The sequence below is a fragment of the Ruegeria sp. BE9 genome, assembly GCF_056538765.1.
This window is the reverse complement of sequence record NZ_JBQFTS010000003.1, coordinates 225,615-283,285: the sequence shown is the minus strand read 5'-3', so window position 1 is coordinate 283,285 and position 57,671 is coordinate 225,615. Positions and strand designations below refer to the sequence as shown.

General features: G+C 56.2%; 54 protein-coding genes (2 of these 54 cut by a window edge). 18 read left to right on the top strand and 36 right to left on the bottom strand.

Features of this window, described 5'->3' with window-relative positions; all coding sequences use genetic code 11:
- The 4 genes in view from ACR0EO_RS12295 to ACR0EO_RS12280 are tightly spaced (at most 60 nt apart) and all read right to left on the bottom strand, a layout consistent with a single transcriptional unit that may run on beyond the window.
- Positions 1-911, bottom strand: the 5' portion of a protein-coding gene (locus ACR0EO_RS12295) for an ABC transporter ATP-binding protein (RefSeq protein ID WP_480690272.1). It extends 187 nt beyond the left edge of the window; the window shows 911 of its 1,098 coding nt (coding positions 1-911); its start codon is at positions 909-911; its stop codon lies off the left edge, out of view.
- A 5-nt stretch (positions 912-916) separates the two neighbouring features.
- A complete protein-coding gene (locus tag ACR0EO_RS12290) occupies positions 917-1,816 on the bottom strand; it encodes a carbohydrate ABC transporter permease (protein ID WP_480690270.1) in 900 nt (299 codons plus the stop codon).
- Positions 1,809-2,681, bottom strand: coding sequence for a carbohydrate ABC transporter permease (locus ACR0EO_RS12285; protein ID WP_475211875.1), 873 nt, complete (start codon positions 2,679-2,681; stop codon positions 1,809-1,811). Before ACR0EO_RS12285 ends, ACR0EO_RS12290 begins: the two co-directional genes overlap by 8 nt.
- A 60-nt stretch (positions 2,682-2,741) precedes the next feature.
- Positions 2,742-3,986: an ABC transporter substrate-binding protein gene (locus tag ACR0EO_RS12280; RefSeq protein WP_480690267.1), complete on the bottom strand. Its 1,245-nt coding sequence runs from the start codon at positions 3,984-3,986 to the stop codon at positions 2,742-2,744.
- Between the two features lie 219 nt (positions 3,987-4,205).
- On the opposite strand from ACR0EO_RS12280, the gene ACR0EO_RS12275 reads away from it, so the two are divergent.
- The gene (locus ACR0EO_RS12275) at positions 4,206-4,943 is read left to right on the top strand and encodes a response regulator transcription factor (RefSeq protein ID WP_480690265.1); all 738 of its coding nucleotides are present in this window, start codon (positions 4,206-4,208) and stop codon (positions 4,941-4,943) included.
- Positions 4,940-6,391, top strand: coding sequence for a sensor histidine kinase (locus ACR0EO_RS12270; RefSeq protein ID WP_480690263.1), 1,452 nt, complete (start codon positions 4,940-4,942; stop codon positions 6,389-6,391). Before ACR0EO_RS12275 ends, ACR0EO_RS12270 begins: the two co-directional genes overlap by 4 nt.
- Before the next feature lie 4 nt (positions 6,392-6,395).
- Here the strand turns inward: ACR0EO_RS12270 and fliP are convergent, their stop codons facing one another.
- From fliP to fliF, 4 genes are read right to left on the bottom strand one after another with little or no spacing between them, the layout of a single operon-like run.
- Complete coding sequence (fliP, locus tag ACR0EO_RS12265; RefSeq protein ID WP_480690261.1) at positions 6,396-7,127, bottom strand: flagellar type III secretion system pore protein FliP; 732 nt, start codon at positions 7,125-7,127, stop codon at positions 6,396-6,398.
- Positions 7,127-7,414 carry a FliM/FliN family flagellar motor switch protein gene (locus ACR0EO_RS12260; RefSeq protein WP_480690260.1) on the bottom strand — a complete coding sequence of 96 codons (288 nt, stop codon included), beginning with the start codon at positions 7,412-7,414 and terminating at the stop codon, positions 7,127-7,129. The genes fliP and ACR0EO_RS12260 overlap by 1 nt, the downstream gene beginning before the upstream one ends.
- A complete protein-coding gene (locus tag ACR0EO_RS12255; RefSeq protein WP_480690258.1) occupies positions 7,407-8,003 on the bottom strand; it encodes a FliH/SctL family protein in 597 nt (198 codons plus the stop codon). The genes ACR0EO_RS12260 and ACR0EO_RS12255 overlap by 8 nt, the downstream gene beginning before the upstream one ends.
- Positions 8,003-9,592 carry a flagellar basal-body MS-ring/collar protein FliF gene (gene fliF, locus ACR0EO_RS12250; RefSeq protein ID WP_480690256.1) on the bottom strand — a complete coding sequence of 530 codons (1,590 nt, stop codon included), beginning with the start codon at positions 9,590-9,592 and terminating at the stop codon, positions 8,003-8,005. The genes ACR0EO_RS12255 and fliF overlap by 1 nt, the downstream gene beginning before the upstream one ends.
- 119 nt (positions 9,593-9,711) lie before the next feature.
- Between fliF and ACR0EO_RS12245 the strand changes: the two genes are divergently transcribed.
- From ACR0EO_RS12245 to ACR0EO_RS12225, 5 genes are read left to right on the top strand one after another with little or no spacing between them, the layout of a single operon-like run.
- On the top strand, positions 9,712-10,209 hold the full coding sequence (locus ACR0EO_RS12245; protein WP_480690255.1) for a flagellar basal body-associated FliL family protein: 498 nt from the start codon (positions 9,712-9,714) through the stop codon (positions 10,207-10,209).
- Positions 10,210-10,218: 9 nt separating this feature from the next.
- A complete protein-coding gene (locus ACR0EO_RS12240; RefSeq protein WP_480690253.1) occupies positions 10,219-10,713 on the top strand; it encodes a hypothetical protein in 495 nt (164 codons plus the stop codon).
- Positions 10,710-11,285: a MotE family protein gene (locus tag ACR0EO_RS12235; RefSeq protein WP_480690251.1), complete on the top strand. Its 576-nt coding sequence runs from the start codon at positions 10,710-10,712 to the stop codon at positions 11,283-11,285. The genes ACR0EO_RS12240 and ACR0EO_RS12235 overlap by 4 nt, the downstream gene beginning before the upstream one ends.
- A gap of 42 nt (positions 11,286-11,327) precedes the next feature.
- Positions 11,328-12,197, top strand: a complete 870-nt coding sequence (motA, locus tag ACR0EO_RS12230; protein WP_480690249.1) for a flagellar motor stator protein MotA — start codon at positions 11,328-11,330, stop codon at positions 12,195-12,197.
- Entirely contained in the window at positions 12,194-14,338 is a 2,145-nt protein-coding gene (locus tag ACR0EO_RS12225) for a hypothetical protein (RefSeq protein WP_480690247.1), read from the top strand. The genes motA and ACR0EO_RS12225 overlap by 4 nt, the downstream gene beginning before the upstream one ends.
- Positions 14,339-14,394: 56 nt before the next feature.
- On the opposite strand, the gene ACR0EO_RS12220 is transcribed toward ACR0EO_RS12225, so the two are convergent.
- The 3 genes from ACR0EO_RS12220 to betB all read right to left on the bottom strand — a co-directional run bounded on the left by ACR0EO_RS12220 (position 14,395) and on the right by betB (position 19,763).
- Complete coding sequence (locus tag ACR0EO_RS12220) at positions 14,395-15,747, bottom strand: MmgE/PrpD family protein (protein WP_480690245.1); 1,353 nt, start codon at positions 15,745-15,747, stop codon at positions 14,395-14,397.
- On the bottom strand, positions 15,744-18,185 hold the full coding sequence (locus tag ACR0EO_RS12215; RefSeq protein ID WP_480690243.1) for a GcvT family protein: 2,442 nt from the start codon (positions 18,183-18,185) through the stop codon (positions 15,744-15,746). Before ACR0EO_RS12215 ends, ACR0EO_RS12220 begins: the two co-directional genes overlap by 4 nt.
- Positions 18,186-18,308: 123 nt before the next feature.
- Positions 18,309-19,763: a betaine-aldehyde dehydrogenase gene (gene betB, locus ACR0EO_RS12210; RefSeq protein ID WP_480690241.1), complete on the bottom strand. Its 1,455-nt coding sequence runs from the start codon at positions 19,761-19,763 to the stop codon at positions 18,309-18,311.
- 192 nt (positions 19,764-19,955) lie between these two features.
- On the opposite strand from betB, the gene ACR0EO_RS12205 reads away from it, so the two are divergent.
- Positions 19,956-20,285 (top strand): hypothetical protein, encoded by a 330-nt coding sequence (locus ACR0EO_RS12205; protein ID WP_480690239.1) that lies wholly within the window; start codon positions 19,956-19,958, stop codon positions 20,283-20,285.
- Between the two features lie 14 nt (positions 20,286-20,299).
- Here the strand turns inward: ACR0EO_RS12205 and ACR0EO_RS12200 are convergent, their stop codons facing one another.
- On the bottom strand, positions 20,300-20,803 hold the full coding sequence (locus ACR0EO_RS12200; protein WP_480690237.1) for an ion channel: 504 nt from the start codon (positions 20,801-20,803) through the stop codon (positions 20,300-20,302).
- Between the two features lie 76 nt (positions 20,804-20,879).
- The gene (gene trhO / locus ACR0EO_RS12195) at positions 20,880-21,785 is read right to left on the bottom strand and encodes an oxygen-dependent tRNA uridine(34) hydroxylase TrhO (RefSeq protein WP_480690235.1); all 906 of its coding nucleotides are present in this window, start codon (positions 21,783-21,785) and stop codon (positions 20,880-20,882) included.
- Positions 21,786-21,882: 97 nt separating this feature from the next.
- On the opposite strand from trhO, the gene pncA reads away from it, so the two are divergent.
- Complete coding sequence (pncA, locus tag ACR0EO_RS12190) at positions 21,883-22,476, top strand: bifunctional nicotinamidase/pyrazinamidase (protein WP_480690233.1); 594 nt, start codon at positions 21,883-21,885, stop codon at positions 22,474-22,476.
- Here the strand turns inward: pncA and ACR0EO_RS12185 are convergent.
- Positions 22,473-22,988 (bottom strand): hypothetical protein, encoded by a 516-nt coding sequence (locus ACR0EO_RS12185; RefSeq protein WP_480690232.1) that lies wholly within the window; start codon positions 22,986-22,988, stop codon positions 22,473-22,475. The two genes, pncA and ACR0EO_RS12185, sit on opposite strands and share 4 nt — an antisense overlap.
- Positions 22,989-23,153: 165 nt before the next feature.
- Between ACR0EO_RS12185 and pncB the strand changes: the two genes are divergently transcribed.
- Complete coding sequence (gene pncB / locus ACR0EO_RS12180) at positions 23,154-24,446, top strand: nicotinate phosphoribosyltransferase (RefSeq protein ID WP_480690230.1); 1,293 nt, start codon at positions 23,154-23,156, stop codon at positions 24,444-24,446.
- 3 nt (positions 24,447-24,449) lie between these two features.
- Here the strand turns inward: pncB and ACR0EO_RS12175 are convergent, their stop codons facing one another.
- The 6 genes from ACR0EO_RS12175 to ACR0EO_RS12150 all read right to left on the bottom strand — a co-directional run bounded on the left by ACR0EO_RS12175 (position 24,450) and on the right by ACR0EO_RS12150 (position 31,948).
- A complete protein-coding gene (locus tag ACR0EO_RS12175; protein ID WP_480690228.1) occupies positions 24,450-25,901 on the bottom strand; it encodes an aldehyde dehydrogenase family protein in 1,452 nt (483 codons plus the stop codon).
- A 32-nt stretch (positions 25,902-25,933) separates the two neighbouring features.
- Positions 25,934-27,532, bottom strand: a complete 1,599-nt coding sequence (locus ACR0EO_RS12170) for an ABC transporter ATP-binding protein (RefSeq protein ID WP_480690226.1) — start codon at positions 27,530-27,532, stop codon at positions 25,934-25,936.
- Positions 27,529-28,344: an ABC transporter permease gene (locus tag ACR0EO_RS12165; RefSeq protein ID WP_480690224.1), complete on the bottom strand. Its 816-nt coding sequence runs from the start codon at positions 28,342-28,344 to the stop codon at positions 27,529-27,531. The genes ACR0EO_RS12170 and ACR0EO_RS12165 overlap by 4 nt, the downstream gene beginning before the upstream one ends.
- A complete protein-coding gene (locus tag ACR0EO_RS12160; protein WP_480690222.1) occupies positions 28,341-29,288 on the bottom strand; it encodes an ABC transporter permease in 948 nt (315 codons plus the stop codon). The genes ACR0EO_RS12165 and ACR0EO_RS12160 overlap by 4 nt, the downstream gene beginning before the upstream one ends.
- Positions 29,289-29,328: 40 nt before the next feature.
- Entirely contained in the window at positions 29,329-30,399 is a 1,071-nt protein-coding gene (locus ACR0EO_RS12155) for a ligand-gated ion channel (RefSeq protein ID WP_480690220.1), read from the bottom strand.
- A gap of 61 nt (positions 30,400-30,460) precedes the next feature.
- Positions 30,461-31,948: an ABC transporter substrate-binding protein gene (locus tag ACR0EO_RS12150; RefSeq protein WP_480690218.1), complete on the bottom strand. Its 1,488-nt coding sequence runs from the start codon at positions 31,946-31,948 to the stop codon at positions 30,461-30,463.
- A gap of 170 nt (positions 31,949-32,118) precedes the next feature.
- Here ACR0EO_RS12150 and panB point away from each other — a divergent pair, with 170 nt between their 5' ends.
- From panB to glpK, 3 genes are all read left to right on the top strand, one after another.
- A complete protein-coding gene (gene panB / locus ACR0EO_RS12145) occupies positions 32,119-32,958 on the top strand; it encodes a 3-methyl-2-oxobutanoate hydroxymethyltransferase (RefSeq protein WP_480690216.1) in 840 nt (279 codons plus the stop codon).
- Positions 32,955-33,797, top strand: a complete 843-nt coding sequence (gene panC, locus ACR0EO_RS12140; protein ID WP_480690214.1) for a pantoate--beta-alanine ligase — start codon at positions 32,955-32,957, stop codon at positions 33,795-33,797. The genes panB and panC overlap by 4 nt, the downstream gene beginning before the upstream one ends.
- Before the next feature lie 67 nt (positions 33,798-33,864).
- The gene (glpK, locus tag ACR0EO_RS12135) at positions 33,865-35,343 is read left to right on the top strand and encodes a glycerol kinase GlpK (protein WP_480690212.1); all 1,479 of its coding nucleotides are present in this window, start codon (positions 33,865-33,867) and stop codon (positions 35,341-35,343) included.
- A 13-nt stretch (positions 35,344-35,356) separates the two neighbouring features.
- Here glpK and smpB read toward each other — a convergent pair whose 3' ends face one another.
- The 10 genes from smpB to ACR0EO_RS12085 form a co-directional block, all read right to left on the bottom strand.
- The gene (gene smpB / locus ACR0EO_RS12130) at positions 35,357-35,833 is read right to left on the bottom strand and encodes an SsrA-binding protein SmpB (RefSeq protein WP_480690211.1); all 477 of its coding nucleotides are present in this window, start codon (positions 35,831-35,833) and stop codon (positions 35,357-35,359) included.
- A 47-nt stretch (positions 35,834-35,880) separates the two neighbouring features.
- A complete protein-coding gene (gene idi, locus ACR0EO_RS12125) occupies positions 35,881-36,423 on the bottom strand; it encodes an isopentenyl-diphosphate Delta-isomerase (protein ID WP_480690209.1) in 543 nt (180 codons plus the stop codon).
- 202 nt (positions 36,424-36,625) lie between these two features.
- On the bottom strand, positions 36,626-37,039 hold the full coding sequence (locus ACR0EO_RS12120; protein WP_480690207.1) for a c-type cytochrome: 414 nt from the start codon (positions 37,037-37,039) through the stop codon (positions 36,626-36,628).
- A gap of 113 nt (positions 37,040-37,152) precedes the next feature.
- Positions 37,153-38,169: a P1 family peptidase gene (locus tag ACR0EO_RS12115; RefSeq protein ID WP_480690205.1), complete on the bottom strand. Its 1,017-nt coding sequence runs from the start codon at positions 38,167-38,169 to the stop codon at positions 37,153-37,155.
- Between the two features lie 9 nt (positions 38,170-38,178).
- Positions 38,179-38,925 (bottom strand): SDR family oxidoreductase, encoded by a 747-nt coding sequence (locus ACR0EO_RS12110; protein ID WP_480690203.1) that lies wholly within the window; start codon positions 38,923-38,925, stop codon positions 38,179-38,181.
- 54 nt (positions 38,926-38,979) lie between these two features.
- Positions 38,980-39,399 (bottom strand): alternative ribosome rescue aminoacyl-tRNA hydrolase ArfB, encoded by a 420-nt coding sequence (arfB, locus tag ACR0EO_RS12105; protein WP_480690201.1) that lies wholly within the window; start codon positions 39,397-39,399, stop codon positions 38,980-38,982.
- Between the two features lie 264 nt (positions 39,400-39,663).
- Positions 39,664-40,308, bottom strand: coding sequence for a queuosine precursor transporter (locus ACR0EO_RS12100; protein WP_480690199.1), 645 nt, complete (start codon positions 40,306-40,308; stop codon positions 39,664-39,666).
- A 91-nt stretch (positions 40,309-40,399) separates the two neighbouring features.
- Positions 40,400-41,284 (bottom strand): esterase-like activity of phytase family protein, encoded by an 885-nt coding sequence (locus tag ACR0EO_RS12095; RefSeq protein WP_480690198.1) that lies wholly within the window; start codon positions 41,282-41,284, stop codon positions 40,400-40,402.
- Positions 41,257-42,120, bottom strand: a complete 864-nt coding sequence (gene mepA / locus ACR0EO_RS12090; RefSeq protein WP_480690196.1) for a penicillin-insensitive murein endopeptidase — start codon at positions 42,118-42,120, stop codon at positions 41,257-41,259. Before mepA ends, ACR0EO_RS12095 begins: the two co-directional genes overlap by 28 nt.
- Positions 42,117-43,484: an MFS transporter gene (locus tag ACR0EO_RS12085; protein WP_480690194.1), complete on the bottom strand. Its 1,368-nt coding sequence runs from the start codon at positions 43,482-43,484 to the stop codon at positions 42,117-42,119. Before ACR0EO_RS12085 ends, mepA begins: the two co-directional genes overlap by 4 nt.
- A gap of 130 nt (positions 43,485-43,614) precedes the next feature.
- Between ACR0EO_RS12085 and ACR0EO_RS12080 the strand changes: the two genes are divergently transcribed.
- From ACR0EO_RS12080 to yaaA, 3 genes are all read left to right on the top strand, one after another.
- Positions 43,615-43,902 carry a YggT family protein gene (locus ACR0EO_RS12080; RefSeq protein WP_170772954.1) on the top strand — a complete coding sequence of 96 codons (288 nt, stop codon included), beginning with the start codon at positions 43,615-43,617 and terminating at the stop codon, positions 43,900-43,902.
- 78 nt (positions 43,903-43,980) lie between these two features.
- Positions 43,981-46,020, top strand: a complete 2,040-nt coding sequence (recQ, locus tag ACR0EO_RS12075; protein WP_480690193.1) for a DNA helicase RecQ — start codon at positions 43,981-43,983, stop codon at positions 46,018-46,020.
- A 32-nt stretch (positions 46,021-46,052) separates the two neighbouring features.
- Positions 46,053-46,823: a peroxide stress protein YaaA gene (gene yaaA / locus ACR0EO_RS12070; protein ID WP_480690192.1), complete on the top strand. Its 771-nt coding sequence runs from the start codon at positions 46,053-46,055 to the stop codon at positions 46,821-46,823.
- Here yaaA and ACR0EO_RS12065 read toward each other — a convergent pair.
- Together ACR0EO_RS12065 and ACR0EO_RS12060 are read right to left on the bottom strand one after the other, a co-directional pair.
- Complete coding sequence (locus ACR0EO_RS12065) at positions 46,814-47,272, bottom strand: VOC family protein (RefSeq protein WP_480690190.1); 459 nt, start codon at positions 47,270-47,272, stop codon at positions 46,814-46,816. The two genes, yaaA and ACR0EO_RS12065, sit on opposite strands and share 10 nt — an antisense overlap.
- Positions 47,273-47,281: 9 nt before the next feature.
- On the bottom strand, positions 47,282-49,492 hold the full coding sequence (locus tag ACR0EO_RS12060; RefSeq protein ID WP_480690188.1) for a response regulator: 2,211 nt from the start codon (positions 49,490-49,492) through the stop codon (positions 47,282-47,284).
- Positions 49,493-49,610: 118 nt separating this feature from the next.
- On the opposite strand from ACR0EO_RS12060, the gene ACR0EO_RS12055 reads away from it, so the two are divergent.
- Positions 49,611-50,459, top strand: coding sequence for a 2-keto-4-pentenoate hydratase (locus tag ACR0EO_RS12055; RefSeq protein ID WP_480690186.1), 849 nt, complete (start codon positions 49,611-49,613; stop codon positions 50,457-50,459).
- Here the strand turns inward: ACR0EO_RS12055 and ACR0EO_RS12050 are convergent, their stop codons facing one another.
- Genes ACR0EO_RS12050 through ACR0EO_RS12035 form a run of 4 tightly spaced genes read right to left on the bottom strand, consistent with a single transcriptional unit; the run spans position 50,460 to position 57,137 of the window.
- The gene (locus tag ACR0EO_RS12050) at positions 50,460-52,502 is read right to left on the bottom strand and encodes a hypothetical protein (protein WP_480690184.1); all 2,043 of its coding nucleotides are present in this window, start codon (positions 52,500-52,502) and stop codon (positions 50,460-50,462) included.
- Entirely contained in the window at positions 52,499-55,261 is a 2,763-nt protein-coding gene (locus ACR0EO_RS12045; RefSeq protein ID WP_480690182.1) for a DUF4159 domain-containing protein, read from the bottom strand. Before ACR0EO_RS12045 ends, ACR0EO_RS12050 begins: the two co-directional genes overlap by 4 nt.
- Positions 55,258-56,133, bottom strand: coding sequence for a DUF58 domain-containing protein (locus ACR0EO_RS12040; protein ID WP_480690180.1), 876 nt, complete (start codon positions 56,131-56,133; stop codon positions 55,258-55,260). The genes ACR0EO_RS12045 and ACR0EO_RS12040 overlap by 4 nt, the downstream gene beginning before the upstream one ends.
- A complete protein-coding gene (locus ACR0EO_RS12035) occupies positions 56,130-57,137 on the bottom strand; it encodes an AAA family ATPase (protein ID WP_480690178.1) in 1,008 nt (335 codons plus the stop codon). Before ACR0EO_RS12035 ends, ACR0EO_RS12040 begins: the two co-directional genes overlap by 4 nt.
- A gap of 64 nt (positions 57,138-57,201) precedes the next feature.
- On the opposite strand from ACR0EO_RS12035, the gene ACR0EO_RS12030 reads away from it, so the two are divergent.
- Positions 57,202-57,671, top strand: partial view of a DUF1285 domain-containing protein gene (locus tag ACR0EO_RS12030; RefSeq protein WP_480690176.1) — the 5' portion only. It continues 109 nt past the right edge of the window; the window shows 470 of its 579 coding nt (coding positions 1-470); the start codon lies at positions 57,202-57,204; its stop codon lies off the right edge, out of view.

The following is a 57,671-nucleotide window of genomic DNA, read 5'->3' as shown; positions in this document are numbered from 1 at the left end:
TCCGCCTCTTGCACGCCGGCACCGGCGCGGAAGCCCGCCTCGGCGATATCTTCAGGACGCAGACCAAGGATCACGTCCTGCGGCAGTGACAAGTCGCGGGAATCTTTCAGCACCAGCGTCTCACCGGTTTCACGCGCAATAGCGATCTCTGTGCCGGTACCGTTCTTTTTGGCCTGAGCCGGGATCAGGTTCATCGCCGGCGAACCCATAAAGTCTGCCACGAACAGGTTGGCCGGGTTGTTGTAGATCTCAGCCGGCGTACCAATCTGCTGCACGATCCCGCCTTTCAGGACAACAATCTTAGTCGCAAGTGTCATCGCCTCGATCTGGTCGTGGGTAACGTAGACGATGGACGCATCCAGCGTCTGGTGCAGCTTTTTGATCTCAGTCCGCATCTCGACCCGCAATTTGGCGTCAAGGTTAGACAAAGGCTCGTCGAACAGAAACAGTTTGGGATCGCGTACCAGCGCCCGGCCCATTGCAACACGCTGGCGCTGACCACCGGATAGCTGGCTGGGTCGGCGGTTCAGAAGAGGTTCAATCTGCAAAAGCGACGCGACCTCCTTCAGCTTGGCATCCTGCGTCGCCTGATCGACCCCGCGCACCTTCATGCCGAAGGTGATGTTCTTGGCCACGGTCATGGTCGGATAGAGCGCGTAAGACTGGAACACCATCGCGATGTCGCGGTCCTTGGGGCTGACATGGGTCATGTCGTTGCCACCAATGGACAGGGTGCCGCCGGTGATTTCCTCTAGCCCTGCGATGCAATTCAACAGGGTCGACTTACCGCAGCCCGAGGGGCCAACGAGCACCAGAAAATCGCCCGGTTCAATCGAGATGTTGATGTCCTTCAAAATCTCGGTCGCGCCGTAATTCTTGTAGAGTTTATTGATATCAAGGATGGGAGCCATGGGTCTTATCCCTTCACTGAGCCAGCGGTCAGACCGCGGATGAAATACTTACCGGCGACGACATAGACGAGCAGCGTCGGCAGACCCGCGATGATCGCGGCAGCCATGTCGACGTTGTACTCTTTTACGCCAGTGGTGGAGTTTACGATGTTGTTAAGCGCAACGGTCACGGGTTGCGTGCCCGCCTGGCTGAACGACACGCCGAACAGGAAGTCGTTCCAAATCTGGGTGAACTGCCAGATGACAGTCACCACGATGATAGGCAGCGACAGCGGCAGGAAGATCGACCAGAAGATCCGGAAGAACCCGGCACCATCCACCCGCGCAGCCTTGGTCAGTTCGGCCGGAATGGTGACATAGTAGTTGCGGAAAAACAGCGTGGTGAAGCCCAGCCCGTAGATCACGTGGACAAAGATCAGGCCGGGAATGGTTCCGGCAATGCCCATCATGCCAAGCAAACGCGCCATCGGCAGCAGAACAACCTGAAACGGAATGAAGCAACCAAACAGCATCAGCGAAAAGATGATGTTGGCACCTTTGAACCGCCACTGCGCCACGACATAACCATTCAGCGCACCCAGCAGTGTCGAGATGGCCACTGCGGGCACCGCAATCAGGACCGAGTTCCAGAAATAGGGTTGCAGACCCTCGCACTGGATACCGGTACAGGCACCGGACCATGCCGTTTTCCAAGCATCAAAGCTAACCTCACGCGGCAGCGAGATCAGGCTGCCTGTACGGATTTCCTCAAGGCTTTTCAGCGATGTGGTCAACATCACGAATAGCGGCATCAGGTAATACAGCGCGAACAGGCCCAGCAGGACGTAAAGCAGCCAACGCAGGGCAATCTTGCCAGTGGCACTTTGGGTTCGGGTTTCGGTATGAGGCATCGAAATATCAGTCATTTTTCGCCCTCAGTTCTGAGTAAAGGTAAGGAACCACGATGGCAAAGACGACCAGCATCATGATCATCGCGGATGAAGCCGCCTGACCGATATCGCCGCGCGAAAAGGCCATTGCGTACATGTAGGTTGCCGGCAGGTCGGTCGCGTAACCCGGACCGCCACCCGTCAGGGCGATGACAAGGTCAAAGCTCTTGATCGCGAGGTGCGCCAGCACGATGAAGGCGGACAGGAAGATCGGAGCCATCGAGGGGATGATGATCGCCGTATAGATGCGCCATGTTGGGATACCATCGACCTGTGCAGCCTTGATGATCTCACCATCTACTGACCGCAGGCCAGCAAGGAACAGCGCCATGACGAAGCCCGAACTCTGCCAGATCGCGGCCATCACGATGGTGTAAATGGCGTAATCCGGGTTCACCAGCCAATCGAATTCGAAGTTTGTGAAACCCCAGCCCTGCACCATGGATTCAATGCCCAGACCCGGGTTCAAAATCCATTTCCATGCGGTGCCGGTTACGATCATCGACAGCGCCATCGGATACAGGTAGATCGTCCGAATGGCCCCTTCGACGCGGATCTTCTGATCCAGCAGAATGGCCAGTAGCAGACCCAGAACCATCGCGATTACGATGAACAGGGTACCGAACAGGTAAAGGTTGTTGATTGCCGTATCCCAGCGGGGCGAGTCAAACAGGCGTTCATACTGGATGAATCCTTTGATCTCGTATTTAGGCAACAGTTTCGATCGGGTCAGCGACACCCAAGCCGTCCATCCGATAAAGCCGTAGACAAAAATCAATACGGCAATGAACGACGGTGCCAGCACCACCTTGGGCAGGTGGTTTTCCAGCCATTCGGACATTTTTTCCTCCGGGAGAAAAGATGCTCTGCCCCTCAGTATAGGGGGCAGAGCAGATTCGGATCAGTAGCTATTGGCTACCGCGTCCGCCAGTTGCTGAACTGCGTCAGCTGAGGACATTTCCGAGTTAAAGTGAGCGGTCACAACATCAGTGATCGCGCCGGACTGCGCACCGCGCAGTGCCATACCATGTGCATAGGACGGAAGCAGCGAGCCAGCGGCCGAAGTCGAGCCCATATCTTCGGCCGACAGGTTGGCGCAGATGTCAAAGTCATCCAGCGCTACATCGGTACGCGCAGGGATCGAACCTTTGTTCAGGTTGAACACCTTCTGGAAGTTCGGTGCCACGATCAGCTTGGCCAGCAGGTCCTGACCGGCTTTTTTGTCGTCACCTTCGACGTCGAACATGGCAAAGCTGTCTACGTTGTACAGATAGCCGTCACCTGGGGTCGAAGCGCACAGGAAGTCTTCACCGGGCTTTTTACCCGCCGCCAGGAACTCACCTTTGGCCCAGTCACCCATGATTTGGAACGCGGCTTCGCCGTTCATGACCATCGCGGTCGCAAGGTTCCAGTCACGGCCCGAGAAATTCTCGTCCACGTAACCGCGCATCGTACGCATCTGGTCGAAAACCTGAACCATTGTGTCCGAGGTCAGTGCTTCGGGGTCCAGATCAACCAGCGCTTTCTGGTAGAACTCGGGGCCACCGATGCCCAGTACAACAGCTTCGAATACGGTGGCGTCCTGCCAGGCCTGACCACCATGGGCCAGCGGGATAACACCAGAGTCCATCAGTTTGGTGGCCGCAGTGTTGAACTCATCCCAAGTGGTTGGCATCTCGATGCCGTTGGCAGCCAGAACGTCGGCATTAGCCCAAATCCAGTCGACACGGTGGACGTTCACAGGTGCGGCACACCATGTACCTTCACACTTCATGTGGCCCGCAATCGAAGCAGGCAGAACGTCGGCCCAGCCTTCGGCCTCGGCGACCGAAGAGATGTCGGCCAATACACCCTCTTCATACCATTCCTGAATGGCGGGGCCTTTCAGCTGAACTGCGGTCGGAGCATTACCGGCCAGAACACGGGCGCGCAGTGCAGTCATGGCCGCGTCACCGCCACCACCAGCAACCGGCATATCCGTCCACGTGCCGCCATTCGAGGCAAACTCTTCCTGCAGAACGGCAACCGACTTGGCCTCACCGCCCGAGGTCCACCAGTGCAGCACTTCGGCTTGCGGATCAGCCAATACCGACGACCCGGCCACAACGGCCAAAGTCGAGACGGTGGCGAGTGCAAATTGTTTCATTTCTTGTCTCCTCCCTAGAGAATTCAGTGACTGCAAACGCAGCGATGCCAGCCATACTGCGGTCAGATCCCCGTCTGGCAACGTTTAATCAGGGGTAAATCCCTGCGGCCTCCCAAATTTTCACCGCTTTTGTTACAGCGTGTTACGTTGACATTGAATCTGTTTCCGTTCGTTACAATGGAAGATGTTGGAGGAGCAGAAATTGGGAGGACGAACCGCGTGAGCATTCCGCGACTTTTGGTGGTGGATGACGACCCAGAGATGCGGTCGATGATGACTCAGTTCCTGCAACAGAACGGATTCATCGCCCTGCCCGCCAGTTCAGAAAACGAAATTCGATCGCACCTGACCTCTGGGCGGATTGACCTGATCCTGCTGGATGTGATGCTCGGGGATGAGAACGGAGTGGACATCTGCGCCCGCCTGCGGACCGAACAAGATGTGCCGATCATACTCGTCTCGGCTCTTTCGGCTGATCATCAACGCATGGCAGGGTACGAGGTCGGCGCGGATGACTACATCGCCAAGCCATTTAATCCACAGCTGTTGCTAGCCCGGGTTCGCGCGGTGATGCAGCGCGCGCGACGTACTCCGTCACTGGCCTATCGCCGCCGCACACGCAGCTTTCGATTCAACAACTGGTCTTATGACGGTAAACGGGATGAGGTGCATTCTCCCGAAGGCTATCTGGTTCCATTGTCTCAACGGGAAACCGCACTGCTCAAAGTTCTGCTGGCCAATCCCCATATTCCACTGACCCGGGACGAGATCGCCGCCGCACTCGATGTCACCGGAAGCGCCGATAAGCCCGAAGCGCAGGGCCGAGCCATCGATATGTTGGTCGGACGATTGCGCTCAAAGATCGAGGCCAACCCGAAAGATCCCCAAATGCTACGGACAGAGCGTGGGGTCGGTTATGTCTTTGCAGCTGAGATAACCGTGGAAGAGGACGCATGAAAGCGCGTGCGCCGCGCCTCCGTAGTCTGGGTTGGATCTGGACCGGCGCGGCCTTTGCGTCGGGCTTGTTATCCGCAGGGTTGTGGTTTGCATCCGCGCGCGCTTGGGACGACTTTCTGACCCGCTCTTTTGTCGCCGGGTTCTCGGTCTACGAAGACCTTCGGATTGGGTTGCCCCCTCCGCCGGGCGTTACAATTACACCTTTAACTCCAGAGGCTGCGAAATTGGCCGATGCCGGACAGTTTGAACAATTGCCGGGCCTATCGGATCGCAGTTTCGTCACCAATCTATCAATTCTGACTGACAACACCGCACCCCTGACTGGGCGTGAATTGACGCTGGCGGTCATGTCCGACCGGCTGGTCTATCCAGTTTCAGATATCCTGTCGCATATCGACCAGACTGGGGCCGAAAAGATGGGGAATCTGACCCGCCTACTGGCAACGTACTGCAGTGAACCAATCCTGATTGCGCAGTTTGGTCTCAACAACTGGCAGCGAGTGGACGGCACCGAAATCTGGGGCTGCAAGGCCGCACCCGCCGACTTGCGGTTGCCCGCCATTCTGGCCGCGATTGTGGCGCTGGCAGTCATACTGACCTCCGTCGGCAATGTCTCGGATACCTTCACCCGGTTTTCGAACGCGTTGCGCGAGCGAAAGCGCCGCGGTGGACCAAACAGTTATGACGCCGACGGCCCATTGGAACTGCGTGAAATCGTTTCAGCTGTTAATGACCATTTGGATGCTGAGCGGGCACAACTGGAAAAACGCGCCACCGTTTTGTCGGGCGTCAGCCATGATCTCGGAACGCCCGCGACCCGAGTTCGCCTGCGTGCGGCATTGATCCATGATGACGAACTTCGGGAAAAGCTTGAGGCCGACGTAGATCAGATGACAGGCATGATCGAAAGCGTGCTGACCTACACGCGTTCTGAGCTCAGCGTCGAAGAACCCTGCCAGATTTCATTGACCGCACTGGTCGAGTCTCTGGTCGCCGACTATCAAGACATGGACCTTCCTGTGACATTTAAGAAGATCGCTCCGGTCGCGGTCGAAGGCGCTCCGTCCGTTTTTATGTCACGACGAGGACAAGGAGTATTGCCTGAAACTCGTCGTATGTTGGTTATGGGGCGCCCAATTGCGCTGAAACGCGCTTTGACAAACCTGATCGACAACGCGTTGAAATATGGCCGCCACGCCGAAGTGCAGTTGGAAACCGATGCGCGTATGGCCACCATTACTGTAGAAGATAAAGGCGCCGATTTATCCGTCTCTGATATCGAAGCGCTTATGGCTCCGTTCCGGCGCGGTTCCAACACAGGGTCTTCCGACGGGTTCGGCCTTGGCCTGACCATCGTCGCCACAATTGCCGAACAGCATGGCGGCACGCTGAGCTTTCAGGCCGGGGATCAAGGCCTGCGCGCTCAGCTTCAAATCGCGCGGCAATGATGGCTCAGGTCATATAGCTGCGCACCAGCGCACCAGCGATCAGTGACCAACCATCCGCGATGACAAAAAAGGCAAGCTTGAACGGCAGTGATACGGTCGCAGGTGGTACCATCATCATCCCCATCGACATCAAAACCGCTGCGACAACCAGATCGATGATAAGAAACGGCAGGAAGATTAAAAATCCGATCTGAAAGGCGCGGGCAATTTCAGACAGCATGAAAGACGGCATCAGGATGGACAACGGTGCCTCGGGCGTCAGGGCCGTAGCATAGCCACCCGGTCGCAACGCTGCCATGGCGTGAAAAGTGTCGGGGTCCAAGCGCGCGGCCATGAAAGCTCGGAATGGTTGGACCGCGAGTTGTAATGCTGGCTCAACATCCATCGTTTCCTCGACCATAGGTTTGATACCGGTCGTCCAAGCCTCGGTAAAAACCGGCTCCATGATAAAGTAGGTCAAGAACATCGCCAGGCTGACAATCAGCATGTTAGGTGGCGATTGCTGCAAACCGATACCTTGTCGCAAGATGGCCAGAACGGTGATCAAAAATGGAAAGCAGGTCACCATGATCGCCAACCCCGGCGCAAGGCTGAGGACCGTGATCAAAAGGATCAGCTGGATAGTCCTCGCCGAAATCGAGCCACCATCCCCCATAGACACCGACAGCTCTTGTGCTGCGGCCAGAGATGGAGACAGTGTCGCAAGTGTGACGACCAGCCAAGGCAGGTAACGCATCAACCAATCCCGTTCTGCAAATCCGCGATTTCGGTCAGTCGAACTGCAAGCTGACCTGCCTGATCACCTTCCATCTCTTCCAACAGACCCCGCGCGACAAGACGATCTCCGACATACAGATCAACCGGATCCTCTATCCGTTTGTCCAAGGTCAGCACTGCATTTTCACCCATGCTCAAGAGATCGCGGATCAATGGGCGCGCTCGACCGACTGAGACCGTAACTTCGATCGGAACGGCTTCGAAAGGGTTGGTTTTTTCGGATTTCAAAGTCTGCTGGTCATTCATGGTTCAATGCCTCTTTTGCCTCAAAAACATATGCGTCGAACGCCTCGGAGACTGAGGCAAGCAGCCCGGTGCAATCTACTTCGCGCTGAGATGTGCCAACCTGCAGTCTTGCCTGCGCGGGTTGCAGCGACGGGTCTTCAATGACGCGGGTGGGCGTTGACAGAGACTGCGGCAACAGCGCTTCGACGTCTGCCGCTCGCCCTGCGGGTACAAAAATTTGCATCGGCTGAGCGACTTCTTCACGCGCCATGTCCGAAAGCTGTTCTATCAACCGTGTAGCAAAGCCCTGATCTAAAGTTTCGGGCAAAACAACGCTGACCAGACTTTGGAACATTGGCTCCAACGAAAGAGTCATTCGAGTAATTGCTTCGTGATAGGTGAAGGACATATCCTCAAGCGACTTAGCTAAGTCTTCCGCGATCTGTCCCCGACTTTGTTCTTGCGCCTGAACCGCGTCTTCCCAACCTGCGCTGTAGCCTTGCTCAAAAGCAGCCAAGCGTTGTTCCTCTAACGCGTCTTCATCCAGCAAATGCAACTTGCTTCCGCCTGCCTGCAAAGTGAAGTCTTCAAGAAGATGAGCAATCGACATCAAACACGCTCCTCACCTTCTTGCAGCCAGCTGCGCAGAATCTCGACGGTCTCTTCTTGTTTTTCACCGATCATCGAACGCAATCGATCTACAGGATCTTCGCTGACTGGTCCGTTTAGTGCGGAGAGATCGTCAATCGGAACCTGCCCCGGCAAAGGCATGAAAGGCTCGTCACCTTCCAACGCGATTTCTCCGGTTAGAAAGGAATCGGGATCAGAAGATGAGTCTGCTGGTAACAAAGCCGGAGCCGCTGCAGGTTTCATCAGGATTGGACGTACTACGAACAAGCCCAGAATTAGCGAGACGATTGCCAGAACTGCCATCTGAATTAGGGACATCGCGTCGAAATGGACCTTTTGCCAGATTGAGGACGACACAAGGGTGCCTTGTGGCTCAACCACTGGCAGGTCCATCGATTTGAGGGTGATGACATCCCCGCGTTCCGGATCGAAGCCCACGGCCGAGGCGACAAGTTCTTTCAGAGCATCCATTTCCGCCTCGGGCATCGGCACAAAGGTCTCAGCCCCCGCCGTATCAGTCGCACGTGTCCCGTTCACCAGAACTGCAACCGTCAAGCGTTTGATTGCTCCTGGCGCGTTGTGCACTTCAAGCTCAGTCTCGGAGACCTCATAGTTCACCCGCTCGCGTGTTTGAGTCGCATTTGAATTTGATTCATCCCCACCTGCGCCATCACCATCCGGCAGGTTCGACGCCACAGTGACGTCCGAAGACTGGTTTCTGGCACTGTCCGAACGTTCTTCAGATTCGGTACTGATGGCGACGCGGCCATTAGGATCAAAGCGGCGCTCTCGAATGGACTCAGTCTTGGTAACAGTGTCCACGCTGACCTCGACGACAGCATTGCCTGCCCCGACACGAGCCTCGATCAATCGCAAAACTCTTTCACGTAACTGACGCGCTTTGTCATCTGCTGTATCGGAAGCCACAGCGGTTTCCTGCGCTCCGATGACGGATCCGTTTGCGTCTATGACGGCAACATTTTCCGGCGCTAAACCACTCACGGCAGAGGCTACGAGAAACCGGATTGCCTTAGCTTGATCAGACGTGATCTGCGCGCCCGACGGGACCAAATATACCGACGCGGTCGGAGCCACACTGCGCTGAAACGGATTGGTTGAACCGTTGGCAATATGGACCCGAGCCTGACTGACGTGAGGGCTACCGACGATCGTTCGCGCAAGCTCGCCTTCTTTTGCACGCCAATAGGCGGCATCAAACATCTGCGACGTAGTGCCAAAACCACTAAGTGAATCCAGCAGTTCGTAACCCCGATTCCCATTTGCGGGCAGGCCTTCGCTGGCCAATGTCATTCGCAGCTCATCCCGCTGCGATCCAGGTACATAAATTGACCCGCCACGGATCTCATACTGGACGCCGCGCTGATCCAGCGAACGAACGATATCCCCCGCCGCGCCGCTTTCCAGCCCGGCATAAAGCAGGGTCATTGATGGCGCTGTCACCAGGCGCGACATCGCAAGAACCCCAAGAAACACCAGCACAACTGCACCAGCGACGATAATTTGTTTACGCCTGTCCAAACTTGCCCAGACAGTTCCGATCTGCTGCACGCTCACCTCCGACTCGCCGACATTCTGCCCGGCGCATCCCCTGTTTGGACGATTGCCCTTAACAATCGGTTAGTCCCTGCCGGGTTATGACGATTGCAGAACGGACAAATGAGGACGTCATGACTGACGCGACTGCAGAACAGGCAGAAGTCCCTGATAAATTGGGGAAAAAATTGATGATCATTGGAGGGATTCTCGCTTTGGCAGGAGCCGTCAGCGGCTATTTCCTGACTACATCCGGAATGCTCCCGATTGGGGGGAATCCTTCAGCTGAAAAAGCTATGGAGCAAAAGGCCAAGTCGTCCGTAAAGGCTCTGCCGCAAGTTGGATTCATCGACCTCTCGCCAGTGATCGTCTCGGTGAAAACCGGTGATTCGCGGCACCTAAAATTTCACGCCCAGCTCGAGGTGAACAAAGATTACCTCGCAGACGTCGAAAAGATGAAGCCGCGAATCATGGATGTGATGAACGGCTATCTGCGCGCGCTCGAAGTGTCGGACATCGAGGATTCTCTGGCCCTGATGCGTATCCGCGGACACCTTCTGCGACGCATTGAAATTGTCGTGGGAGAAGGCCGCGTGCGCGACGTTCTCGTGATGGAATTCGTATTGAACTAGGAGGCCAAGTTGGAGCTGATCGCTGATATTTTGCTTGTCGCTGGCGCGCTGGGTGCGGGTCTTTATTGTTTTGTGCTGTCGCGGCGGCTCAAACGTTTTACCGATTTGGAAAAGGGGGTCGGCGGTGCGGTTGCCGTTCTTTCCAAGCAGGCGGACGAACTGAAAAAATCGTTAGGTTCGGCTCGCGAAGCGTCAGACCAATCAGGGGCGGTTTTGAAAGACCTGACTGAACGGGCCGAGGCCGTCGCCAAACGCCTTGAATTGATGATGGCATCGATGCACGACGTACTTCCTCAAGAGAATGCTGTGCCTGAAACCGCAGAACCAGAGGTTGAAAGCGAGCCTGCCCTGGAACCCGAATTCGACGAAGTCGAAGTACCAGAAGAGTCAAACGAAGCGACCAAACCCCAAGAGTTTGCCTCGCCAGCCGCACCGCAGACCAAACGTAACGGCGGGTTGATGTTCTTCCGTCATGACCGCACCCCCGAAGAGGTCGCGACATGATGAGTCGATCTGCCAAAAAGCGTCCAAAGGGCGGCGTGCTTGCGGTTATTTCCATGCTGATGATCGGATCCGCAGCGATTCGACTGGGGCTGGAAGCTGGGCCTGCGCTGGCCAAGGGGGCTGAGCCGACCTTGCCTAAACCTATCGAGGCACTGACCCAACTGCCCGGGACAGACGTTCTGTTGACGGAACTTCTGCGGCGGGAAGAGAGTTTGAAAAAACGAGAGGCCGCAGCCCAAGACAAGCAAAAAGCGCTTGAGATTGCAAGCCAGGCCATCGAAACGCGCCTGACTGCACTGGTAGAAGCAGAGGAAGCCCTGCGCGAAACACTCGCATATGCAGAAAAAGCTGCGGAAACAGACCTGACTCGTCTGACCGATATTTATCAGAACATGAAACCCAAAGATGCCGCTGCTTTGTTTGAGGCGATGGATCCGACTTTTGCGGCTGGCTTTCTGTCTCGTATGCCTCCTGATGCTGCGGCGGGTGTACTGGCGGGCCTTGCCCCTGAGACCGCCTACACGATCAGCGTGGTCATGGCCGGACGCAACGCCGCAACCCCCAATGAATAAGACGTTTTTCTACACCGCGTCAGAACTTTCTGGAGATCATTCATGATCGGAATTATCGGAATTGTTATCATTTTCGCCATGGTGTTCGGCGGCTATCTGGCCGCAGGCGGCAAAATGGCTATCATTATGAAATCGCTCCCGTTTGAGATGATGATGATTGGCGGTGCTGCAGTGGGTGCTTTTCTGATCAGCAACGACATGAGCGCCGTCAAACACACCGCCAAGGATATGGGCAAAGTGTTCAAAGGGCCGAAATGGAAGCCCGAAGACTACCGCGATCTCTTGTGCCTTCTGTTTTCACTGATCCGGATCGCCAAAGCGAACCCGGTAGAGGTCGAACAACATATCGAAGACCCCGCGAACTCGTCTTTGTTCCAAGCCTACCCGAAAATTCAAGCTGACAAAGAAGCTGTGGATCTGATTTGCGACACGATGCGATCCGCATCCATGAATTACGACGATCCGCATCAGGTCGAAGAGGTTCTCGAAAAACGGATGGAGGCGAACTTCCACCACGCCATGCATTCAAGCCATGCCTTGCAAACTGTTGCAGATGGTCTTCCTGCCTTGGGCATTGTCGCGGCGGTTCTCGGCGTGATTAAGACAATGGGGTCGATCGACCAGCCACCTGAAGTACTGGGTAAACTGATCGGAGGTGCACTTGTGGGAACGTTCCTCGGAGTTTTCCTTGCCTACGGGTTGGTCGGTCCTTTCGCCGGAAAACTGAAAGCGGTGGTCGAAGAGGACAACCATTTCTATCAGTTGATCAAAGAAGTCCTTGTCGCCAATCTGCATCATCACAACGCAGCAATGTGCATCGAAGTTGGTCGCCAGAACACGCCAACACATAACCGGCCTGGCTTCACTGAGTTGGAAGATGCTCTGAAAGAACTCAAGCAGGCCGCAGCATGATCCGGTTCGCCCTTCTTGCCTCTACCTTCATTGTCGCCGCAAGCACTGCGGCAGCTCAGGAATTGACCGTTCGATCCGGTGAACATGACGGTTACACCAGATTAGTGGTTCAAATTCCCCACGACACGGGATGGGTCTTAAAACAGTCCAAGAACGGTGCGCGTCTCAGCGTTGCGCTTAAAGATGCAATCTTTCAGACAGGATCAGTATTTCAACGTCTAAACACCGATCGACTGGCGACATTGTCCCAGTCTGAGGCGGGCGCTGCTCTGGAAATGGAGTTTGGTTGTGAATGCACAGCGACTGCATTTCTTTTCAAAGACACTATGATTGTCATCGATATCGCACCCGGGACATTCCTGCCCCCAATTACCAGCGATGTACCTCCTCCGGCCTTGCCTAAGCCCCCAATCAAAAGCAACCCTTTGTCTGCAACCCAGAGTCTGGATGCACTTGAAATACCACTATTGTCTTTTAACGCGAGCGGACTGGAAGAGCAGTTGTCGACGCGTTTATTGCAGGGGGCGGATCGCGATATTGTCGACCTCAAAGTTGCGCCACTTGGTCCTAGGGCTTCTGCTATTGAACTCAACACACTGGTTCCGAGTGGTTTAGAGCAGAATATCAACGTCACCTCTATCCTGGATGGGTTGAACGGCCTTTTGGGACCGAACATTCCGCAACTTGTGCAGCAACCGAAATGCGTTTCGAACCGAGAATTAGCTTTTGCCGATTGGTCCGACCACCGCCCGTTTCATGTTCAAACAGCCGAGCTTCGTTCCGGGCTATTTCAGGAATTCGACGCCATTGATGCGGATCAAGCCCTCAAACTGGCCAAGCTCTACGCGTATTCAGGTTTCGGTGCCGAAGCGAAGCAGGCTTTGGATTTGTTGGATAAGAAAACGGCAGAAACAGACCGCATCTCCGCCATTGCCCTGTTTTTGGATAAAGGTTTAGCGCCAGATAAGAACCCATTCGCAAATCTGCAGCGTTGTGAAAGTGATGCGGCTTTGTGGGCCGCATTGACTGAAAGCCGTTTGCGGGACAACGCCTATCTGATCGCTATCGAGCAGAGTTTCGCACGCTTGCCGGATCACCTTCGTCGCCACGTCGGGCCAACACTTTCGAACATATTGGTTGAGGCCGAAGAACTGGAGGCCGCCCGCCGTATCCTACGCTCGGTCGACCGCGTGGAGCCCCAGACGAGTCCCAGCACCACTCAGGCCAAGGCTAAAGTGGCACATGCAGAAGGCAACGCGTCAAAAACCGAAGCTCTGCTGACCAATGTCATTTCTGCCTCAGACGCGGCACTCGAGGCTCCACTGGCGCTGGCGCGCCTGGTCGAAAAACGCTGGACCGAACGTGGAGCCATTTCACCGCAAGAATTGCGCTTGGCTGAATCCTACACGGTTGAGTTTCGAAGATCCGACATCGGGCCGCTCATGCAAAGAACTCAGGCCGTGGCGCTGAGCTTGGGTCAAGAGTTTGATGCGGCAATGGATTTGGCAACAAACCTATCGTTGGAAGTTGACGATGCAGAAACTCTGAACCGCGTGACTTTGGTTCTGACTGAACGGGCTGACGACACGACCTTTTTGCGACGCGTACTGAGTTTGCCCCCGCAACCGTCTCAGGCACTCGCAACTGAAACGGCAATAGCGGTTGCCGACAGGTTGGCATCGATTGGGTTTTCGAGGCACGCGCTTTTTCTAGCGAAGCGCCCACAAGACAGGATCAAACGAGGCGAGCGCGCAAGAATTCGGGCGAAAGCAGCTCTGTTGGATGAGCGCCCACATCAAGCCATCCTGGAGCTGTCCGATGACCAATCAGAGGCAGCTGTATCGTTGCGTGCCCAAGCCTTGCAGACAGTAGGAGATTTCAGTGCAGCAGGTGAATTAGTGCGCGCGAAAGGTGACGAAGATACTGCCAACAGGATGTTTTGGCTGGCTGATCTACCGAATGAAGCCAGCGACAAAAGTGACTCTAAATATGGGAATCTGGCAAAAACTACGCAAGCACTGACAAATCTGCCAACGAGATTGCCAGAAACGCCACTGGCTGATGCCGCACAGCTACTTCAGGACAGCGAAGACATGCGGCAAAGTATCGTGGATCTTTTTGCAGTACTGGAACAGAAGTGAGCGGCCCATCTTTGCGCACTCCGAGCTAAAACCTGGCACGGTCACACGTAGGCCTTTCAGCAACTTGCTCGTTCATAAACCAAGGGCGCCAGGTCGGCGTAACTTGCGCTTTCGTCAACCCAACCCAGGATGACACGGCGGATCGCGCTGGCGCGGTCCGTTCCGACAACTGGTGCCGCGAATTGCATGAATTTCTCAATGACCTCATCGCGGGTGATTGGTGCCTCGGGCCCTCCTCGCGCATGGGTATCATCAGACTCTAACAAATGCCCTTCTGTGGTTTCGAGGGTAACATCTGCCCACCGACCCTGAGGAAACCGGGCGTTGTGTTGATTGCTTTCTGCGACATGTATACGTGGTATCAGATCCGCCACCACCGGATCGGTCAAACCGGCGCCCGAGATATGTTCGACCCCAATTCGACCATAAATAGCCTGGACAGCAACCGCGAAGGGCAGCGAATACTGTGCCTGAGAGGTCGTCTCTGGCATTCCCCCGAACAAACAAGCCGCTTGATGGAAGCTTCGGATGTGAATGGATCGAACCTGTGAATGGCTAAGGTCATTCTGTTGCATCACAGCACGCACCGCGTCAATTGCGGCATGGGCCCATCTACAGATCGGGTAAGGCTTCACGTATTGATGTTCAACCTGCCAAAATTTCCCCAGATCGGCCCAATGGGGTTCAGCGGCAGAATCTTCAATTGTTATGGCAGGCGCGCCTGTAAAGCCGCGTTCGGCCAAAACAGCCGAAGAGAGGCCAACCATTGCCCCCCAACCCGACCCATCATGCAACATTGTTGGGTTCGCAATCTCGCGCATCATCTGACTGCGAGGACCGTGATACTCAGCAATTCCCATGGCTTGCCGCATCTGCTCTGGCGAATGGCCGCGTATCCGCGCCGCCATCGCCACAACACCCAACGCGTTCCATGCGCCGGACGTGTGGTAGTCGCTGACCGATGCGTGCAGCGCGATTCCAGCACGACCAGCGGTTTCATACCCGATGATCACTGCGGCGAGAGCTTCCGGACCGGTAAGGTTTGGACGTTGCTCAGCCAAGGCCATCAAGGCGGGTAGAACTACAACGCCAATATGGCCTTTGGTCGGGTTGTAACCATCATGCCCATCCAGGTTATCGGTTTGGGTCGCCCCTGCATAAGCAGCACCAGCCATGCTAACCATTCGGCCGTCGAACGCCATCCTCGAGCTGTATGCCGGATCTGAACTGGCATAGAGGAGCGCTGCTGTGTCGCGAGCGATCACCCCGGTCTCCATAGGCCCCGAGGCGATCAGAATACCCATAGTATCCAGCATCATCAGAGCGGCGGCCTCTTTTGCGCTGTCCGGCATCTGATCAGCAGTACGGTTCAGCGCAAATTCGGCAACGCGAGCGAAGGTATCAGTCACGAGGCTCCCTCCATCTCCGGTTGGAGATCGCGCAGACTGTTGCCGTCGGGATCAAACGGTGGTGCCGCGAGTATTCTTGCGGTGTGCGGTTTGCCGAGAATATAGATTTCGACCATATCCCCTGGGCTTGCAACTTTGGGATCGGCATACCCAATGGCCAAAGATTTGCCGACCGAATAGCCATACGCGCCCGAAGTTACACGCCCAACGGGCGCTCCGCTTGGGGCAAATATCGGCTCGCCACCCGAGGCATCAGCCACGTCAGTGTCGACTTCAAAGATCGACAGAACTTCGCGTGCCGGATTGTCCTTAATTGCTAGGTAGGCTTCCTTGTTTAGGAAGTCCTTATCCAGCTTGATCAATCCAGCCAGCCCCACCTCTTGCGGCCAGTATTCCTGAGAATATTCGCGCCCCCATGATCCATAGCCCTTTTCAATACGCAAAGATCCAAGTGCGCGGCCACCAACTGGACCACCATCCAAAGCCTTTGCAGCCTCCAATAGCGCTGAATAGAGCCTAATTTGGTCGGATTCAGCGCAGTGCAATTCCCAGCCGAGATCACCAGTAAAACTGACGCGTATGGCCAGGCAGGTGACACCTGCGACCTCGATCGTACGAGATCGCATGAAGCGGAAGGCCTCGTTGCTCAAATCTGCATTGGTCAGCCGCTGCAGCAGATCGCGGGATTTCGGTCCAGCCACGTTGAAGCCCGCAATGCGGTTGGTGGCGACTTCGAAGGTGGTCCCTGCGGGCAGATCGACCATATTGAAGAACCGCTGATGATAGCGCTCGGCCATACCCGAGCCGATCATCATGTATTCGTCATCTGCGACCTTGGTAATGGTGAAGTCCCCTGCAACGCCACCGCGGACTGAAATCAGAGGGGTCAGGCAGGAACGTCCAACCTCGGTCGGTACCCGGTTAGCGACCAGTCGATCCAGCCAATCATGTGCCCCCGATCCCTTGACCACGTAATTGGCGAAGTTCGAGATATCGATAACGCCCACATGATCGCGCAGCATCTGCACCTCGCGGCCCACTGGTTCCCACCAATTCTGGCGGGTGAAACCGTTGGTTTCCACGGCGCCGGACTGGTCGGCGAACCAAAGAGGGTGCTCCCAACCACAGTTCAGCCCAAAGACACAGCCCATGTCCTTTTGCATCTGGTAGGCCGGGCGCACACGCGCTGGACGGCCTGCACTTCGTTCTTCGTTGGGGAAGTGGATGGCAAAGCGGTGTGTGTACACATCCTCGACCCGTGCTTTGGTAAATGCCTTGTCCGCCCAGTCACCAAATCGCGCCAAGTCCCAAGCGAACATGTCGTATTGAGGTTCACCCTCGATCATCCATTGCGCGGACAGCAATCCCAGACCACCGGATTGAGAGAACCCCGGAATAATACCTGTGCAACAGAAGTAGTTTTTCAATTCTGGCACTGGTCCCCAGATTGCGTTGGAGTCCGGAGACCAGATCATTGGCCCGTTGATCACCCTCTTAACGCCGGCCGTAGCCGCCACCGGCACACGTTCAGTAGCGCGGATGACGTTTTCCATAATGCGGTCCAGATCGTCCGGGAACAGGTCATGGGCGAAATCCAGTGGGGTGCCGTTTTCAGCCCAGAACCGCATGTCCTTCTCATAGGCACCGATCAGCAGGCCGTTGCCTTCCTGCCGGAAGTAGTACTCTCCGTCCCGGTCAGCGATCGATGGCAGGCGGCGACCCAGATTGGCAACTTCATCGATAGCCTCGGTAACGAAGTACTGGTGTTCGGTCGGTTGTAGCGGCAGTTCGATCCCGGCCATCGCGGCCACCTCACGCCCCCAAAGGCCGCCTGCGTTTACCACCCACTGTGTGTGAATATCACCTTTTTCAGTACGCACGATCCAAGAACCATCAGGCTGTTGATCAGTCCCTATTACAGGGCAAAACCTCTCAATCGTGGCCCCAAGAGCACGAGCTCCGGCGGCATAGGCATGGGTCACACCAGATGGGTCAACATTGCCGCCATCGGGTTCGAACATGATGCAACGGATGTCATCGAACTGTGCCAGCGGATGCAATTCCGTCGCCTGTTCGCGGCTGATCTCATAGAAATTCAGGCCATAGAACTTGGCCTTGGCCTCTTGTAGCCGTAGCTGGTGCTCTCGGTCTTGGGTTTGCGCCAGATAGAGCGAACCAGATTGAAACACACCGCAGCCCTGGCCGGTTTCCTTTTCCAGCTCTTTATACAGGTTCATCGTATAATGCTGGATCCGCGTGATGTTGTTGTTGTCGTGCAGTCCGTGAATGTTGGCGGCTGCGTGCCAGGTTGAGCCGGACGTCAATTCATCGCGCTCTAACAAGACCACATCGGTCCAGCCAAGCTTGGCCAAATGATAGAGGATCGAACAGCCAACAAGGCCGCCTCCGATTACAACGGCCTGAGCGTGGGTTTTCATGAGCTGACCTCCTGCTGGCGGGCACATGGGCCCTTTCAGGAAAGTCAGCCACAGGTCAAAGACGGCTTATGCTCTGTTCCCGACGTGAAATGTCGGGAACAGAGCATGCATAGCCGGTTTTGATCAGTAGGGCGCCTCGACGTCGTTCATCGAGACATAGACCGTCTTCATCTCGCTGAAGTGGTTGATCGCCAGTTTTGAGTTCTCGCGACCGACGCCCGACATCTTGGACCCGCCGAACGGAGCCTCAACCGGGGCGAGGTTGTAGGTGTTGATATAGCAGGTGCCTGCTTCGAACCCGGCTACGATGCGGTGGGCGCGGGTCAGATCGTTGGTGAAAACACCGGCCGCCAAACCAAATTCGGTGTCATTGGCGCGGGCCAGAACCTCTTCCTCGGTTTCGAAGTCGAGAACTGACATGACCGGGCCAAAGATTTCCTCGCGTGCGATGGTCATGTCGTCCGTGACGTCGGCAAAGACAGTGGGCTGCATGTAGAAGCCGTCGCCGTCGATGCGCTCTCCACCGTAAACCAGACGGGCGCCTTCGGCTTTACCCTTTTCGATATAACTCAGCGCGATGTTCATCTGGTTTTCGCTGACCATGGGACCGAAATTGACCTCTTCATCCAGCGGATCGCCGATTTTTGCGGTCGCCAAACGTTCGGACAGGCGGGCGAGGAACTGTTCCTTGATGCCTTTCTGGACAAAAACGCGGGTGCCGTTCGAGCACACCTGACCCGAAGAATAGAAGTTCCCCAGAATCGCGCCGGAAACGGCGTTTTCGATATCAGCGTCGTCGAACACGATCATCGGGGACTTACCGCCCAGTTCCATAGTCACGTGCTTCATACCTTCGGCCGCAGCGGCATAGACCTTGCGGCCCGTCGGCACCGACCCGGTCAACGAGACTTTGGCCACGCGTTGGTCGGTCACCAGAGACGCACCAACATCGCCATAGCCTTGCACCACGTTGTATACGCCTTTGGGGGCTCCGGCTTCGATCAGAATCTCGGCCACCTTCAGCGCGGACAAAGGAGTGGTCTCGGACGGTTTGAAAATCATCGTGTTGCCACACGCAAGTGCAGGCGCACCTTTCCAGCAGGCGATCTGGGTCGGATAGTTCCATGCACCGATACCAACACAGACGCCCAGCGCCTCGCGGATAGTATAGACGAAGTCACCACCGCCCAACGGGATGTGCTCACCTGTCAGCGAAGCCGTCAGCCCTCCGAAATACTCCAGCGCATCAGCACCGCTGGTTGCATCGGCCACCAGCGTTTCCTGCAAAGGTTTGCCGGTGTCGTGGGTTTCCAGAATCGAAAGCTCGTGGTTGCGCTCGCGCATGATGTCCGCAGCACGGCGCAGAACACGGCCACGTTCAGTACCGGACATTGCAGCCCACTCAGCTTGGGCCGCTTTTGCACTATTTAGAGCCTGATTTATAATTTCTGGCGTGGCGGAATGCAGCCGCGCGATGACTTCGCCTGTGGCCGGATAGATGACGTCAATGGGGGCGCCGTTGGTATCTTCGACATATTCGCCGTTGATGAAATGGCTGGCCTTGGGCTGAAACTTCATGCCGCGTCCTTTTCTGTTCGGATGATCCTTGCGCGCAAGGGATAAGAGTGCGTTGCGAAGGGATTTAGCTTTTATTGATTAGCCAGTCAATAAAAGCCGGCAATGGCGAGTTTCTGCCGACTCACAAGGGCCTACCCTTGAAATGAAAGGTTAATGTTCCATTTATGTTCTACACAGTCAGAGGATCAACCGATGGCCCAACACTTGCGAAATACCGCCCTGAGCGGCCCGTCAAATGACTATCACCTTTTGCCTGCAACAGATCGGCAGATGCGGTATGCCCGCGCAATCGCAGAGCAGTCCGCACTAGAGATTCCAGTCGAGGCACGACGCGACCGGCGCGCGATGTCAGCCTGGATTTCAGCACATAAGCAAGAGGACCATTCGCCCTTTGCCAACTATCCCTCAGGCAAGCAAGTCGCTTTTGCGGAACGCATTTCACGTAGCAAACGCAGACCGATCCCATCCGAGTGTTTCCACGACAGACAAATGATGTCGCGTTGGATTGATCAGAACAAATAGCACTTATTTAGGGTCTAATCATGCGTGTGTGTTCGAGAGTACAGCGCCACAGCTGCGGCAACAAACATCCCCAACAGGATATACCCTGTAACGGCCTCAGTCACAGCTAGGCCGCGGCACAGACCGGTTGGAGACATGTCCCCGTATCCGACCGTGGTGAAAGTTACGTATGAAAAATAGAGGATGTCAGCCGGTCCCTCAGCCCCAAACACGCAGTTGTCAGTGTATCCAAACGCACCATAGGCGGCGGCGAACAGAAATGGGACAACTTGGATGAAGGACACGCCCATCAAAAACAAAAGCCGGCGCGGCGATTTCACCTGTGTCATGTAAAACCAGGACTGAGAAACGATCCACAGCACCAGTCCTACCGATGCAATGGTACCGATTGTGTCCCCGGCGGCGGCTTCGTTAAGGCGCGATAGCCCAAACCAAGCCAAGAAACTGGCAATGACCATGCCGGCTGCTGCCAACAGAGTCGACTTCCATTCTTCCAAGGTCGTGGGCTTGCGGGACATAGAGGCTCCAACACGCTGATATCGCCTGAACTATCCGAATTCCAATACGTTGCCGCAACCGAAATTGCGGAGCGGCTTACTCGGCGCCCATATGCTCCTGTCCGCGCTGACGCGCCAGCAGAATCTGCTTCTGCCGTTCGCGGAAACGCGTTTTGTCGGCTTCAGAGGTCTCATCAACGCAACGATGGCACGAAACACCATGCTCATATTCCGGACGCTTCACATCCTCTGGCAGAATTGGGCGACGGCACCCGTGGCACAGCTTGTGCGGTCCTTCGACCAACCCATGACCGACAGACACGCGGTTATCGAACACAAAGCATTCACCTTGCCAGGTGCTATCGTCAGCGGGCATTTCCTCGAGATAGCGCAGAATACCACCCTTCAGGTGATAGACATCCTCGACCCCTTGGCCGAGCAAGTAGTTGGTGGACTTCTCGCACCGGATACCACCAGTGCAGAACATAGCTACACGTTTATTGTGAAACCGGTCTTTGTTTTCTTCCCACCAGGTTGGGAATTCGCGGAAACTTGCAGTTTCAGGGTCTATTGCGCCCTCAAAGGTACCAATCGCCACTTCGTAATCGTTGCGAGTATCGATCACCACAACATCGTCAGAACGGATAAGATCGTTCCATTCTTCAGGCTCAACATAGTTACCAACCTTGGCGCGCGGATCGACATCCGGCTGGCCCATGGTCACGATCTCTTTCTTCAGACGCACCTTCATCTTGCCAAAGGGCGGGTGGTCGCTGGTCGCCTCTTTCCACTCCAGATCTGAACAACCCGGAAGCGCACGGATGTGAGCCAACACCGCGTCGATCCCAGCGCGAGGGCCGGCGATTGTGCCATTGATCCCCTCTTGCGCCAGCAGCAAGGTACCTTTGACCGATTGCGCACGGCAAAGCTCCAACAAAGGATCGCGCAGCGCGGTATGGTCAGCAAAACGGGTGAAGTGATAGAGAGCAGCGATTGTATACATGCGCGCGGTCTAAACCCCCAGCCACAGAGTCGCAAGGGAACGGATTGACGCCCCCTGTCTTGCCTCGTACCGATACAGAGAACCCGAGGAGACAACGATGCCGCATGCCCTGCTTGTAATCGACGTTCAGAACGATTTCTGCCCCGGCGGCGCGCTGGCCGTACCCGGAGGAGATGAGATCGTTGCCCCCATCAACGCCATGATGGACGACTTTGACGCCGTGATCCTGACGCAGGATTGGCACCCGGCCGGGCACTCTTCTTTTGCCAGCTCTCATTCCGGCAAAAGCCCCTTTGATTTGATCCAGATGCCCTATGGCCCGCAGGTTCTTTGGCCAGACCATTGCATACAGGGTAGCCAAGGGGCAGCATTCCACCCCGATCTTCGCACAAACGGAGATCTGATTATCCGCAAAGGTTTCCGCAGTGCTATCGACAGCTATTCTGCGTTTTTCGAAAACGACCAAACCACGCCGACGGGCCTTGAGGGTTATTTGAAAACGCGTGGCATTGACCAGCTCACGATGGTCGGGCTTGCGACTGATTTCTGTGTGCATTTTTCGGCCGTCGACGCCGCTCGCCTGGGGTTTGACGTGACTGTTGAGATGGAGGCATGCCGTGCCATTGATCTGGATGGATCGCTGGCAACCGCCGAAACCGCGATGCGTACCGCCGGAGTTCGCCTAGCCTAAGGCGTTACGCCAGCTGCTGCCAGATACCTTAAGATGAAGATCAGGATCACTGCCAATCCAAGCGCAATACCGATGCGCCCTTGGATGCTCCGTCTTTTGGGTTTTCCGTTTGTGGACAGCTTTGGCATCTGCTTCTGCACTTCGGGAACTGCTTCGGCCTGAGGCTGAGCCGTTTTGATTTCGTCCAGAAATTGCCAAAGATCGAATTCGCCGGGGGCTTCGCCCTTGAGGCCTAAATGTTTGATGTTGGTAAACAAGATGCGCAGTATACGATCCCGGTCCAGTTCATCCTGCGGCCGGTAGAACCCGTGTGGAATATCGTTCTTGCTGGTTTCCAGACCAAAACCGGCATCTTCGAACATCCAGCGGATTTTCGGAGACGCCGCCCGCAGCGCTTCTGCTGCTCGATCGTCACGAAACACCGCTTGCACGGCCCCGGAAGACTGCGCAGACGCAGCTTTGCCCCCCTTCGGGTCAATTGTTACTATGTCAAAATCGTACTCGAGAACCATTCACTGACTTAACCTTGCTATTCCGTCCCCTCTTAACCACTAATCCGCCAAAAGATCACACAATATGCTCGCAATGTGACCTGACCTTGTCATTGTCTTCAATCTAGCGACTCTTGCCATTCCAAGCACCTATTGATCTAACAACGGAAATCGCAGGAGTTCCCCATGGTCGATATTGCGACACGAGTGTACAATCATAAATGGAAGATTGACCCGATTGTACGGTCTTTAATCGACACAGACTTCTACAAACTGCTGATGTGCCAGTCAGTGTTTCGAAATAAGCCCCAAACGGATGTGGCTTTTTCCCTGATCAACAGATCGAATCACATTCCTTTGGCGAACCTGATCGACGAAGGGGAACTGCGTGAACAGCTGGATCACATCCGTTCACTGAGCCTCAGCCGTGGTGAAAGCACCTGGCTGCGGGGCAATACATTCTACGGCAAACGCCAGATGTTCCGCTCGGATTTCATGGAATGGTTCGAGAACTTGCGCCTGCCGCCATATCACCTTGAACGCAAAGGAGATCAGTACGAACTGACCTTTGAAGGTAAGTGGCACGAGGTGATGCTGTGGGAAATTCCAGCCCTTGCGGTGCTGATGGAATTACGCTCGCGTGCCGTTCTGAACGACATGCGTCGGTTCGAGCTTCAGGTGCTTTATGCCCGCGCAATGACCCGCGTGTGGGAGAAAATAGAGCGGCTGCGCAAGATTAACGGCCTGGGCATCGCAGATTTCGGCACGCGCCGACGCCATTCCTTTCTGTGGCAGGATTGGTGTGTACAGGCGATGATCGAAGGGCTAGGCCCCGCATTCTCTGGCACTTCGAACTGTTTGATCGCGATGCGTCGCGAGGTCGAAGCAATCGGCACAAATGCCCATGAATTGCCTATGGTTTACTCCGCCCTGGCAGAGACAGATGCTGAGTTAGCCCAAGCCCCCTATGACGTGCTAAGCGACTGGCACGATGAGCACGAGGGTAACCTCCGTATTATCCTGCCAGACACGTATGGCACACAAGGATTCCTGGATCGTGCACCAGATTGGTTGGCGGGCTGGACTGGTATTCGCGTCGACAGTGGCGACCCTGCTGCAGGTGCAGAGCGCGCCATCAAATGGTGGGAATCCCGCGGCGAAGATCCGACGCAAAAACGGGTGATTTTTTCCGACGGGCTGGACGTGGACAAAATTCAGGAATTGCACAGCCAATTCGCAGGGCGCACCAAAGTCTCGTTTGGTTGGGGCACTTTGCTTACCAATGACTTCCGCGGGTTGGTTCCGAACGACGCGCTGGCGCCATTTTCATTGGTTTGCAAGGCGGTATCTGCCAATGGCCGACCAACCGTGAAACTGTCGGATAATCCTGAAAAGGCCATGGGCCCCACGGACGAGATCGAACGCTACAAACGGGTGTTTGGAGTGGGGGCACAGGAAGCGATCGAGGTGATTGTTTAGGCTCTAACCATGGTGTGCAGCAACAGTTTTAACCTGTGAAAACCCATACAGGGCTTCGAACCCTTTCTCGCGGCCGTGCCCCGATTTGCCGACCCCACCAAAGGGAAGTTCGACGCCTCCTCCTGCGCCGTAGTTGTTGATGAACACCTGACCCGAGCGCAGTTTTTTCGCCAACCGCATCTGCCGTGCACCATCGAGGGTCCAGATGCTTGCAACCAACCCGTAATCGGTGGAATTCGCGATCTGAACAGCTTCGTCTTCGGTATCGAAAGGGATCAGAACCTGAACCGGGCCGAAAATCTCTTCTCTGGCCAGCGGGTGATCTGGCGGAACGTCTGCGAAAAGAGTGGGCCGCACATAAGCACCTTCGGACGGAGCATTATCAACGATCCTACCCTGCCCCGCTATATTCAGGTCAAATCCCCGATCCAGAAATCCCGAAACGATCTCTTTCTGCCGGGTCGAGATCAGAGGGCCAACGCGCAAGTCCTCTTGCGCTGGGCCGACGGACAAGTCGGCATACGCGGCTGCCATGCGGGTTTTGACCTGATCGTAAACCCCGCGTTGCACCAATATCCGTGATGAAGCCGAACAAGTCTGCCCGGCGTTTTGAATGCCCGCGTTCACCAAGAACGGTAGCGCTGCGTCCAGATCAGCATCATCAAACACCAGTTGCGGAGATTTCCCGCCCAACTCAAGCGTCACCGGGACAACATTGCGCCCCGCAGCCTGCTGCACCAGTGCACCGGTCGCAACCGAACCCGTGAATGAGATATGGTTGACACCGGGATGCGCCGACAGTGCTGCTCCAGCCTCAGCCCCCAAACCGGGCACCACGTTCAATGCGCCGGCAGGCAGACCGGCTTGTTGCGCCAAGTGGGCAAAGGCCAACGCGGTCAGACAAGCTTCTTCGGCTGGTTTCAACACACAGGCATTACCCATCGCCAACGCCGCCCCGACCGAGCGACCGATGATCTGCATTGGATAGTTCCACGGTACGATGTGGCCTGTCACTCCGTGCGGTTCGCGCAGAGTATAAACGGTGTAACCGTCCAGATAGGGGATCGTTTCGCCCATCACTTTGTCAGCCGCACCGCCGTAGAACTCACAGTATCGCGCCAAGGCCACTGCGTCCGCGCGTGCCTGCGTCAACGGTTTGCCCACATCCATCGCTTCGATCTGCGCCAGATCATCAACACGCTCGAGCACCAACTGCCCGAGGCGGATCAGAATCCGTCCGCGCTCTAAGGCCGTTTTGCGCCCCCAATCCCCCTCCAATGCAGCTTGGGCTGCTGAGACCGCAGAATCGATATCTCCCGCTTTGCCACGCGCGATTCTGCAGATCTCGGACCCGTCCGACGGGTTAATCAACGACAATTCTGCGTTATCCGCAGCCCTGACCCACGATCCGTTGATCAGGCAAAGTGCTGGATTGAACCATAAAGAGTTAGACATGTGGACCTCCATTTAGGCTCTAATAAAAGGCTTTAGGCCACCCGGCTGCCGAGCTCCGGCAAGGTGGGCGCAGCTTGAATCAGTTTCCGGGTGTAAGCGTGCTGCGGGTTGTTAAAGACTTGGTCCGTCTGACCCTGTTCTACAATTCTACCCGACTGCATGACCATTACGCGGTCTGTAACGGTGCGAACGACACTCAGGTCATGACTGATAAACAGATAGGTCAGGTCGTAGGCGGCGCAAAGTTCGGCCATAAGATCCAAAATCTGTGACCTGACCGACACATCCAAGGCCGAGACAGCCTCGTCAAACAGGATCAGTTCGGGTCGAATGATCAGGGCGCGAGCGATAGCGATACGCTGCCGCTGTCCGCCCGAAAACTCGTGGATATACTTGTCCGCGTCCTCGGGCCGCAGGCCCACGGCTTTCAGCATCTCAGCGATGCGATCTGTACGTTCCGACCCTTTCGGCGGGTCTTCCAGCAGGTGAAATGGCTCGGTGATCAGTCGGGCAACCCGATGGCGGGGGTTAAAGCTGCCATAAGGGTCCTGAAAGACCACCTGCATCTTACGACGTACGGCCAGATTGGGCTTGTGACCCGAAAACACGGGTTGCCCATCCAGGCGAATGTCGCCACCCTGCACTTCTTCAAGCCCTAAAATAGCCCGTGTTAGGGTCGATTTTCCACAACCGGACTCTCCAACCAAGCCCAGACGCTCTCCGCGGTTCAGGGTAAAACTGACCCCATCCACCGCAAGGTGATGGCCCGGCTTGTCGAGCAACCCTTTGCGAGGAAGACGATAATTGCGGACGACATTTGTCACCTCAAGCAGAGGTTTGGGCGCTGGCGGTTGAGGCAGCACCACCTGATGACCCGACGCTTCGAACAACATCTGAGTGTAAGGGTGTTTCATGTTTTGCAGCAGTTCTCGCGTCGCGCCGCTTTCAACCACCTCGCCGTTGCGCATTACAACGATCTGATCAGCCATATCGGCAACAACTGCCAGATCGTGTGTGATCATCAGCAATCCCATGCCAAACTCTCGCACCAACCCTTTGAGCAGGTCGAGGATTTGCGCCTGTGTTGTGACATCCAACGCCGTTGTCGGTTCATCCGCGATCAGCAGTTTGGGACGCAGAGCGATGGCCATTGCGATCACCACGCGTTGCCGCTGTCCTCCGGACAACTCGTGCGGATAGCGCGAAAGAGGAAAACGATCCGGTGGCAAGCCAACGCGGGTCAACACCTCTTGCGCGCGCTGCACGGCTTGTAAACGGGGCATTGCTTTGTGGATCAGGATCGTCTCCATAACCTGACCGCCAATCGTTTTAACCGGATTGAGCGCCGTCATGGGCTCTTGAAACACCATCCCAATCGACACGCCACGCAGGGCACACATCTCGACTTCGGTGCGGTCCAGCAGATCTTGACCATCCAACCGGATCGCACCCTGAGTTTCTGCTCCACCCGGTAACAATTGCATCACGGCCAGAGCGGTCATCGACTTACCCGAACCACTCTCCCCCGTGACAGCAACAATCTGACCCGGTGCGATGGATAGATTGACCTGCTTCAGGATATTCGCGCCGTGAATGGACAGCGACAGGTTTTTAATCTGCAACAAACTCATGTCCGAGCCACCCTTATCCTGGGGTCCAGCCAATCCCTCAAACCGTCGCCCAACAGGTTAAGGCCCAACACCGTGACAATGATCGCAAGCCCCGGAATCAGAGCCAAATGCGGAGCAAAACTGACCATTGTCTGCGCATCCGCCAGCATCCGGCCCCAGCTTGGCGTGGGCGGCTGTGCGCCCAGCCCGACATAAGAAAGACCGGCCTCGGCCAGTATCCCCAGCGAGAACTGAATGGTCCCCTGCACGATAAGCAGGTTCGCGACATTCGGTAGAATATGCTCTGCCGATATGCGCGCCGCGCCCTTACCGGAAACACGCGCGGCAAGGATGAACTCCCGCTCCCACAGCGATAACGCGGCACCGCGGGTGATGCGGGCGAAGACGGGGATGTTAAAGATACCGATCGCGATAATGGCATTGATTGCCCCCGCACCGAAAACGGCGGTGATCAGGATGGCAATGACCAGCGAGGGGAAGGCAAACACCAGGTCGTTGCCGCGCATGATCAACTCATCCAGCCACGACCCCTTGTGCGCCGCTGCGGATAGTCCAAGCGGCACGCCCAGCGCCATACCAATACCCACTGCAACCAGCGCCACCGCAATCGACGTTCGCGCACCAACCATGATCATCGAGAACATGTCTCGGCCGAAATGATCCGTCCCGAACCAATGTTGCGCATTGGGTGGCTGAAGTTTGTTAGGGATGTCCAAGGCGGCGTAGTCATAGGGAGTCCAAACAAAGGACACCACGGCCGCCAACAGAACCAGCGACGACAAAACGGTGCCAAGGATCAGGTTGCGGCTCATGTCCGGTTCCTCAGCCGGGGATCGACAGCGGCATAAGCCAGATCAACTAGAAAATTCACTGTGATGACGGCGAAAACCAGCAGCATTACGACGGATTCCACCACGATCAGGTCACGGGCAGAAATCGCCTGAAACACCAGCCGTCCAAGGCCGGGAAGGTAGAAAACCTGCTCGATGATGATTGAGCCAGCAAGCAGAAACGAAAATTGAAGCCCGATGATAGTCAGCACAGGGATCAATGCGTTGCGCACCCCATGCCGCCACAGTGCCTGTCGACGGGACAGACCTTTGGCGCGGGCCGTGCGCATGAAATCCTCGCCCAAAATGTCCAACAGTGAAGACCGCATAACACGCGCCAGAATGGCCGCCTGCGGCAAGGCAAGAGCAATTGCAGGCAAAGTCAGGGAATGCAGGCCTGTCCAAATACCGTTCTCCCAGCCCGCGAACCCGCCGGCATTGAACCAGCGCAGATTGATCGCAAAGATCAGCACCAACATCATGGCAAACCAAAAATTTGGCACCGCAACGCCGAGCTGTGTTACGCCCATAACCGTCAGATCGCCCGGTTTGCCCCGGCGTGCAGCGGCGTAGATACCGGCGGGAAAGGCGATCAGAGTGGACAACGTCAACGCATACAGCGCCAGGGGCAAAGAAACCCACAGCCGATCTGAAATCATCTGCGCCACAGGTGTGCGATAGGTGTACGAAGTGCCAAAATCTCCGACCATCATACCGCCAACCCAGCTCAGGTAGCGCTGCACCTTTGAGCCATCTAACCCCAGCTCGGCCCGAAGTGCAGCCAGTGTATCCTCTTGTGCATTCACTCCCAACATGAACGAGGCAGGGTCACCTGGCGCAACCTCGATCACCGCAAAGATGACAACCGAAGCAACGGCCAAGCTTATCAGCAACGAAATCAGGCGTTTGATGGTATAGCGCAGCATTGGGGCCACGTTAGGCTCACATACCGCGCGGGTCCAGCTTCTAAGGCACCAGAAGGTAAGCAAAAACCGCGTAGGCGACGATGGCGGCATAGCCCAGTGGGTAAATCCACTTGATCGCGTAGTTGTCCAGCATTCTGGCTCCGTCTTCACGACCTAAGACTTTCATTTTGCGCAAAGCCACATTGAACACGATCAGCGCCCCAGTCATCAGGAACATGCACTGAAGAACAAAGTCTAGGAAAGTCAGATAGCCCAGCTTGGGCAAATCCGCGGATATCGCCCAGTTGAAGGCCACAAAGACCAGCAGGTTACCCCCGGCGATTTCAATCCGACGACGGTATTCATCCAAGAAAAACAATGCCCAACCGACGGTTATCAACACCAGCATCGGCAGGAAAACCCGGATCACGTAATAAGTCAGATGTCGGTTCCCTTGGAAAGCCAGAGCGACTTGATCGCTTTCGCGACCTGATAGGCCGATAACGGTCGAATGCTGAATCCGGGCATTCCCAAGGATCCATTCTTCCTCACCCAACAGATCACCCAGACCCGAATATTCCTCCATCGGGTAGTAAGACACATATTCAGACGGAAAGATCGAAACGACCTCAAAGTAGAAGTCCTGCGTGTCGAAGGGGTATTTACGAAAATCGAAGTGGGGGGCCTGTAAAGTCAACGAGGACTTCTCGACATACACAACACGCCCGTCATAGCGCAGCGACGCCGCAGACTCGTGTATCCACTTGTTGGACTGCTGGTTATGGATGACAAACGCAGGCAGGATGGCTCCGATGTCGGCGGCATGATCGGCAAGGTCCGGCGGGCTGAACACCCGGATTTCGCGCCCAGCTTCCTCGCGATCAAAGGCCAAGGAGGGGTCGGTCCATTCAACGCGCAAGACGACAACGGCGCCATAGTTCTCGGCCTTTTGGTCAACTCCGGTGATCTGGTCGATGCGAATGCCGACGCCAACTTTCAAAGGATTATCGGGTGTGCCGGCCAACGCATCCAATCGTCCGCCCAGCACATTCTGAGCTGTAACCTTGCCGGTGGGTAGAAAAACCAGGAAGGCGGCTAAGAGAAAAAGGCCAAGGGCACGAAACAAAACCATATGAAACTATACACAGAAAACAGGCGAACTGGGGCCACGCCGTGCGGCCCCAGCAAATTTCTTATTCAGACCAGCTGATCTGCGTGAGATCTATTGCAGCCGTTGGCGCGTTTTCCCAAAGACCTTGCACACCTGCCTTGGCGACACCCAGCTTGGCCAACTGGAAAAGGTAGCCATTGACGAAATCGTTCGCGATAAGCCGCTGCATTTCGCCCAGTAGTTTCTTGCGCTCTTCCGGGTCAGTCGTCGCGTTCAACGTGTCCATCAGCGTCTGAGCATCCAGACTATCATATTGGAAATAGTAGTCCGGCCGCGCATAGATGCCGATATCCATCGGTTCGGTGTGGCTGACAATAGTCAGACCGAAATCCTTGCCTTTGAACACGGATTCCAGCCATTGCGCCCATTCCACATTAATTATTTCAGCTTCAATCCCGACCTCTGCCAATTGCGCTGCAATAATCTCGCCTCCACGACGGGCATAGGACGGAGGCGGCAGATGGAGTGTGGTTTTGAATCCATCGGCATAACCTGCATCAGCCAGCAGCTTGGCGGCTTTTTCGGGGTCATAAGCTGAATTCTCAGTCAGATCGACGTAGGCCGGGTTATGAGGCGCGAAGTGGCTGCCGATCGGCGTCCCATAGCCAAACATCGCACCGTCAATGATTGCCTGACGGTCAATCGCATGGGCCATGGCGGCACGAACCGAGATATCGTCAAACGGTGGCTGCTTGTTATTCGTCGACAGGATAGTTTCACCCTCAGTCGAGCCAACAAGTACCTGAAACCTTGGATCAGCCTCGAACTGAGGCAGGTTCTCGGGCGCTGGGAAATTATCGAACACATCCACATCTTCGGCCATCATGGCGGCAAAGGCGGCCGTGGGATCCGAGATAAATTTGAATGTGGCCTTTTCCAATGCCGGCTGATCGCCCCAATAATTGGGGTTGCGGTTCAAGGTTATACTATCGCCCTGGACCCAATCTCCAAAAGTGAAGGCACCGGTTCCAACGGGGTTGGTCTTAATGTTGTCGATGCTTTCTGGAGCCACGATCACTGCGTCGCCCCATGCCATGTTGAACAGAAAATTCCCGTTCGGCTCAGACAATGTCACTTTGACGGTCAGCGGATCGACCACCTCAACGCTGGTGATCCCGGCAAACAAAGCCTTCTGAGCGTTAACACTGTCATCGGCAGCCGCGCGATCCAGACTGAACTTGACGTCCTCTGCGTCCATTGTAGTTCCATCATGGAACGTCACACCCTCGCGCAGCTTGAACGTATAGACTGTTCCGTCATCCGAAATATCCCAGCTTTCAGCCAGACCCGGCACTACCGATCCATCGCCCATAAAGCGCGTCAAACCTTCGAAAATGTTTGTGTACACGACCGAATCGATGGCTTGGGCCGCAGCGCTTGTCGGGTCTAGATGGGGCGGTTCCAGCTGCATAGCGATGGTTATATCGGATTTGGCCAGCGCCTGCGTAGCGAACAAGCTGGCCCCTAACGCCAGAGCCGATGCAAAGGACCGAAATGTCTGCTTTGTCATTAAAATCTCTCCCCGCAAATAAATATGGCCCGGCATTTTTTGGGGCCTTTCTCAACTCAATGTCCCTTTAAACCTCAGGTCAATCAAGGAAATGTTCGCGCAACCGGGGTTTCTCTGGCCCGCTTTGATCTGCTATGCCGCGCTGCAACAAGAACCCCGGAGGAGCGACAATGAGCGCCACCGCCCGTAAAAAAGCACCCAACGCCGAGGACATTCGTGCCCGCAAGGGTGGCGAACCTCTGGTCAGTTTGACCGCCTACACCACGCCAATGGCGCGGCTAATGGACGATCATTGCGACTTCGTTCTTGTGGGCGACAGCGTGGGGATGGTGCTTCACGGCTTGGAGTCGACCCTCGGGGTGACGATGGAGATGATGATCCTGCATGGGCAGGCCGTATCGCGCGGGCTCAGCAAAGCCATGATGGTCATCGACATGCCCTTTGCCAGTTACGAGCATTCACCCGCAGACGCTTTCCGAAACGCGGCGCGGCTGATGGCAGAAACCGGCGCTGGCGCGGTCAAGCTTGAAGGCGGCGTCGAGATGGCCGAAACCATCCGCTTTTTGGTCAAGCGCGGTATTCCCGTGATGGCCCATATTGGTCTGACGCCACAATCGATCAACACGCTGGGTGGCTACAAGGTTCAAGGCCGGGATGAACAGGCGCAAGCCGTGCTTGCCGACGCCCACGCAGTGGCCGAGGCTGGCGCGTTTTCCGTGGTGCTTGAAAAGGTGCCGCAGGGTCTGGCCGACACGATTACGGCTGAGGTTGCAATTCCGACCATCGGCATTGGTGCCTCTGCCGGCTGTGACGGACAAATTCTGGTGGTCGATGACATGGTCGGCTTTTTCACAGCCTTTAAGCCGAAATTCGTCAAACGCTATGCCGAGCTTGGCCCACAGGCCGAAGCAGCAATCGCCGAATACGCCGCCGAAGTACGCGCGCGCGCATTTCCTGCGGCCGAGCATATTTTCGCAGATCAGGCTCCGGCCAAGGGCTCTAACACATGACCGCTCCTATTCTGCGTCGCCTGAGTGACCTGCGTGCATTGACAACCAATTGGCACCGCGAGGGAGAGACGATCGGTGTCGTTCCGACCATGGGCGCTCTACACGAGGGACACTTGTCACTCGTCGAAGCTGCAAAGGCAGGAACTGATCGGGTCATTGTGACAATCTTTGTGAACCCAAAACAGTTCAACAACCCTGAAGACCTGGCCAAGTATCCGCGCACCGAAAACGAAGATGCGCAGAAGCTGGCCCCCTTTGGCGTAGATGCAATCTATGTGCCCGACCCGGAAGAGATCTATCCGCAGGGCTTTGCCACCAATGTGTCTGTCTCGGGTCTGACCGATGTGATGGAGGGTGAATTCCGCCCGGGTCACTTCGACGGCGTCGCCACAGTAGTCGCTAAGTTGTTCCTGCAAACGCAGGCGGATCGAGCCTATTTCGGTGAAAAAGACTATCAACAGTTGATGGTCGTCCGCCGCATGGCTTGGGATCTGGACATTCCTATTGAGGTAATCGGCTGCCCAACGGTGCGTGAACCCTCGGGTCTGGCAATGTCGTCGCGCAACCAACGCCTGTCGAGCGACGGTTTATTGGTTGCAGCAAACAAGCACCGGATCATGAATGGTATGGCTGTCGCACTGAAAAACGGCGATGCGTTCGATGCACTTGCTATACAGGCACAGACTGATCTGCTGGCCGCCGGCTTCTCGCAGGTCGAGTACATTCAGCTTCGTTGCGCTGAAACACTCGAACCCTTGACCCACGCCAACCGCCCTGCCCGCCTGTTTGCGGCCGCTTGGGCAGATGGGGTGCGGCTGATCGACAACATTCCTGTCTGAACGCTCTGGCAACCGCGTCGCTGTTTGCGCTAAAGTCCCGCAAAACCAAACGGGAGGGGCGCGGGAAATGACCTATATTCTCGCTATTGATCAGGGCACCACATCATCGCGGGCCATTTTGTTCGACGCGGAAATGCAACGCGCAGGAATAGCGCAGCATGAATTCACCCAGCATTTCCCGCAGGAAGGCTGGGTCGAACACGACGCTGAGGAAATCTGGGACAGCGTCCTGCGCGTTTGCCGAGAGGTGATGGAGACTACAGGCGTTACATCCGATCAGATCGCAGGTATCGGAATTACCAACCAGCGTGAAACCACCGTTGTCTGGGACCGAACAACCGGCGAACCCATCCACAACGCAATCGTCTGGCAGGACCGTCGCACCGCAGAGATCTGCGCGCGCTACAAGCAGGCTGGTTGCGAGGATGACATAACCACCCAGACCGGGCTGCTGCTGGACCCTTATTTCTCGGGTACCAAAGTGAAATGGCTGCTGGACAGCGTGCCTGGTGCACGCGATCGCGCAGAAGCCGGAGAACTGATGTTCGGCACCATTGACAGTTTTCTGATCTGGCGCCTGACTGAGGGGCGCAGCCATGCCACCGATGCCACCAACGCCGCGCGTACACTGCTGTTCGACATTCACAAAGGCGAATGGAGTTCGGAAATCTGCGACCTGCTGGATGTGCCAATGAACATGCTCCCCGAGGTGCATGATTGCGCGTCGGATTTTGGAAATACGACCCTATTAGGGGGAAATATACCGATTCTGGGCGTGGCTGGGGATCAACAAGCCGCCACTATCGGGCAGGCTTGCTTCCAGCCCGGCATGATGAAATCGACCTATGGCACGGGCTGTTTTGCTCTGCTGAATACGGGTGACAAACCGGTTGAATCGAAAAACCGCCTTCTCACGACCATTGCCTATCAGCTGGATGGCAAAAGGACCTACGCGCTGGAGGGATCGATCTTTGTAGCCGGTGCAGCCGTACAGTGGTTGCGCGACGCTCTCCAGATCATCGAGTCGGCCCCGGAAAGCGGTGAGTTGGCGCAGCAGGCCGATCCAAACCAACACGTGGTGCTTGTACCCGCCTTTACCGGCCTCGGTGCGCCCTATTGGAAGCCCGATTGCCGCGGCGCGGTGTTTGGCCTGACCCGTAACTCCGGTCGTGCGGAATTTGCCAAGGCAACACTTGAGAGCATCGCTTATCAAACCCGCGATCTGTGGCACGCCATGCAGGGAGACTGGGGCGCGGATACCGATGTGACGTTAAGGGTCGATGGCGGCGCCAGCGCGTCTGACTGGGCCATGCAAGGTCTGTCGGATTATCTTGGTGCGGCCGTAGACCGCCCTGTTATGCAAGAAACCACGGCATTGGGTGCAGCCTGGCTGGCCGGAATGCGGGCTGGTGTTTACCCTGACCAAGATGGGTTCTCAGACACTTGGGCGTTGGACCGCCGTTTTGAGCCGGAATTGTCCGAAGAAGAGCGTGACGCCGCTTATGACCGCTGGAAACGCGCCGTTTCCGCAGCCATGGCGTTCTGAAGCCTGTGAAGGATCAGCTATGATCCTTCATCAACCGCTGCTTCTGACGCGACCAATCGCGTTTGGCCTGCGTCTCGCGCTTGTCATGCAGCTTTTTACCCTTCGCGATGCCGATCTTAATCTTGGCGCGACCTTTGTGGTTGAAGTACAGAACCAACGGCACCAGCGTCATTCCTTTGCGCTGGGTTGCATTCCATAGGTTCGCCAGCTCTTTGCGCGACACCAGCAGCTTGCGACGGCGGCGTTCTTCGTGCTTGAACACCTTGGCCTGCTCGTAGGGCGCGATGTAGCTGTTGACCAACCATAACTCACCATCATCGACCGAAGCATAGCTTTCGGCGATGTTCGAGCCACCTGCGCGCAGAGATTTGACCTCGGACCCCTCAAGTACGATTCCGCATTCGATATCGTCCTCGATCGCATAATCGAAGCGCGCACGCCGGTTCTCGGCGATGACTTTATAATTCGGGTCTGTCTTCTGCTTAGCCATGACGCGTTGATTTAGGCGGCTTGGGCGGCCCTTGCAAGCCGAAGCCGTCAGGTCTTAGACGAGATGATAAGATCCGGGCCAAAAATCGTGTCAGCGTGGTTGTGCAAGTAGATTTTCAGCCACGGTGTAAACCGATCCGGATGGCGTTTCACCTCGGCCAGCAAATCGTGATAGTCAATCCACCTGATTTCCATCACTTCGTCCGGATTAGGCTCGATTTGCAGCGGGCCGCGCACATGCGCCAGAAACACGTCGACCACCTCATGCTCGATCATGTTGTTGCCTACGTCAGCATGATATTCCAAGCGATGGCGGTATTCGGGATACAGGCCAGTAATGCCCAGCTCTTCGCGCAACCGCCGCACTGCACATTCCGAAGGGGTTTCGCCCCAGTCCGGGTGAGTACAGCAGGTATTCGCCCACAGGCCCGGCGTGTGGTATTTGCCCAGCGCCCGGCGTTGCAGCAAAATCTCAGTTCCCCGCACGACAAAGACAGACACAGCCTTGTGTCTGAGACCCTTTTCATGAGCCTCCAACTTGTCCACGGGGGTCAATTCGCCATTAACCCAGGCTGGGATCATAATTCCCATCGGTCGTCTCCTGCTGCCGGTCCGCCTGAAAGGCCAGATGTTACTTGGCTGCGGCCCATTCGGCTTGGCTTTGCGAGATATGCGCAAGGCGTCCATCACCGTGCAGGTTCAAAGTGGCGCTGATTGTTCGCGTTATCAAGCGCACGAAAGGCCGCAGGGGCTGCGGCCTTTTGTATTCTTACCAGCTACCAGAAATCAGACGTTATTCGCCCGAGACACTGACGATATAAGCATAAACGTCTTCGCCGCCCGACTTCAGCTTGAAGGTCATCTTGGATTTCGCGGCTGTGTCATCCAGATAAGTCTTCAGGAACGCCTTGGGGTCCTGAGCGTACTCGACAAAGGTCGTTTCGTCCCAAACCAGCCCATTTTCGCCAGCTAAAACGATACTGTCGCCATACTTAAAGCCTTCGACAGTGCCTGCAGCACGCCCGGCGATACCATAAAGGTTCGGACCGGTCTTACCGCCTTTGACAATCACTTCACCCGCGGGATCAGCAATCTGGTGGCAGGACTTGCACTTGTTAAAGGCCTTTTTGCCGGCTTCGGCGTCTCCTTCGGCATATGCGGGTACAGCCAGCAGGCCGACGATTGCAGTAGCAAGGATGCGATTCATAGCTTTTGCTCCAATACATTTTGGCTGACAAGAATGGAGCGCTCAGACCCAGGAGAGTCAACGCGCAGATTGCCGCGTACTGGCACTGTGTCGCGGGAGAAAGCGTTTAAAACTTAACAAAAGTCATGGACCTGGGACCAGCACGGCAAAAGGTCGCCCGCCGCAGGTGTCGCCAGATATACGGCGCGTGCAATCGCGCGGCTCAGGCATAACGAAGCCGCGTGCCCAAGCATTCCAACCTCTGTCTCGCTCGTCAGGGGGCGCGCTCCTGTACTGATGCCGAACACTAAGTCTCCGTCTCCCGGGGTGTGAGCTGGAAGAACAGCGCGTGCGATCCCGTCATGCGCCGCAACGGCCAAGCGCTGGCATTGCGGTTTGGTGAGTGCTGCGTCGGTCGCCACTATTGCGATGGTGGTGTTGGCCTTGTCCGGCTCGGCTGGCCGCATCGCCTGAGCCTTACGACTAAGTGGCGGCACGCCCAGCCCCGCATTTGGATCAGGACCTAATCCGCCGAATTCGTCCGCAACCTCAAAAGGCGCAGCCCAAAAATGGCGATCTCCGGGGGTGGTGACACTGCCTAACGGATTGGCCGCAACCAACGCGCCAACGGTGAAACCGTTATCCAACGTTACAGATGCGGAACCAAGGCCACCCTTGTGCATTGCCGCCAGTGCGCCGGTACCAGCCCCTACTGATCCCAGCGAGAAGTCTTCGGATGCAGCTTCAAAAGCTGCAGCCCCCAGAGCGCGATAAGGGTTTTTTATCCAGTTCTTGTCACCGCCATTCAGCAGGTCGAACAAGATCGCGCCCGGCACGATCGGCACTATAGTTTGTCCAACCGGAAACCCGCGACCGCGAGATCGCAGAGCGTCGGACACGCCGGAACAAGCATCTAACCCAAAGGCAGACCCACCGGACAGAGCTATTGCGTCCACTTTCGTCACGGTTTTATCCGGCGCCAGCAGATCGGTCTCACGTGTTCCCGGCGCGCCGCCCATCACATGAACCGAGGCAGTGAAGGCGTCAGCCGAAGTCAGGACAGTCGCACCAGATTTCAGCACGTCATCCTGCGCATTGCCAACCAACAAGCCGGGGACATCAGTGATCAGGTTTCGGGGTCCGGGGATCATGTGTCGTCCTCAGATACAGCGACCGCCGTCGACCTCAAGGGCCGCTCCGGTGATCATACTTGCCTCATCCGAGCACAAGAAGCATGCAGCGTTGGCCATGTCGTCTGGCGTCGAAAAACGCCCCAGCGGGATAGTAGACAGGAACTTCGCACGAACTTCCGGTGTATCTTCGCCCATAAATGACTTTAGCAACGGCGTCTCGCCAGCGACCGGACAGATTGCGTTAACTCGTACTCCGGACGGAGCCAATTCCACTGCCATGGTCTTGGTTGCAGTGATCATCCAGCCTTTGGACGCATTATACCAGTTCAGGTTCGGGCGCGGTGAAAGGCCGGCCGTTGAGGCCACGTTCAGAATAGCCCCTGTACCTCGTGCCTTCATCGCGGGCACCAATGCCCGCGCGGTCAGATAGACAGATTTCATATTCACATTGAAGACGCGATCAAAGTCTTCCTCTGTGACGTCTTCCAAGGGTGTCGGTAAATGCGTGACACCCGCGTTATTCACCAGAATATCCAGATGCCCGAACCGGTCCATCACTGTATCCGCCATCGCCTGCACCGAGGCAGAATCCGCCACATCAACCAATTGGGCAATAGCGTTCGGTCCATGCTGCTTTGCCTGAACCTCGGCCGCATCGCCGTTGATGTCAGCAATCATTACCCGAGCCCCCTCGGACAGGAACTTCTGCACGATCCCAGCGCCGAAGCCCGAAGCGCCACCAGTGACGATTGCGGTTTTTCCCTCTAACCTCATGATCTTGCTCTCCCTTGCGGGTCCAGACTAGCAAGGCGCGACGAAGTTACCAGATCAATCTTCCGAGATCTTTCCGCGCAGAGCCTTCACATCAGAACGCGCCTTTTTGGCTGCCAGCCGCCGTTTCACTGAGCCATAGGTGGGTTTGGTCGCAATCCGCCGCTTGGGATTGACCAGCGCTCGGGTGATCAGTTCGGCCAGCCGCGCCCGTGCAATTTCGCGGTTACGGGCCTGGCTGCGGGTTTCCTCGCATTGAATGATGATTGCACCGTCCTTTGTCCAACGCCGCCCCGCTAACCGTTTCAGCCGGTTTTTAACCGGATCGGGTAAAGACGGCGAGCGCGCTGCCTCGAACCGCAGCTCAACAGCGGTCGAGACCTTGTTCACATTCTGCCCGCCAGGACCCGAAGACCGCACAAAGCTTTCGGTCATTTCCCAGTCTTGCAGAGTGATATCGTCATTGATGCGCAACATGAGCGCGACCTTAACCGGCGCATTCGGAAACAGAAAGGGCCGCCCCGGCGGGACGGCCCTTCGAAAGTACAAGGAGGTTGGGTCGGTTAGATCAATCGACCAGCCGGAGCGAGCGCTCCGCCAAGGGCTGCCTTAACAGGCGATCCCCCCGGTTGTTCCGACACCTCTCTCCAATCTCTTTCTCGACACTGGATCACCTCCTTTTCTATCTGTTGCGGTTAACTCTGAGCCTGACACAAGATGCGCCATTCTCAAAGCACTTTTTTACGCGGGCTGTGCAGTCAGGCGCGCGACGATCACTTTGAATGGGATCAGGGCGATCAGCGCCAGAGATAGTTTCACCAGCCAATCAGCGAAAGCCAGCGTCACCCACAGAGGGGCCATCGGGCCAGTCAGCATGAAGGGAACCGGCTCCCACGCCCAGTTGATCGCAGCGTCAGCATTGGCACCGAAGAAAGTGACCGAGGCCGAAAACGCGATGGTGAAGAACAGTGCGGTGTCCAATGCCGAACCGATCAAGGTCGAGACCAGCGGCGCACGCCACCAGCGGCCACCGCGCATTGCGTTGAATACTGTAACATCGGTCAGTTGCGCGATCAGGAAAGCTGTACCCGAAGCTACGGCGATCCGCAGCGGTACGGCGGCGTAGGTGAACCCATCACCCTGCAGCATGATCTGGCTGCCGATCAGCGAGCAGATGATACCTGTAATGAACCCTGCAAACACAACCTTGCGGGCGGTGGCCACGCCATAGACGCGGTTCATGATGTCAGTGACCAGGAAGGCCAAAGGATAAGTGAAAGCACCCCAAGTCAGCAGCCCGTCAAAGATCAGGAACTGAACCAGAATGTTTGAGGCCACAACAATGGCAGCCATGGCAATAATGCCGGGAATATAAGCGCGTTGCATTTTAAGATGCCCGTTTTGACAAGGTAGCGGCGACTTGGCCAAGGGCTCATCCCAAGGCAAGCCGTGCGTTTAGACCTTTGCCCGGCCCGAGTCAATCCGGCAGCAAATACTCAACCAACTCTGTTCGCTGTAGGTTTAAAAAATTGTCGTCCGAGACCATAGTGGCACGCAATAGACCTTGATCGTCTCGCCACACAGAAAGCCCTTCGAGATTATCATGTGCTCTGGTGCCGGACGTAAACAAGGTTTCCTCGGCCACCGGACTATCCCCTTGGATTTGCCACCGGCGCAGCCTCGATCGGAAGCCGATCAGAGAAAAGCTGCGCTCCAATACGTAAAACCGGCCATCGGGTCCAAAATCAGCGGACACGGGCTGGAACTTGCCCCGCTGCGGCAGGACAAACGGCGTTGACCATGCGTGCCCGTCCCAACGGTACACTGGAATATCACCCTGTGGCGTGCGGCTTTTCTCAGTCAGGGTGTAAAGCCGCCCAGTGTCATCAATTGCAACCGCCTCGAGCGACCCGTTTAAAATCAGGTCGTTAAACGTGTCAGGGCGTGGCAGCACCCGTGCATTGGCATCCGGCGCCGCATAGTGAGCCACACGATGAATGTTCTCGAACGAGATAAAGTAGCTGCCATCTGGAGCTACAGCGATACCTTCAGAATCCGCTGATCGCCCCGAAAGCGGGCGACCTTGACTGGATAGAACCGGCCAATTGCCAGTAACTCGAACACCGGTGATCTCACCTTCGTCGCGCGTGATTGACGCACGGATCAGCGTGGCACGGTCGCTCAGGGCAATAACCTGGCGACCGTTATCTGAGATATGCAGCGCTGAAAGCCCACCGAACCATTCCGCGCCATACTGCCAGGCATAACTGTTCAGCTGAGTGGCTTTCTTTACCTCAACCGCCCAGACCGATCCGGCTAACAACAATGCCGCGCTTAGTTGGATTGCAAAACGGCTGCGCATTGCTGTGGTAAATCCGATAGACGATGTTCACGCCGTTTCTTTGGCGGCGGTGCATTTGGGTCAGGTGGAGGCGGGCTGAGAATGTTTTTCACCCATTGCTGGGCCTCAGCACACCCGTCACCCTTTGGCGGTGCGTCCTGATTGACACAGCCCCTTGAGCCTTTTGGGCATTTTAAGCGTACGTGGAAATGATAATGATGCCCCCACCAGGGGCGGATTTTACGTAAATAGGCGCGGTTACCTTTCTCTTCATTGCACATCTGCACTTTGGCGCCCGGAAAGACGAAAATCCGGGCAACACGCTTGTCCTTAGCGGCTTCGCGCAGAACTGCGTGGTGCTGCTTGGTCCAGTTGCCATTGACATACGCCCCGTTTGAGCGGCGCAGCGAAATTGACGATATATTCTCGCGCGCTTTTCGGGATAGCCGCATGTTGTCGCCCGGCAGCATCCAGATATCGATATCCAAACCCAGTTGATGAGACCGGTGGCCTGATGTCATCGGTCCGCCTCTGGGCTGACTGATATCCCCGATATAGAGACCATTCCAACCCGGTTGTTTGGCGGCAAAACGGCTGAGATCCTGCACATAGTCGATTGCCGCAGGATGGCCCCAGTTGCGATTGCGCGACAAGCGCATGGCCTGCCATGTGGGACCTGTCTCGGGCAGCTGCACTGACCCGGCAGCACATCCGCGCGAATAACTGCCGAACGCGGCTGGTTTTTGTTGTGAACTTTGCTTTTGAGCCCCGAACAATTGCTTGGCCAGAGGCTGTGCCCCCGCCGTGCCTGCCAATGTGATCGCGGCGATTATCGCTAAAAAACGTAGTAAAATCATCTGCTCTGATCCCCTTCCGGTTTAACCCAGCGCATTAGGAACAGGCCCAGAATAAACAACAGAATGATTGGTGACACCCCCAGCCGTGCACTGCCAGTCATAGTTGTGGCAATCCCGATCAACAAAGGCGCGGCAAAGGCGGTTGCGCGACCTGACAAACCATATAGTCCAAAGCTCTCAACCGGGGCCTTGGGGTCGGTATGCCGCACCATCATCGAGCGGCTGGAGGATTGCAAAATGCCACCCATGCCTCCGATCAGAATGCCGCAGCCGAAGAAAACCAGATCCGGCAGGTTTGATCCTTCAGGCAGGCTGATCCCGTAGATCTGCGTCCGGTCCATCGAAATCACGGTGATACAGACAAAGATCAGAACCCAGATAGCCACCTGAATGACCGGTTTAGGGCCATATTTCTTATCCATCTTTCCACCGATCCACGCAAAGATTGCCGAGGCCAGAACGCTGACTATCCCGAACACACCGATCTTGATCAGATCCCATTCAAGAACCAGTCGCGCGTACACGCCGCCAAAGCTGTACAGCCCATTCAGCGCGTCACGGTAGAACATGGACGATCCCAAATAGCTTGCGAGGCTCACGCGATGGCGAAGGTCGGAAACGGATTTTATCAGCAGGTTCAGTGCTTCGCTGAAACTGCCCTTTTTGTCCGTCTGCGGATCATCCCTGACCCACAGGAAGTAGGGAACCATGAAGAGGATGAACCATCCCGCGGTAAAGGGGCCAACAAAGCGGGTGCCCTCGCGAGCTTCGGCATTCAGCCCAAACATCGGTGCCATTCCGATCAGCGTTTTGCCGTTGGGTTGCTCGACAAACAACAACAGCATAATCGCCAAAGAAATCAGCCCGCCAAAGTACCCAAAAGCAAAGCCCGATCCCGAAATCTCACCGACCTCATTGTCGTCGCCCAAGCCAGGAAGCTGAGAGTTGATGAAGATCAGCGCATATTCAGCGCCTACAAAGCCGAACCCAAAGGCGGACAACATCAGCCACATGTTCGACCCGTCCGGCATCGTGAACCACAATGCAGCGGAGCCCACCGCATACATGACTGAAAAGCCGAATATCCAAGGTATCCGGCGTCCAGAAACATCTGCCATAGCCCCCAATAGAGGAGCCCCAAAAGCGATGATCAAGCCGGTTACAGTCAAACAATGCGCCCAGACTGTCTGCGCCTGAGCAGCAGCGGCCTGTGCGTCCATTCCAGTATTCGAGTAATACCCCGCTGCGACACCAGCAAAATAGGGACCAAAGACAAAAGTGACCAAAAGCGAATGGTATGGCTGACTGGCCCAGTCGAAAAACCACCAGCCCCATATGCGCTTGCGCTTGGAAATCTCTGCCATGCCTGCCCCTGTTTATCGTTGGCCTCATAAGACGGGCGTTTAAACCATTTCGCAAGCATTCTGTTGGCACGGGCTTGCTCTTTGAAGCAGGGGCGCTTAGGTCTCGACACACGACCAAACCGGAGGCCCCATGCTGTCGCTGATCCAAATTTTGCTGCTGATCCTGGACATTGTCTGGTTCATCATCCTGGCCCATGTGATCATGAGCTGGCTGATCAATTTCCAGGTGCTTAACCTGCATCAACAGCTTGTCGCGCAAATTTGGTATGGGCTGAACCGTATACTAGAGCCTATCTATGGCCCAATCCGTCGCTTCCTGCCGAATATGGGCGGGCTTGATCTGACGCCTCTGGTCGTGCTGGTCGGCGTGTATGCTCTGCGGATCATTCTGATCAACAATATGGTCTATTTCGTCTGACCTCTTGTCCCGCGATTCTGAGTATGTGATTGTCCTGTCTTAAGAGCAGATAAACCTTAAAACAGGGCAACCCCGCACATGTTTGACGCCGCGCCTTTGCTGCGAGATGTCTTTGGATTCGACGACTTCCGCCCCGGTCAGGAAGAGATTGTCGATGCCGTGACCTCAGGCGAAAACGTGCTGGCCATCATGCCCACCGGGGGTGGTAAATCCCTGTGTTTTCAGCTGCCTGCGTTGTTGCGAGACGGGGTGACCATTGTGATTTCCCCACTGATCGCTCTGATGCGCGATCAGGTGCGCGGTCTGCAAGAGGCTGGTGTCGAAGCCGGCGCGCTAACCTCAGGCAACACACCCGAAGAAACCGATGCGGTGTGGGAGGCGTTAGAGGCCGGGCGGCTGAAACTGCTTTACATGGCGCCCGAACGCCTGGCCGCTGGGTCAGCGCTGGGGATGCTGCGCAGGATCAATGTCAGTCTGATCGCGGTTGATGAGGCACACTGCGTAAGCCAATGGGGTCACGACTTCCGCCCCGATTACCTGCGGATCGGAGAGTTGCGGCGCGCGTTGAATGTGCCGCTAGCCGCGTTTACTGCAACTGCAGATGCTGAAACACAGGATGAGATCGTCGAGAAACTCTTCGACGGTTCTGCCCCCCGCAAGTTTCTGCGTGGGTTTGACCGCCCAAATATCCATCTGGCCTTTGCCGCCAAAGACGGGCCGCGCAAACAAATCCTGGACTTTGCCGCCGCGCGCAAAGGCCAGTCGGGCATTGTCTATTGCGGTACCCGCAACAAGACCGAAGTTCTGGCCCAGGCTCTGCGCGCCGAAGGCCATGTGGCTTGCCATTACCACGGCGGTATGGATCCCGAGGATCGCCGTATCGTCGAAACCCGCTTTGCCCGTGAAGACGGTCTGATCGTCGTTGCCACTGTCGCCTTTGGCATGGGCATCGACAAACCTGATATCCGCTGGGTCGCCCATGCGGACCTGCCCAAGTCAATCGAGGCGTATTATCAAGAGATCGGCCGCGCTGGTCGAGATGGCGGTCCAGCCGAAACACTGACACTGTTCGGCCCTGATGACATTCGACTGCGCCGCTCTCAGATCGACGAAGGGCTGGCCCCGCCCGAACGCCGCATGGCTGACCACGCGCGGCTAAATTCCCTATTGGGGCTGGCCGAAGCTCTGGAATGCCGTCGCCAGACGTTATTAGGCTATTTCGGAGAGCAGGCCGAACCTTGCGGCAAATGCGATCTATGCGACAGCCCACCTGAGGTGTTCGACGGCACAACCCCGGTTCGCATGGCGCTGTCCGCAATCCTACGCACCGAAGAATGGTTCGGCTCGGGTCACCTTATCGATATCCTGCTAGCCAATGAGACCGACAAGATCCGCGCCCGACGTCATGACAACCTGTCAACCTGGGGCATCGGAAAGGAATGGTCCCGCCCGCAATGGCAGGCGATCTTCCGGCAGATGATGGGACACGATCTTGTCCGGCCCGACCCCGAACGCCACGGCGCCCTGCGCATGACCGAGGCTGCCAAGCCGGTCTTGAAAGGCGAAGCGCAAATCAATTTGCGTAAGGATACTTTGCGCAAGGCCACGCGCCGACCTGCAGTCAAAATGATGGTTTCGGAAGAAGATGCGCCACTGTTGAGTGCACTAAAGGCCAAACGGCGTGCGCTGGCGGAAACCGCGCGGGTTCCGGCCTATGTAATCTTTCCAGACCGCACCTTGATCGAGATGGCGGAAACACGTCCAGCGACGTTGGACGACATGGCCCGGATCAACGGCATCGGCGCGAAAAAGCTGGAACGTTACGGAGCAACGTTTCTGGAAGTCCTGACCGGAGCGGTCGAAGAATTGCACCCGGCGCGCCGTAAACTTGCCGGGCGCGATCAGGGAGAAATCTACGACCGTTTGCTCGAAGTACAGTCGCAATTATCCCGAGGACCGGACGGTATCGACAAACCGTTGACCTGTTCTGCATCTCAACTGGCCAAGGTTGCGCAGTTGCGGCCAGACGATCCACGTGGCATCGAACAGGTTCTGGGCGACCGCCGTCACGAAAGGTTTGGCGCTGCATTTCTGGACGTACTGCGACAGGCGAGCTAGATGTCCCGAACAGGCAAGGAAAGAGGGTGGATATGCTGGTAGTGGTTTCCCCGGCCAAGCGGCTGGACTGGACAGAACGGGACATTGAGGTCACCCAACCCGACTTTCAGGACGACGCAATTCGCCTGTCAAAAACCGCGCGCAATTTGACATTGGGTGATCTGAAAAAGCTGATGGACCTCAGCGATGACTTGGCCCGACTGAATCGCGACCGTTATCGCGCCTTTGCCGAGGCGCCTAACGTCGATGTCACGCGTCCCGCGGCCCTTGCTTTTGCCGGTGATACCTACCAAGGGCTTGAAGCCGCCTCGCTGGACGGCGAAGAAATGGCATGGGCACAGGATCACCTTCGCATCCTTTCGGGCTTGTACGGCCTGTTGCGCCCGCTGGATTCCATTCAGCCCTACCGCCTTGAGATGGGCAGCAAGCTGAAAACCCGTCGTGGTAAAAACCTGTACGAATACTGGCGCGACCAGTTGAGCAAAGCGTTGAATGCGCAAGGTGCCGAGATCGGCAGCGATGTTCTGGTGAACTGCGCCAGTCAGGAGTACTTTGGAGCAGTGGACCCAAAGGCGCTGAAACTGAGAGTGATCACTCCGGTCTTTATGGAAGACAAAGCCGGCGTTCCGAAAATCGTCAGCTTTTTTGCGAAAAAAGCGCGCGGCGCTATGGCGCGTTATGTGATTCAGCATCGTTTGACGGATCCCAAAGGTCTGCTGGACTTTGACTCTGGTGGCTATGAGTACCGCCCTGATCTATCGGATGAGGACAAGCCTGTTTTTGTGCGCCCGTATCAGTCCTGACCCAGCATGGATTTGTCATAGGCGACCAGCTCGACAGTATTTCCTTCGGGGTCTTCTGTGAAAATACCACGCCAGCCGATCCAGCCGAACTGCTCAACTCGGTAAGGCTGACCGATCTTGTCGTACCACTGCATCACTGCCTCTTGCTCGACAAAGGGCAACGAGAGCGCGATGTGATGCAGTGACGATCCAGACCCGGTAACAGGGGTTTCGTCACCGATTGGATGCAATCCCGGTCGCGGAGCAGCCGTATGGTGGAAAAGGGCAAGCACTTGTGTATGCCCCCCGACCCCTTCGGCAATTCGAAAAAAGGTGATGGAACTGTTGTGATCGCCCGTCAGACGCTCCAAACCAATCACGTTTTCATAAAACTCGACCATGTCGGCCATGTTGGCACAACGAATGGCTATCTCGCCCAAACCACGAGGGTGAAATCCACGATCAGACATGAATTTAACCTAGCCAGCCAAATCGCCCGCGGCAATGACTGGCAAAACCCCTTCGGGCTGATGGTCTAAGATCATCTGATGAATCTTCTTTTTTTGTAGTGGTTTGGTCAGATAGTGATCCAGTCCTGCGGATAGTATCCCCTGATCATCCCCGGCCATCGCGTGAGCGGTCAGCGCTACAATCGGCACATGGCGCCTCGTTTCGATTTCCCGTCGACGAATTTCCGCAGTGGCCTGTTTACCGTCCATTTGAGGCATCGAAATATCCATGAACACCAGATCCGGCTGGAATTTCTTATAGGCTTCCACCGCCTCAACCCCGTTGCATACGAAGTGCAGGTCTATATTCAGGTCTTTGACCATCTTCTTTAGGATTAGCTGATTGGTGCGATTGTCCTCGGCCGCCAATACACGCATCGGCCGCTGCATACTCTTGCTTCCCACAGATTTGGAAACGCCTGATGCCGGGCGAGGCTGATCCGTTGCTGACTTTTCTTGGCCAAGAGCCGTCAGTCGCGCATAAAGCTCGGCCCGCGGGATTGGTTTTTGAAGAACACCCTCGATCAGATGGCTTGCCGGATCGGAACAAACAACTCCGGGATTGGCTGACATCACCACAATTGGCAGATCTGTCCAACCACGGTCGTTTAGCGTGGTCGCTAGTTCCAGCCCGTCCATATCAGGTAAGTCGTAGTCACAAAGCAATAGGTCAACGCTGTCATCCATCGCAACCAAAGCTTCTCCTCCGGTCGCGCAAACCGTGACGCGCGATCCCAGCCGCCCCAACTGTTTAGAAAGGATGGCGCGGTTGACTGCAAGATCTTCAACGACAACCACATGGCGCAGACGCCCGGCCAAATCAGGTGGCGTAAGCTGAGGCCCTTCTGCAGTGGGAAGTGACACGCGAAACCCAAAGCATGAGCCCTGCCCCGGATCGCTTTCGACCCAAACTGTCCCACCCATCAAAGTGACCAGACGTTTGGTGATGGCCAAACCCAGCCCGGTACCCTCAAACTGACGGTTTTTCTCACCCTCAACCTGATTGAACTCACCAAAGATGTGCCCAACCTTGTCTGAGGCAATACCGATCCCCGTGTCTTCGATCGCTACATGAATATCACAGGTGTTGGTTTCAGTGTTCGGAACACCAGTTACGCGGATCAGAACATGGCCTGTGGAAGTAAATTTGACCGCGTTGCCCACCAGATTAGTAAGAACCTGACGAACACGTCCCGGATCGCCCACAAACAAGGTCGGCAGAAACAGATCATAGTCGACCAGTAGGGATAGCCCCTTGTCCCGCACTCTGGGTTGCAGCAACATCGCCACCTCCAGAATACAGCGTTCGAAGTCAAATTGTTCAGGGTGCAGGATCAACTTGTCCGCTTCGATTTTCGAATAATCCAAAACGTCGTTTATGATGACCAACAGCGCCTCACCAGAATTACGGATCGTGTTGAGATATAGGCGCTGCTCTTCGTCCAGTGGGGTCTCGGACAGCAACTCTGTCATACCCACAATGCCATTCATTGGTGTCCTGATCTCGTGGCTCATATTGGCCAGGAAGGCTGACTTGGCGCGGTTGGCCGCCTCTGCTCGCTCGCGAGCAGCCTCCATTTCGGCCTCATGCCGAACCGAAGTGGTGATGTTCAACCCCAGACTGACGACATCGCCGCCATTCCCACGCTGATCGATCATCTTGAAGTACTGGCCATTCCAAAGCTTAATAACGACCGGATCGGGATGCGGCTCATTCCAACGTCTAAGCATTCTGGCCCGCCAATCTGCGGCGGGTTCTGGCCCGATATCAACCAGACCTTCTTCGGTCAGAAGCTCTAGAATTCGCTCATAAGCAATACCCGACGCCACTTCATCCAGCCCTTGGAACAGCGAAAGGTACGCTTCATTCGCGCCAATAAGGCGACTTTGATCGTCAAAAAACGCAAAACCATCCTGAATGGTCTGAATCGAATGCCACAAACGGCGCTCGGCTACTTCGATCTTGGCATTCGCAACTGTCAGATCCGATTTGACCTTTTCGTTTTCATCACGAACCGTTTCCACCTCGGCCTGGGTTTCGCCAATACGCTTGGTCAAAGCCATGGCATGTAGGCCCAGCTTTCTGTTGGCGGCCGACAATTCGGCCTGCTTCATCTCCAAAAGCCGTTCTGCCGCCAGACGTGCGCGCCGTTCCTGTGCCAGTTTTCCTGCAAGACTCATCTGTACCGATCCCGGGATAATCCGAACGCAGCATCCCGACAGACCGTGAAAAAGTGCTTAAATCGTTGCTTTGGCTTTCAGGCACATGTCAGAGTTTTGCCCAACCGGGAGGTCAGCCATGCATTTCATTCGTTCCTTTTCCACCCTTTGCGCCCTAGCAATTTGCGGCCATGCAGCGGCCGAATGCGCCTCGGAGGCCCAGATTGACAGGTTTGTGCAGGATTACCTCACGAACACACCCACCGCGGCCCTTTCAGCGGACGGCTCTTTTGAAGACGCCTTATGCAGTCAGGCCAAGCTTGTAGCTGCTTTAGAGCCTCATATGGGGCCGATTGTCGGATACAAGGCCGGGCTGACCAGCAAACCCGCACAAGAACGGTTCGGAGCGTCTGAACCAGTGCGGGGCATCCTCTATCGAGATATGATGCTCGAAGATGGGGCCACTGTGCCATCAGACTGGGGCGCGCGTCCGGTTTTCGAAGCCGACCTCGTTTTGGTGGTTGGCGATGCGCAGATAAATAAGGCCACAACCCCAGCAGAAGTCGTTGAGAGCATTTCGACCATTCGACCTTTCATCGAACTTCCTGACCTGACTCTAGCCGAGGGGGAACCGATCACGCCCGTTACGTTGACAGCCATCGGTGTCGCGCCAAAATTAGGCGTATTAGGCTCTGAAATTCCGGTGGAGGATCCTTCGGCAATGGCACGCGCGTTGGCTGAGATGACGGTCACGCTCAGTGCAGCGGACGGAGAAGTATTAGCCGAGGCGCCGGGCGAAGCTGTTCTCGGGCACCCCGCGAATGCAGTTCTTTGGTTGATATCCAAAGGTATTGAATTTCAGCCCGGTGACCTGATTTCGGTCGGCTCGTTTGGCCCGCTGGTGCCACCCGCAAAAGGCAAAGGCGGCGCGTCAGTCACCTACACGGGGTTGCCCGGCGATCCAACGGTAAGCGTTGCGTTCGAATAATTAGCGCCGTCCCTCGCGCAGCCAGCCCCCAAGCAGGAATCCTCCGGCCAGCAGCAGCACCAGCCATGGCGGCAGCAGACCGGCTTGAGTCACGTCACGCGTTTCATAGGCGTTGCGTGGGGTCAGACCGATCCAACCGCGCCCCGAGGCCGGACGACCGGCCCGAACGTTGCGGATTGATGGCAAACCATTTTCAATTTCGATAACACCACCACGCATCGTGGCCAGCACCGGCTCTAGGACCTCGCCGGTTGCGATTGTTTGCTCGAACTCTTTTGGCGCAGCTGGTCCAAGGCCGATAACCGCCATCTGGTCGCCTTCCTGTAGACGATACAGCCCTATTTCCGGGCCGTAATACAGGGCTTCAAACCGCCCCGGGGTGACCTCTTCAAGCGTAATCTCCGCAGTTTCCCCGTTTGGACGCGTTACTGTGACCGGTCCGACGTTATCTTCCAAAGTCTGACGTATGACACGCATCACTCTGCCGTTGGCTTCAGCCCAAAGGGCTTCCTCCTCAAGCTCGGGCTCTTTCATCATCCAATGTGCCAGTCGGCGCAGCAGTTCCAGTTGAGGTCCGCCACCCTCGAAACCACGGCTCCAAAGCCAGGCATGATCTGATGCAAGCAGAGCCACGCGGCCTTCGCCAACACGGTCAAGCACCAGCAATGGCCGATCATCTACCCCGGTCATCAACAATTCACCCGACCGATGATTGACATCAATCTGGCGTAACCAAGCCCCCCAATCCTCAGAATCTCCAAGGTTTGTCGTAACCGGGTGACGATGCCCCTGATCCGTGACCGTGGGGACAAAACGTTCTTCAATCACCCGTGCCGTGGGTTGAGCCGGCAGAATCGGTGCCAGTGGAGAGCGGAAGATGCTGTCGGCGCTGGCAAAATCCGGTCCGGCTGCGATCAGAACCGCCCCACCGTCGTTGATATAGTTCGCGACATTGTCCAGATAAATCGCCGGCAGAATGCCGCGGCGTTTGTATCGATCAAAGATGATCAGGTCGAAATCGTTTATCTTTTCCAGAAACAACTCACGTGTCGGGAAAGCAATCAGGGAAAGCTCATCTACTGGCACGCCGTCCTGTTTCTCGGGCGGGCGCAGAATGGTGAAATGTACCAGATCGACTGAACTGTCAGACTTGAGAAGGTTACGCCATGTGCGTCCGCCAGGATGCGGCTCGCCTGAAACCAGCAAAACACGAAGGCGGTCACGCACACCATTGATCTGTATCAGCGCAGTGTTGTTGCGATCGGTCAGCTCACCTTCGGCCTCTGGAACGGTGAACTGAATGACATTGCGCCCCCCATGTGGCAGGACTATCGGCAATTCAACGTCGACACCGATCGGGATGGTAATCTGTTCGGGCTCTCCGCCGTCTACAGAAATCTCAAGCGGCGCCGAGGTAGCACCCGCAGGGACGGCACCGCTATCTTCGACCCGCAGCGTCAAGGTGACCGGCTCACCGATAATGGCGAAGGCTGGAGCGTTTTGAACAATCAGGCGCCGATCCCAGTCCGTCTCGTGCCCGGTTTGCAACAAGTGCATCGGTGCAGGCAGGTCAGGAGCCTGGTCGACATCATGCACAATACCGTCTGAGACCACGAGAATACCTGCGATCCTTGCGCGCGGCTCTTCAGCCAACGCAGTATTCAGCGCGGCCATGATCTGCGTGCCCTCGTCACCCTGGCCATCGCCGACCTTGATCCGCCGCAACTCTGTGTTTTCGCGGGATTGGATTTCGGCAGCCAACCCTTCAGCGACTTGCGCAGTTTGCTCTGCACGGTCCAAAAGCGTTTGGCTGGCGCTTTCATCCTCGATCATCAGAACGATGTCGGTCAGCGGCGCTCGATCCTCGATCTGGTAGACCGGGCCAGTCAGGGCAGCAATTACGATCAGAGCTGCCAGACCACGCAACGCCCAACCCGACAAGCCACGCCAAAGGGCCAGTATGACACCCAAGACCGCAATGGTCGCGACGATTGCCAGTACAGGCCATGGGATCAGCGGATCAAATATGACTGTTCCTGTCATTGTCCCAACCTGTCCAGAAGCGCAGGCACGTGGACCTGATCGGATTTATAATTCCCAGTCAGCACATGCATTACCAAATTGACCCCAAAACGATTGGCCAACTCGCGCTGGCGCTCGCCCGCATAGCCGCGCCCGACTGGCAACAAGGATTGCCCGTTGCGGTCAATCGCCCAAGCACCCGCCCAGTCGTTGCCACCAATAACCACCGGGGTCACGTTGTCATTAAGATTGCGAAATGGCATCCCCTCAATCTGTTCGGCATCCAAAGGAGCGGCTTCGACCCAGACCTCAGTACCCGAATAGCGACCGGGGAAATCTTGTAGCAAATAAAATGCACGCGTCAGAACGTGATCGCGGGGAACAGGCTCTAACGACGGTATATTCAGTGGCGCGGCGAGCTGCTGTAGCTTACGTCCATTGGGGCTAGCGGCACCAAAACGGGCAATGTCGGCATCCCGGGTATCGAAAAGGATCATGCCGCCGGACCGCAAATAGGCGTTGAGTTTGGTATACGCTTCTTCCGATGGTTGCGGTTGATCAGGGGTGATCGGCCAATAGAGCAACGGGAAGAAAGCCAACTCGTCACGTTCGAGATCAACCCCTAAGGGCTCGGCCGGTTCAACCGAAGTGCGATAGAATAATGTTTGCGCCAATCCACGCATACCGGCACCTGCAACATCATCTACCTGCGCGTTACCAGTCAGCACATGGGCCAGCACCAGTTCCTGTGTCGCATTCAGGGCAAACTCGGTATCTTCTGGAGTTTGCGCTTGCGCTTCTGGCACAAGCAGCATGGCCCCCAGTGCAACAGCAGCTGCCTTAGCCACACCAAGACGACCCGACAGGGCTAAAGACGCAATGACATCAACCGTCAACAACAGGAGGGCCAGGCTGAGCAAAATGCCACCAATCGGCGTCTCAGTACTTACTTCTTGCCCCTTGATCGGCACATCAGATGGCCAGGACACAGGGCGCAAGACCATGTCATCCGACAGGACATTCAATGCGAGCTTCTGTTTGCCGCTTTCGTACAAGCCTGGGCGCAGCTCCGGACCAATTTCTCCAGACAACAACTCGACCCCGTCCACACCGGCCAGATTGCCCGCATCGGACAACGCACCGAAACCATCCATGACTTGAATCGGCTCCCAAGTGGTCCCCTGTAGCTGGGATTCCTGGCGAGACTTAGCCGCTGAAGCGACCGCCAAGCGGTCCAACATCTCAACAAACAAACCCGACAGCGGCAGACTGGACCACTCGGCATCAGCCGTGACGTGGAACAGAACCACCTGCCCCAAACCCAGTGCCTTGCGCGTGACCAACGGCGTGCCGTCCGACAACGAGGCGATAGCCCGATCCGCCAGATTAGGGTCTGGTTGGGCCATAACTTGCGTTGAAACCGTCACATCTTCAGGAACCTGCAGACCATAGAAAGGCGAGTTCTCGGCAAACGGTGCCAACCCTTTGGCTTCGCCCCAGCTCATGGCACCTCCGACAGACCGCCCCCCGCTGCGCAACCGCACGGGTAGCAACGTATCCTCGGCATCGCGCCCGAGATCACTGGCGGCCATACGCGGGCCGGCAAACCGAAGCAAAAGCCCCCCCTGTTCAACCCACTCGACCAATGCAGTTTGCTCTGGAGTCGAGAGTTTTGCGACGTCGGCCAGTACAATCACATCCGGATTCGCAGGCAAAACCTCTGACAATCCACCATCCACAAAGTCGACGGTGGGTATCAAAACCTGCGTCAGATAGTGCAGAGGCGACAGAAGCTCCAACCCTTCGCGGTTTAGAGTCCCTGCAATAAGTGCGACCTCTCGTCTGCGCAGACTGTCATCGGTCAATGTTACGGCCCCAGCCGAACGCTGACCCTGAACTTCGAAACGCGTAATCCGCGCTCGCAGCTCGGATGGCAAAGCTAGATCCACCTGCGCCTGCGTTTCACCGTTTTCGAAAACCATTTCTACCGATTGCAAGACACGCATAGCACCCGCCGGATCGCGTCCTTGAGCCAAAACGGTAATTCGCTCGGTTGGACCTGCCCCATCTCGCAGGGATGTTAACTGGATAACCCCATCCTGATACGCAACAGGCAGCAGTGCGATCACCGAAGACTGCGCTTGGTACACCGACACTTCTCCTCGGCTCTGCAGCGCTGACAGGATTTCTTCATGCCCGTCATAGTCCAGTCGGTCACTGAACCAATGGGTATCAAAACTCCCGTCGACTTGGTTCAACGCGGCCAAGATCTGCTCTACCTGAACTTGGGTTGGTTGCCACGGCGTCGGAGCTAGACCCGGAAGTCGTCCGCGCCAATCCTCAGCCGATTGGAATACAGGAACTTCAGGGTCAGTCAGGCTTAGAATGGCAACAGTACGATTGGCCCGGCCCGCTTCGGCCAGCTGCGCGTCAATCTGATCGAGCGTTGAAGGCCAACGGGTTGCCCCGGCCCAGCTTGAATCCAGCACCAGCATCAGCGGACCCGAACCGGTCTGGTCACGTGACGGGTTAAGTACAGGCCCGGCCAGCCCGATGATGATTGCGGCGGCCGCCAGCATCCGCAGCAGCAAAAGCCACCAGGGAGTTCGGTCCGAGACACTCTCGTCGTCCTTCAGGCCCAACAGCAGAGTAACGGCCGGGAACAATCGTCTGATCGGTGCGGGCGGCACCGCGCGCAGGATCAACCACAGGATCGGCAGGGTCAAAAGACCCAGCAACACCCAAGGGGCGGTAAATCCGATGCCCGCCAAAATCGTCATCGCGTTCCCCCGTCAAGCGCGCGGTAGAGCCACAATAGAGCCGATTGCGCACTTTCACCGGTGTGATGCAGCCCCAATTGCCATCCGGTCGCTCGGCACAGTTGCGTTAGCGCATCCTTACGCTCTGCTAGACGCTCCAGATAACGGTCCCGCAAATCTCCGGCCTTGAGCGTTTCATGCCGAACCGAACCGCCAACACTTTCGAAAATTGTACGACCGCGATAAGGGAAAGTCTCTTCGCCCGGATCAAGGACTTGTAAGAGAACGCCTCGCACACCGCGATCTGCGGCCTTGGTCAAGGCCAACTCTACCTCGTCCAGCGGACCCAGGAAATCGGATATGAACACTGCACGCGCATGAGGAATCATGGCGCGATGTTCCGGCGGTGCATAATCCGAGTCCGCGTCTTCGGACCATGCCTGAGCCATTCGGATGATCTGCGCATTCCCTCGCCGGGGCGGTAAGGTGGTGCCGGTCAGCCCAACCCTCTCTCCACCACGCACGAGCAGGATGGCCGTTGAAAGGCCAAGCAGGCGCGCTCGGTCTGCCTTGGACGGCAGAGACTTGTCGGAAGAGAACCGCATGGATGCGCCCTGATCCACCCATAGCATGACGGACTGAGCAATCTGCCATTCGCGTTCCCGCACGAACTGCTGATCCCCACGCGCCGAGCGTCTGTGGTCGATCATCCGGCGGCTATCGCCGATCTGAGCCGGACGGTATTGCCAAAAATCATCGCCCAGGCCCGACCGTCTGCGCCCGTGGTCACCTAGCAACACTGTTCCGGCCAGATGTTCAGCACGTGCCAAAAGGGGCGGCAGCCGGGACGCTTCGGCCTCGGATCTTTCGCGAAGGGTCAGCGCGGCATTCACGCCGCAGCCTCAGTGCGGATCAGCCCGGCAGCGGTGGATTCAATCAGATCGGCAAGGCTGTCGCCACGCGCCCGCGCCGCGAAGTTCAGTGCCATCCGGTGGCTGAGCACGGGGCGGGCCATATCCAACACATCCTCGGCGTTAGGGGCCAACCGCCCTTGAAGCATCGCCCTTGCGCGCACTGTCATCATCAAAGCCTGTGCCGCACGAGGTCCGGGGCCCCAAGCCACGGTCTCGGCCACACGATCAGATACGCCCGCCTCGTCGGGGCGGAAGGCTCGGACCAAATCGAGGATCAGTTCAACCACCGACTCTCCGACAGGCATACGGCGCAGCAGAACTTGCGCGGCCAGCAGATCCTCTTTGCTAAAGATCTGATGCGCCTCGTCTTCTTCGACGCCTGTGGTCGCCAATAGGATGTCCCGCTCGGTCTGACGATCCGGATATTCTACATCGATCTGTACCAGGAAGCGGTCCAACTGCGCCTCGGGCAGCGGATAAGTGCCCTCCTGCTCAATCGGGTTTTGGGTGGCAAGCACGTGGAACGGCTCACCCAGCGAACGGTCCTCACCTGCTACGGTCACGGTGCGTTCCTGCATCGCCTGCAGGAGAGCTGATTGCGTTCGCGGACTTGCCCGGTTGATCTCATCTGCCATCAGCAACTGGCAAAAGATCGGGCCTTGAATGAAGCGGAAATGCCGCGAACCGTCATCCGCAGTATCCAAAACCTCGGACCCAAGGATATCGGCGGGCATCAGGTCAGGCGTGAACTGAATGCGGTTGCCATGCAGGCCCATTACGGTAGAGAGCGTTTCGACCAGACGTGTTTTGCCAAGTCCTGGCAGACCGATCAGCAGCGCATGTCCGCCGCATAGCAGCGCGGTCAGGGTCAGGTCCACGACCCTTTCCTGTCCGATAAAGCGACGGGTGATCGAGGACTTGGCCTCTTGCAGTTTAGTTTCCAGCGCTTCGATCTCGGACACGAGGTCGGCAGGTTCGGTCATGACTTTCCCTTCCGTGGACTATTATGATTGAAGTGTATCGCGCTGAGAGGAAATGGCAAAAGTAATGAGCGGACAAAAACCTGTGACACCTTCGCCTGATGGCCTGGCTGCATCAGTTAAAGCGGCCAAATCCAAGGGTTTACCCCCTGTTCACCTGTGGAATCCTCCGTTTTGCGGCGATCTGGACATCAAGATCGCAAAAGATGGCACTTGGAGTTATTTAGGTTCGCCCATCAATCGGTTCGAGCTTGTGAAGCTTTTTTCCTCAATTCTTAAGAAAGAAGATGGGAAATACTATCTGGTGACCCCGGTCGAAAAGGTGGGAATCACCGTCGAGGACGCACCTTTTGTGGCCGTCGATTTCGATACTAACGGTCTAGGCAAAGACCAAACCCTGAATTTTAAGACCCAAGTCGGCGATACAGCGGTGGCTGGATTAGATCATCCGATCCGAATTGTGATTGATTCAGAAACAGATGAGCCGTCACCATACATATTGGTTCGAGCGAATCTTGAGGCGCGGATCGATCGCAA

Coding starts and splice junctions, on each gene's coding strand:
- pncA (WP_480690233.1), top strand. CDS start 21,883: ATGCCGCATGCCCTGCTTGTAATCGACGTTCAGAACGATTTCTGCCCC.
- ACR0EO_RS12055 (WP_480690186.1), top strand. CDS start 49,611: ATGCATTTCATTCGTTCCTTTTCCACCCTTTGCGCCCTAGCAATTTGC.
- ACR0EO_RS12100 (WP_480690199.1), bottom strand. CDS start 40,308: ATGCAACGCGCTTATATTCCCGGCATTATTGCCATGGCTGCCATTGTT.
- arfB (WP_480690201.1), bottom strand. CDS start 39,399: ATGTTGCGCATCAATGACGATATCACTCTGCAAGACTGGGAAATGACC.
- ACR0EO_RS12115 (WP_480690205.1), bottom strand. CDS start 38,169: ATGATCCCCGGACCCCGAAACCTGATCACTGATGTCCCCGGCTTGTTG.
- ACR0EO_RS12225 (WP_480690247.1), top strand. CDS start 12,194: ATGATCCGGTTCGCCCTTCTTGCCTCTACCTTCATTGTCGCCGCAAGC.
- ACR0EO_RS12215 (WP_480690243.1), bottom strand. CDS start 18,185: ATGAAAACCCACGCTCAGGCCGTTGTAATCGGAGGCGGCCTTGTTGGC.
- ACR0EO_RS12285 (WP_475211875.1), bottom strand. CDS start 2,681: ATGTCCGAATGGCTGGAAAACCACCTGCCCAAGGTGGTGCTGGCACCG.
- ACR0EO_RS12185 (WP_480690232.1), bottom strand. CDS start 22,988: ATGGTTCTCGAGTACGATTTTGACATAGTAACAATTGACCCGAAGGGG.
- smpB (WP_480690211.1), bottom strand. CDS start 35,833: ATGGCTAAGCAGAAGACAGACCCGAATTATAAAGTCATCGCCGAGAAC.
- idi (WP_480690209.1), bottom strand. CDS start 36,423: ATGGGAATTATGATCCCAGCCTGGGTTAATGGCGAATTGACCCCCGTG.
- pncB (WP_480690230.1), top strand. CDS start 23,154: ATGGTCGATATTGCGACACGAGTGTACAATCATAAATGGAAGATTGAC.
- recQ (WP_480690193.1), top strand. CDS start 43,981: ATGTTTGACGCCGCGCCTTTGCTGCGAGATGTCTTTGGATTCGACGAC.
- ACR0EO_RS12110 (WP_480690203.1), bottom strand. CDS start 38,925: ATGAGGTTAGAGGGAAAAACCGCAATCGTCACTGGTGGCGCTTCGGGC.
- ACR0EO_RS12290 (WP_480690270.1), bottom strand. CDS start 1,816: ATGACTGATATTTCGATGCCTCATACCGAAACCCGAACCCAAAGTGCC.
- ACR0EO_RS12080 (WP_170772954.1), top strand. CDS start 43,615: ATGCTGTCGCTGATCCAAATTTTGCTGCTGATCCTGGACATTGTCTGG.
- ACR0EO_RS12165 (WP_480690224.1), bottom strand. CDS start 28,344: ATGAGCCGCAACCTGATCCTTGGCACCGTTTTGTCGTCGCTGGTTCTG.
- glpK (WP_480690212.1), top strand. CDS start 33,865: ATGACCTATATTCTCGCTATTGATCAGGGCACCACATCATCGCGGGCC.
- betB (WP_480690241.1), bottom strand. CDS start 19,763: ATGAAGTTTCAGCCCAAGGCCAGCCATTTCATCAACGGCGAATATGTC.
- yaaA (WP_480690192.1), top strand. CDS start 46,053: ATGCTGGTAGTGGTTTCCCCGGCCAAGCGGCTGGACTGGACAGAACGG.
- motA (WP_480690249.1), top strand. CDS start 11,328: ATGATCGGAATTATCGGAATTGTTATCATTTTCGCCATGGTGTTCGGC.
- ACR0EO_RS12150 (WP_480690218.1), bottom strand. CDS start 31,948: ATGACAAAGCAGACATTTCGGTCCTTTGCATCGGCTCTGGCGTTAGGG.
- ACR0EO_RS12085 (WP_480690194.1), bottom strand. CDS start 43,484: ATGGCAGAGATTTCCAAGCGCAAGCGCATATGGGGCTGGTGGTTTTTC.
- ACR0EO_RS12235 (WP_480690251.1), top strand. CDS start 10,710: ATGATGAGTCGATCTGCCAAAAAGCGTCCAAAGGGCGGCGTGCTTGCG.
- ACR0EO_RS12050 (WP_480690184.1), bottom strand. CDS start 52,502: ATGACAGGAACAGTCATATTTGATCCGCTGATCCCATGGCCTGTACTG.
- ACR0EO_RS12175 (WP_480690228.1), bottom strand. CDS start 25,901: ATGTCTAACTCTTTATGGTTCAATCCAGCACTTTGCCTGATCAACGGA.
- ACR0EO_RS12245 (WP_480690255.1), top strand. CDS start 9,712: ATGACTGACGCGACTGCAGAACAGGCAGAAGTCCCTGATAAATTGGGG.
- panC (WP_480690214.1), top strand. CDS start 32,955: ATGACCGCTCCTATTCTGCGTCGCCTGAGTGACCTGCGTGCATTGACA.
- trhO (WP_480690235.1), bottom strand. CDS start 21,785: ATGTATACAATCGCTGCTCTCTATCACTTCACCCGTTTTGCTGACCAT.
- ACR0EO_RS12170 (WP_480690226.1), bottom strand. CDS start 27,532: ATGAGTTTGTTGCAGATTAAAAACCTGTCGCTGTCCATTCACGGCGCG.
- ACR0EO_RS12205 (WP_480690239.1), top strand. CDS start 19,956: ATGGCCCAACACTTGCGAAATACCGCCCTGAGCGGCCCGTCAAATGAC.
- ACR0EO_RS12045 (WP_480690182.1), bottom strand. CDS start 55,261: ATGACGATTTTGGCGGGCATCGGATTTACCGCCCCTTGGGTGTTGCTG.
- ACR0EO_RS12200 (WP_480690237.1), bottom strand. CDS start 20,803: ATGTCCCGCAAGCCCACGACCTTGGAAGAATGGAAGTCGACTCTGTTG.
- ACR0EO_RS12280 (WP_480690267.1), bottom strand. CDS start 3,986: ATGAAACAATTTGCACTCGCCACCGTCTCGACTTTGGCCGTTGTGGCC.
- ACR0EO_RS12035 (WP_480690178.1), bottom strand. CDS start 57,137: ATGACCGAACCTGCCGACCTCGTGTCCGAGATCGAAGCGCTGGAAACT.
- ACR0EO_RS12270 (WP_480690263.1), top strand. CDS start 4,940: ATGAAAGCGCGTGCGCCGCGCCTCCGTAGTCTGGGTTGGATCTGGACC.
- panB (WP_480690216.1), top strand. CDS start 32,119: ATGAGCGCCACCGCCCGTAAAAAAGCACCCAACGCCGAGGACATTCGT.
- mepA (WP_480690196.1), bottom strand. CDS start 42,120: ATGATTTTACTACGTTTTTTAGCGATAATCGCCGCGATCACATTGGCA.
- ACR0EO_RS12065 (WP_480690190.1), bottom strand. CDS start 47,272: ATGTCTGATCGTGGATTTCACCCTCGTGGTTTGGGCGAGATAGCCATT.
- ACR0EO_RS12060 (WP_480690188.1), bottom strand. CDS start 49,492: ATGAGTCTTGCAGGAAAACTGGCACAGGAACGGCGCGCACGTCTGGCG.
- ACR0EO_RS12260 (WP_480690260.1), bottom strand. CDS start 7,414: ATGAATGACCAGCAGACTTTGAAATCCGAAAAAACCAACCCTTTCGAA.
- ACR0EO_RS12255 (WP_480690258.1), bottom strand. CDS start 8,003: ATGTCGATTGCTCATCTTCTTGAAGACTTCACTTTGCAGGCAGGCGGA.
- ACR0EO_RS12160 (WP_480690222.1), bottom strand. CDS start 29,288: ATGCTGCGCTATACCATCAAACGCCTGATTTCGTTGCTGATAAGCTTG.
- ACR0EO_RS12155 (WP_480690220.1), bottom strand. CDS start 30,399: ATGGTTTTGTTTCGTGCCCTTGGCCTTTTTCTCTTAGCCGCCTTCCTG.
- fliP (WP_480690261.1), bottom strand. CDS start 7,127: ATGCGTTACCTGCCTTGGCTGGTCGTCACACTTGCGACACTGTCTCCA.
- ACR0EO_RS12120 (WP_480690207.1), bottom strand. CDS start 37,039: ATGAATCGCATCCTTGCTACTGCAATCGTCGGCCTGCTGGCTGTACCC.
- ACR0EO_RS12095 (WP_480690198.1), bottom strand. CDS start 41,284: ATGCGCAGCCGTTTTGCAATCCAACTAAGCGCGGCATTGTTGTTAGCC.